At 60.1% G+C, this 48088-nt stretch carries 42 protein-coding genes and 1 tRNA gene (1 of these 43 running past the window's edge); 32 read left to right on the top strand and 11 right to left on the bottom strand.

Annotated features, from left to right (window positions below):
* Positions 1-828: 828 nt before the first annotated feature.
* The 3 genes from NL64_RS06015 to NL64_RS06005 all read left to right on the top strand — a co-directional run bounded on the left by NL64_RS06015 (position 829) and on the right by NL64_RS06005 (position 3929).
* The gene (locus NL64_RS06015) at positions 829-2346 is read left to right on the top strand and encodes a CoA-acylating methylmalonate-semialdehyde dehydrogenase (RefSeq protein ID WP_034147232.1); all 1518 of its coding nucleotides are present in this window, start codon (positions 829-831) and stop codon (positions 2344-2346) included.
* Positions 2347-2455: 109 nt separating this feature from the next.
* Complete coding sequence (locus NL64_RS06010) at positions 2456-2845, top strand: tautomerase family protein (RefSeq protein WP_034147231.1); 390 nt, start codon at positions 2456-2458, stop codon at positions 2843-2845.
* 34 nt (positions 2846-2879) lie between these two features.
* A complete protein-coding gene (locus NL64_RS06005; RefSeq protein ID WP_034147230.1) occupies positions 2880-3929 on the top strand; it encodes an NAD(P)H-dependent flavin oxidoreductase in 1050 nt (349 codons plus the stop codon).
* Positions 3930-3949: 20 nt separating this feature from the next.
* Here NL64_RS06005 and NL64_RS06000 read toward each other — a convergent pair whose 3' ends face one another.
* On the bottom strand, positions 3950-4339 hold the full coding sequence (locus tag NL64_RS06000; protein WP_052321202.1) for a hypothetical protein: 390 nt from the start codon (positions 4337-4339) through the stop codon (positions 3950-3952).
* An 828-nt stretch (positions 4340-5167) separates the two neighbouring features.
* Here NL64_RS06000 and NL64_RS05995 point away from each other — a divergent pair.
* The 11 genes from NL64_RS05995 (at position 5168) to NL64_RS05945 (ending at position 15436) form a co-directional block, all read left to right on the top strand.
* Complete coding sequence (locus NL64_RS05995; RefSeq protein ID WP_223504463.1) at positions 5168-6322, top strand: LssY C-terminal domain-containing protein; 1155 nt, start codon at positions 5168-5170, stop codon at positions 6320-6322.
* On the top strand, positions 6319-7599 hold the full coding sequence (locus tag NL64_RS05990; protein ID WP_052321200.1) for an LssY C-terminal domain-containing protein: 1281 nt from the start codon (positions 6319-6321) through the stop codon (positions 7597-7599). Before NL64_RS05995 ends, NL64_RS05990 begins: the two co-directional genes overlap by 4 nt.
* Positions 7586-8737 carry a hypothetical protein gene (locus NL64_RS05985; protein ID WP_216594561.1) on the top strand — a complete coding sequence of 384 codons (1152 nt, stop codon included), beginning with the start codon at positions 7586-7588 and terminating at the stop codon, positions 8735-8737. The genes NL64_RS05990 and NL64_RS05985 overlap by 14 nt, the downstream gene beginning before the upstream one ends.
* 124 nt (positions 8738-8861) lie before the next feature.
* Positions 8862-9362 (top strand): CinA family protein, encoded by a 501-nt coding sequence (locus NL64_RS05980; RefSeq protein WP_034147228.1) that lies wholly within the window; start codon positions 8862-8864, stop codon positions 9360-9362.
* Positions 9363-9371: 9 nt separating this feature from the next.
* Positions 9372-9890 carry a hypothetical protein gene (locus NL64_RS05975; protein ID WP_034147227.1) on the top strand — a complete coding sequence of 173 codons (519 nt, stop codon included), beginning with the start codon at positions 9372-9374 and terminating at the stop codon, positions 9888-9890.
* 8 nt (positions 9891-9898) lie between these two features.
* A complete protein-coding gene (locus tag NL64_RS05970) occupies positions 9899-10345 on the top strand; it encodes a DUF421 domain-containing protein (protein WP_034147226.1) in 447 nt (148 codons plus the stop codon).
* A gap of 4 nt (positions 10346-10349) precedes the next feature.
* On the top strand, positions 10350-11726 hold the full coding sequence (locus NL64_RS05965; RefSeq protein WP_034147225.1) for a cytochrome ubiquinol oxidase subunit I: 1377 nt from the start codon (positions 10350-10352) through the stop codon (positions 11724-11726).
* 15 nt (positions 11727-11741) lie between these two features.
* On the top strand, positions 11742-12740 hold the full coding sequence (gene cydB, locus NL64_RS05960) for a cytochrome d ubiquinol oxidase subunit II (RefSeq protein ID WP_253277058.1): 999 nt from the start codon (positions 11742-11744) through the stop codon (positions 12738-12740).
* A 105-nt stretch (positions 12741-12845) separates the two neighbouring features.
* Entirely contained in the window at positions 12846-14633 is a 1788-nt protein-coding gene (locus NL64_RS05955; RefSeq protein ID WP_034147223.1) for a thiamine pyrophosphate-requiring protein, read from the top strand.
* Positions 14634-14713: 80 nt separating this feature from the next.
* A complete protein-coding gene (locus NL64_RS05950; protein ID WP_034147222.1) occupies positions 14714-15166 on the top strand; it encodes a DNA methylase in 453 nt (150 codons plus the stop codon).
* Between the two features lie 33 nt (positions 15167-15199).
* The gene (locus NL64_RS05945; RefSeq protein ID WP_034147221.1) at positions 15200-15436 is read left to right on the top strand and encodes a hypothetical protein; all 237 of its coding nucleotides are present in this window, start codon (positions 15200-15202) and stop codon (positions 15434-15436) included.
* 13 nt (positions 15437-15449) lie between these two features.
* On the opposite strand, the gene NL64_RS05940 is transcribed toward NL64_RS05945, so the two are convergent.
* From NL64_RS05940 to NL64_RS05930, 3 genes are all read right to left on the bottom strand, one after another.
* A complete protein-coding gene (locus NL64_RS05940; RefSeq protein WP_034147220.1) occupies positions 15450-15728 on the bottom strand; it encodes a hypothetical protein in 279 nt (92 codons plus the stop codon).
* Between the two features lie 159 nt (positions 15729-15887).
* A complete protein-coding gene (locus NL64_RS05935; RefSeq protein ID WP_034147219.1) occupies positions 15888-16703 on the bottom strand; it encodes a DUF1206 domain-containing protein in 816 nt (271 codons plus the stop codon).
* Positions 16704-17030: 327 nt separating this feature from the next.
* Positions 17031-17118, bottom strand: a tRNA-Ser gene (locus tag NL64_RS05930).
* Between the two features lie 123 nt (positions 17119-17241).
* Here NL64_RS05930 and NL64_RS05925 point away from each other — a divergent pair.
* Positions 17242-17913 (top strand): Bax inhibitor-1/YccA family protein, encoded by a 672-nt coding sequence (locus NL64_RS05925; protein WP_034147218.1) that lies wholly within the window; start codon positions 17242-17244, stop codon positions 17911-17913.
* A gap of 67 nt (positions 17914-17980) precedes the next feature.
* Here the strand turns inward: NL64_RS05925 and NL64_RS05920 are convergent, their stop codons facing one another.
* Complete coding sequence (locus NL64_RS05920; protein ID WP_034147217.1) at positions 17981-18418, bottom strand: Lrp/AsnC family transcriptional regulator; 438 nt, start codon at positions 18416-18418, stop codon at positions 17981-17983.
* 136 nt (positions 18419-18554) lie between these two features.
* On the opposite strand from NL64_RS05920, the gene NL64_RS05915 reads away from it, so the two are divergent.
* Positions 18555-19448: a DMT family transporter gene (locus NL64_RS05915; protein ID WP_034147216.1), complete on the top strand. Its 894-nt coding sequence runs from the start codon at positions 18555-18557 to the stop codon at positions 19446-19448.
* A 7-nt stretch (positions 19449-19455) separates the two neighbouring features.
* Here NL64_RS05915 and NL64_RS05910 read toward each other — a convergent pair whose 3' ends face one another.
* Both NL64_RS05910 and NL64_RS05905 read right to left on the bottom strand, forming a co-directional pair.
* Positions 19456-20493: an FUSC family protein gene (locus tag NL64_RS05910; protein ID WP_034147215.1), complete on the bottom strand. Its 1038-nt coding sequence runs from the start codon at positions 20491-20493 to the stop codon at positions 19456-19458.
* A gap of 47 nt (positions 20494-20540) precedes the next feature.
* The gene (locus NL64_RS05905; protein WP_034147214.1) at positions 20541-22166 is read right to left on the bottom strand and encodes an NADP-dependent glyceraldehyde-3-phosphate dehydrogenase; all 1626 of its coding nucleotides are present in this window, start codon (positions 22164-22166) and stop codon (positions 20541-20543) included.
* A gap of 248 nt (positions 22167-22414) precedes the next feature.
* On the opposite strand from NL64_RS05905, the gene NL64_RS05900 reads away from it, so the two are divergent.
* The 9 genes from NL64_RS05900 (at position 22415) to NL64_RS05860 (ending at position 30960) form a co-directional block, all read left to right on the top strand.
* Positions 22415-23302 (top strand): Dyp-type peroxidase, encoded by an 888-nt coding sequence (locus NL64_RS05900; RefSeq protein ID WP_034147213.1) that lies wholly within the window; start codon positions 22415-22417, stop codon positions 23300-23302.
* A 257-nt stretch (positions 23303-23559) separates the two neighbouring features.
* Positions 23560-24312: a GntR family transcriptional regulator gene (locus tag NL64_RS05895; protein WP_034147212.1), complete on the top strand. Its 753-nt coding sequence runs from the start codon at positions 23560-23562 to the stop codon at positions 24310-24312.
* Positions 24309-26039, top strand: coding sequence for a fumarate reductase/succinate dehydrogenase flavoprotein subunit (locus NL64_RS05890; protein ID WP_034147211.1), 1731 nt, complete (start codon positions 24309-24311; stop codon positions 26037-26039). Before NL64_RS05895 ends, NL64_RS05890 begins: the two co-directional genes overlap by 4 nt.
* A 26-nt stretch (positions 26040-26065) precedes the next feature.
* Positions 26066-26311 carry a 4Fe-4S dicluster domain-containing protein gene (locus NL64_RS05885; RefSeq protein WP_008060065.1) on the top strand — a complete coding sequence of 82 codons (246 nt, stop codon included), beginning with the start codon at positions 26066-26068 and terminating at the stop codon, positions 26309-26311.
* A 236-nt stretch (positions 26312-26547) separates the two neighbouring features.
* A complete protein-coding gene (locus NL64_RS05880; protein ID WP_034147210.1) occupies positions 26548-27954 on the top strand; it encodes an ABC transporter substrate-binding protein in 1407 nt (468 codons plus the stop codon).
* Between the two features lie 135 nt (positions 27955-28089).
* Complete coding sequence (locus tag NL64_RS05875) at positions 28090-28872, top strand: ABC transporter permease (protein ID WP_034147209.1); 783 nt, start codon at positions 28090-28092, stop codon at positions 28870-28872.
* Positions 28872-29720: an ABC transporter ATP-binding protein gene (locus NL64_RS05870; protein ID WP_034147208.1), complete on the top strand. Its 849-nt coding sequence runs from the start codon at positions 28872-28874 to the stop codon at positions 29718-29720. The genes NL64_RS05875 and NL64_RS05870 overlap by 1 nt, the downstream gene beginning before the upstream one ends.
* Positions 29717-30679 carry a HEAT repeat domain-containing protein gene (locus NL64_RS05865; protein WP_034147207.1) on the top strand — a complete coding sequence of 321 codons (963 nt, stop codon included), beginning with the start codon at positions 29717-29719 and terminating at the stop codon, positions 30677-30679. Before NL64_RS05870 ends, NL64_RS05865 begins: the two co-directional genes overlap by 4 nt.
* Positions 30676-30960 (top strand): DUF971 domain-containing protein, encoded by a 285-nt coding sequence (locus tag NL64_RS05860; RefSeq protein WP_034147206.1) that lies wholly within the window; start codon positions 30676-30678, stop codon positions 30958-30960. The genes NL64_RS05865 and NL64_RS05860 overlap by 4 nt, the downstream gene beginning before the upstream one ends.
* Before the next feature lie 111 nt (positions 30961-31071).
* Here NL64_RS05860 and NL64_RS05855 read toward each other — a convergent pair whose 3' ends face one another.
* Together NL64_RS05855 and NL64_RS05850 are read right to left on the bottom strand one after the other, a co-directional pair.
* Positions 31072-31809: a TorF family putative porin gene (locus NL64_RS05855; protein WP_034147205.1), complete on the bottom strand. Its 738-nt coding sequence runs from the start codon at positions 31807-31809 to the stop codon at positions 31072-31074.
* 100 nt (positions 31810-31909) lie between these two features.
* Positions 31910-33652, bottom strand: coding sequence for an amidohydrolase (locus NL64_RS05850; protein WP_034147204.1), 1743 nt, complete (start codon positions 33650-33652; stop codon positions 31910-31912).
* A gap of 103 nt (positions 33653-33755) precedes the next feature.
* Here NL64_RS05850 and NL64_RS05845 point away from each other — a divergent pair, with 103 nt between their 5' ends.
* The 7 genes from NL64_RS05845 to NL64_RS05815 all read left to right on the top strand — a co-directional run bounded on the left by NL64_RS05845 (position 33756) and on the right by NL64_RS05815 (position 45749).
* On the top strand, positions 33756-34688 hold the full coding sequence (locus tag NL64_RS05845) for a LysR family transcriptional regulator (protein ID WP_034147203.1): 933 nt from the start codon (positions 33756-33758) through the stop codon (positions 34686-34688).
* A 143-nt stretch (positions 34689-34831) separates the two neighbouring features.
* A complete protein-coding gene (gene lexA / locus NL64_RS05840) occupies positions 34832-35449 on the top strand; it encodes a transcriptional repressor LexA (RefSeq protein ID WP_034147202.1) in 618 nt (205 codons plus the stop codon).
* Positions 35449-36066 (top strand): translesion DNA synthesis-associated protein ImuA, encoded by a 618-nt coding sequence (gene imuA, locus NL64_RS05835; RefSeq protein WP_034147201.1) that lies wholly within the window; start codon positions 35449-35451, stop codon positions 36064-36066. The genes lexA and imuA overlap by 1 nt, the downstream gene beginning before the upstream one ends.
* A gap of 7 nt (positions 36067-36073) precedes the next feature.
* A complete protein-coding gene (locus NL64_RS05830) occupies positions 36074-37489 on the top strand; it encodes a Y-family DNA polymerase (RefSeq protein ID WP_034147200.1) in 1416 nt (471 codons plus the stop codon).
* Complete coding sequence (locus NL64_RS05825; protein ID WP_216594560.1) at positions 37465-40563, top strand: error-prone DNA polymerase; 3099 nt, start codon at positions 37465-37467, stop codon at positions 40561-40563. The genes NL64_RS05830 and NL64_RS05825 overlap by 25 nt, the downstream gene beginning before the upstream one ends.
* A 302-nt stretch (positions 40564-40865) precedes the next feature.
* On the top strand, positions 40866-42977 hold the full coding sequence (locus NL64_RS05820) for a hybrid sensor histidine kinase/response regulator (protein ID WP_172668645.1): 2112 nt from the start codon (positions 40866-40868) through the stop codon (positions 42975-42977).
* 138 nt (positions 42978-43115) lie between these two features.
* Complete coding sequence (locus NL64_RS05815) at positions 43116-45749, top strand: excinuclease ABC subunit UvrA (RefSeq protein ID WP_034147197.1); 2634 nt, start codon at positions 43116-43118, stop codon at positions 45747-45749.
* A gap of 334 nt (positions 45750-46083) precedes the next feature.
* Here NL64_RS05815 and NL64_RS05810 read toward each other — a convergent pair whose 3' ends face one another.
* Positions 46084-48027 (bottom strand): response regulator, encoded by a 1944-nt coding sequence (locus tag NL64_RS05810; protein WP_034147196.1) that lies wholly within the window; start codon positions 48025-48027, stop codon positions 46084-46086.
* Positions 48017-48088 carry the end of a sensor histidine kinase gene (locus NL64_RS05805; RefSeq protein ID WP_034147195.1) on the bottom strand. 804 nt of this gene lie beyond the right edge of the window, so 72 of the gene's 876 nt are visible here — the last part of the coding sequence; its start codon lies off the right edge, out of view — the gene reads right to left on this strand; the stop codon is at positions 48017-48019. Before NL64_RS05805 ends, NL64_RS05810 begins: the two co-directional genes overlap by 11 nt.

Genomic DNA, 48088 nt, shown 5'->3' with positions numbered 1-48088 from the left:
AGGCTTTAGTCCCACCCACCCCTTCAAGTCTAAACATACATGCTGGCTTGCCAGCGATGGCGGTCTGACAACCAACCTGTATTGCGGTCGTACTCGATTCCTGTGGGAGCTGGCTTGCCAGCGATGGCGGCCTGACAGCCAACCTGTATTGCGGTCGTACTCGATTCCTGTAGGAGCTGGCTTGCCAGCGATGGCGGCCTGACAGCCAACCTGTATTGCGGTCGTACTCGATTCCTGTGGGAGCTGGCTTGCCAGCGATGGCGGCCTGACAGCGACCTGGATGATTCTGACGGAATACATATCCATTCCTGCGGTAACGGCCACTAAAGGTTCCGCCCTTACGGCGGGTCACTTGGAAAAGCCCCAAGTAACCAAGGGCTTTGCCCCTGTCGTTCGGTGCCTCGCTAATGCTCGGCATGCCCTCGCTCCGGTCCTGCTCCGTGGGCCCGCCGCCATCGGCCATCCATGGCCGGGGGCGGCTAACCCGGCATCCTTGCCGGGTTGCCCACTGCGCAGAACCTGCGCTCGGCCTCTCGATGGGGCAAGAAGATCAAAAGCAAAGCAAAAGCGAGGCGGCCTGACAGCCGACCTGATTCGAAGTGATCGCATCGCAACCGTCACTCCCTTTCTGAAGCTATCCACTCAATCATTCGACGCCAGATGACCCTTCTCATGGGATACATTCACCAATTCTGATTCATGTAATCACTAATCATCATTTTACATGATTCTACCGCTGACCTACTTTGGCTCTGCCAGAGACGCTGAACACCCGCCTGGCATTTTTCCTGACAACAACAAGAGATCCACCACCAGGAGACATCCGCCATGAGCAACCAGCCAGCAGAGATCGCACACTACATTCACGGCCGCGCAACGCCGGGCAACTCCGGTCGCGCGCAGAACGTCACCAACCCTGCCACCGGTTCGGTGATCGGCAACGTGGCCTTGGCCAATGTCTCTGAGGTCGACGCCGCCGTGCAGTCGGCCGCCGCTGCTTTCCCGGCCTGGTCGGCCACGCCGCCACTGCGCCGCGCCCGCATCATGTTCAAGTTTCTGGCGCTGCTCAACGAGCACCGTGACACCCTGGCGCAGATGATCACCCGCGAGCACGGCAAGGTGTTCACCGATGCCCAGGGCGAAGTGACGCGCGGAATCGAAGTGGTCGAATTCGCCTGCGGCATCCCGCAGTTGCTCAAGGGTGACTACACCGAACAGGTCTCGACCAATATCGACAACTGGACCATGCGTCAGGCCTTGGGTGTGGTGGCCGGCATCACCCCGTTCAACTTCCCGGTGATGGTGCCGATGTGGATGTTCCCGGTGGCCATCGCTTGCGGTAATACCTTTGTGCTCAAGCCGAGCCCGATCGATCCGTCGCCGTCGCTGCTGATCGCTGAACTGTTCAAGGAGGCAGGGCTGCCGGACGGCGTGTTCAACGTGGTGCAAGGCGATAAAGAAGCCGTGGATGCGCTGCTCGATCACCCGGAAGTCAAAGCCGTGAGCTTTGTCGGCTCGACGCCGATTGCCAACTACATCTACGAAACTGGCGCCCGTCACGGCAAGCGTGTGCAAGCGTTGGGCGGGGCAAAGAACCACATGGTGGTGATGCCTGACGCCGATATCGACCAGGTTGTCGATGCCTTGATCGGCGCGGCTTTCGGTTCTGCCGGCGAGCGCTGTATGGCGATTTCGGTGGCGGTGTTCGTCGGGGATGTCGCGGACAAAGTCATGCCGAAACTGGTGGAGCGCACCCGGACGCTGAAAATCCTGGAAGGGATGAACCTGGCGGCTGAAATGGGCCCGATTGTTTCGTCAGCCGCCTTGCAGCGCATCACCGGCTACATCGAGCAGGGTATTGCCGAAGGCGCCGAAATGCTGGTCGACGGCCGCGGCTTTGACGGCTCGCAGGCCGGCGTCAATTGTGCCGAAGGTTTCTGGCTCGGCGGCACGGTGTTCGACCATGTCACCCCTGAAATGAAAATCTATAAAGAAGAAATATTCGGCCCGGTGCTGGCGTGCATGCGCGTGAAAGATTTTGCCGAGGCGGTTGATCTGGTCAACTCCCACGAGTTCGGCAACGGCACCGCGTGCTACACCCGCGACGGCCACATTGCCCGTGAATTCGCCAGCCGTATTCAGGTCGGCATGGTCGGTATCAACGTGCCGATTCCGGTGCCGATGGCGTGGCACGGTTTCGGTGGCTGGAAGCGTTCCCTGTTCGGCGACATGCATGCCTACGGCGAAGAGGGCGTGCGCTTCTACACCAAGCAGAAGTCGATCATGCAACGCTGGCCGAACAGCATTGCCAAAGGCGCCGAGTTCGCCATGCCGACCTCCAAGTAAGCATTGATGTTTTCGGGTTGGTGGGGGTGTAGGCGCGGGCTTGCACGCCAGCCATTTTCCCAGGGGGCGAACTCCTCGCTCCCAATTTTTATCGCCAGGGTGAATCGCTATGCCATTGCTCAAGTTCGACATCATCCAGGGCCGCAACGATGAACAACTGCGAACCCTGCTCGATGGGGCGCATCAGGCCATGGTCCAGGCATTTGACGTACCCGTCAGTGATCGCTACCAAAGCGTCACGCAACATCGACCGGGGGAACTGGTGCTGCATGACACGGGGTTGGGTTACACCCGCTCGGCTAATGTGGTGTTGCTGACAGTGATCTCGCGACCGCGTCCGCAGGAGCAGAAAATCGCGTTTTACCGCTTGCTGGCCGAGCAACTGCAAGTCGACTGTGACCTGTCGCCCGATGACCTGATTGTTTCGCTGGTGGAAAACTCCGACGCAGACTGGTCGTTCGGCGGTGGTCGGGCGCAGTTCCTGACCGGGGAGCTTTAGTTTTTTCGTTCACTCATTACATTCAGGTGCTGCCATGTCCACTCCACTGTTATCCCTGTTGAACATCGAACTGCCGATCATCCAGTCACCGATGGTGGGCGTCTCCACGCCCAAACTGGCGGCTGCGGTGTCCAATGCTGGCGGGCTGGGTTCCATCGGGATCGGCGCGAGCACGGTCGAGCAGGCACGGAGCATGCTGCGGGAAACCGCTGCGCTGACGGACAAACCGTTCAATGTGAACCTGTTCTGTCACGCACCTGCGGTGCAAGACCGCGCGCGCGAGTCGCGGTGGCTGAATGTTCTTGCGCCATTTTTTGCCGAATTCGACGCCGCTGCGCCGACGTCGCTGCGTGAGATTTACACCTCGTTCGTCGAAGACGCGGACATGCTGCAAATGCTGCTGGAAGAAAAACCGGCGGTGGTCAGTTTCCATTTTGGTTTGCCGCCGCAACCGGCCGTCGATGCGCTCAAGCAAGCCGGCATCGTCCTGCTGTGCTCCGTGACCAGTCTGGCCGAAGCACAACTGGCCGAACACGCCGGTGTGCATGCGCTGGTGGCGCAAGGTTTTGAGGCCGGGGGACATCGTGGGATTTTCGATCCACAGCAGGACAGTGAGATGGGCACGTTCGCCCTGGTACGTGTGCTGGCCGACGCGTGCCGGCTACCGGTTATCGCGGCGGGCGGCATCATGGACGGCGCCGGCATAAATGCTGTGATCCAACTGGGTGCCAGTGCCGCGCAGCTGGGCACGGCGTTTATCCTATGCCCCGAATCCTCCGCCAACGCGGCCTATCGTGAAGCCCTGAAAGGCCCGCGTGCCCACCAGACAAAAGTCACCAGCCTGATTTCCGGGCGTCCGGCCCGGGGCATGGTCAATCGCAATTTCACCTCGCTGCCGGCGAATACTACGGAGCTGCCGGACTATCCAATTGCCTACGACGCCAACAAAGCACTCAACGCTGCGGCCGCCGCCAAGGCCAACACCGAGTTCGCAGTGCAATGGGCCGGGCAGGGCGCACCGTTGGCACGGGAAATGCCGGCGGCGGCGTTGGTGAATTTGCTGGTGGCGGAAATGAAATCCTGAGTTGAATGCGGCGCGCTGCGTTAATCACATTCCGTCGCTACAGCCTTCTCGGCGCGCTGGATCTCCTGTTTGACGTCGGTGGTGATGCGCTGTTCTTTTCGCTGCTGGCCGAGGAATGGCTGTTCGCCACGGGACTTCACCTCCGCGTCCGTAGCCGCGACCTGCGCCTCGACGGAGGCTGCGTGTTCCTCGATAACCGCGTCCACCTCTTTTTCGTTCTTGGCGGTATCCAGGGCACTGACGAGCTTGCCAACCTCAGCCTCTTCCGCCTTGGCGTACCCCTCGACCGACAGCCCTGCGGCCATGGCCCGGGCCTGTGCTTCCACGGTTTTCATGTGCTGCTGCGCTACCGCGCATAACGCTTCCTGCCGCTGGCTTTGAGCAACCTTCCAAGTATTAAACCCGTACATCACAACGCAGAGTGTCGCGATGGCTACCGTGGCTCCAATCAGTGTGCCTTTCAGTGTGCCTTTCAAAAGCCTTGTCCTCACGAACCCACCAAAGTGTATTCGGAATGGTCGTCTGATTACATTGTAAGGATTAAAAAGCGTAGCAGGGCAGAGGACAACGGAAACTTCGGCGTTGAGTAAAAAAGTTCTGACGCAGCACGCCTTTAGCCTTGCTGTTCATATAGTTATGCGATTCATCCAGCGTCTGCCGGGTGAGCAAGTCGTCGGGTCAAGGCGTTTTTTCGCCAGCCGCCCTGACCATCGGCCCACTGATGTTGATGTTGATGTCGATGTTCTTGTCTTAAGCATAGGTGGCTCCCGGCGCAACGCACCAGGAATCGCCCATCGGAATCGCATATGTTCGATTGCAGTCTCGGTTCTGACAGCTCTATGACGGTTTCACACAACTGACATTTCCGAGACGGGCTGAACTCAATGTCGAGTTATTGAAGCGCAAAGGCATCGAGCACTACTGCTATCGATAGTTCGACTATTCTGCGATGACGGCATGACTCACACCTAAAAGCCGGCGCAATTCCAGGGGCGATTAATAATGAAAAGCTGCGATGTCGAAACTAATGTTCGTAGTAGCCACTGATGACACAGGCAGGACAGCGAAGATTGGTAAAGCTCAGTTGATGAGGTTACGCGATGCATCGCATGGTGAGACACGTTCTCGCAGCAACGGCCATCTCAGCCGCGTTCGCCGGCTGCGCCTCCCAGCCTCCGCCAACGACGAGCCTTGACTATAAGAGCCGCGCCGTAACACGCCACGATGGCGGCTTGAGCGTGTCGACCGCCGTATTGTCGGCCGCGGAAAGCGAGGCGGTCTACGGCGTGCCTCTGGCGAATACATCGATACAGCCAGTCTGGATCGAAGTCAAAAATCGGGAAGACCGCGCCTACTATCTGCTTTCGCCGGGCCTCGATCCAAATTTTTTCCCTGCATCCGAGGCGGCCGAAGCATTTTTCCCGGGCATCCCGCAGGACGACCGGACGGCGCTGGACCGGCACTTTCGTCGGCTGGCCTTGCGCAACCCTGTCGCACCTGGCGCGACCACCTCGGGCTTCGTGTTGACCCATCTCGACGAGGGCTTCAAGTTCGTTAACCTCGATCTGGTGGCGGACGGGCGGGCGAGGCATTTCTCTGTCCTGGCCATCGTGCCGGGCCTGCGCACCGATTACCACATCAGCGAAGTGTTCAGGCGGGGCATCTATCCGCCTGAAGACATTGTGAACTACACGGATGACGCCAGTTTCCAGGCGGCGCTGGAGGCGCTGCCGTGCTGCGTTACCAATGAGGAGGGTTCCACGAACGGCGATCCGCTGAACCTGGTGGTCGTCGGCGGCCTCGATGATGCCTTTCCCGCGTTCGCGCGTCGTGGCTGGCGTGGAACCGAGGAAAAGTGGTCGGGGTCGATCATGAAAATGGTTAATTCGGCGCTTGCCGGCGAGCGCTATCCCTATGCGCCGGTGAGCGATCTCTATCTGTTCGGGCGAGCCCAGGACCTTGCCCTGCAAAAGGCGCGCGACAACGTCCACCAGCGCAATCACCTGAGGTTGTGGCTGAGTCCGATGCAATATCACGGCAAGCAGGTGTGGGTCGGTCAGATCAGCCGTGACATCGGCAGCCGGATGACCGTGCATTCTCCGACGCTGACAACGCACAAGATCGACCCTGATGTTGACGAAGCACGGAGTGCGCTGACACAGGATATGGCGTATTCGGTAACGCTGGCCAAGTTCGGATTTGTGAAGGGTGTGGGGGCCGCGCCCAAGAGCGCACCGCGCGAGAACCTGACGACCGATCCTTACTACACCGATGGGCTGCGCTGTGTCCTGGTATTCGATCACACGCACACCTCCCTGGCGGAAATCGAATTCTTTCTATCGAAGGGAATCTACGAGAATGGCGGACAATCCGCGGGACGGGTCAAGCCATGAGCCGTTTGCCGTCGGCGCCGCGCGCCAGGGGTACTCTGCGATGTGCAATGCGCTGCTTGCGCACCCTGAGTTGTGCAGCGATTCTTGCGCTCGCCGTTGCTTGTTCGACCTGGCAGGCGCCTGCCGATTTCAATACCTCCGGATTGCGTGAACGTGCGCAGACGGCCACCAGGAACGAGATACGCGTCAGCGCCGCCGTGCTCAGTGCCGAAGACAGGCAGCGCATGCTGGGGGTGGAGTTGGACAAGACGCGCGTGCAGCCCGTGTGGGTCGAAGTCCAGAACCAGACTGCCGATCCGCTCTTGTTGCTGCAGCCGGGAACCGATCCCGACTATTTCTCGCCACTCGAAGTCGCCTGGTCCGTGCACGGGACATTCACCCCGGCAGCGAACGCGCGCATCAATGCACACTTGGACCAACTGGGGTTCAAGAATCCCGTCCTGCCAGGCGAAACGAAAGCGGGCGTGCTGTTCATCAACCCGGAGCGCGCTACGCGGCTGCTGAATATCGATTTGCTGCAGAGAAAGTCGCTTGTCCCGTTCTCTCTCTTCTTGCGGGTGCCGGACGATGCCGGGGAAAAATGGTTTGCCGAAGGCTTGTTCCAGCATCACGGTTCCGAGATCAAGGACTATGACGATCTGGCCGCGTTGCGTTCCGCGTTGGAGCGCCTTCCCTGTTGCGCCACTGACGCGAACGGCAGGGCGAACGGCGATCCGTTCAATGTGATTCTCGTTGGCGAGTTCGCCGATATCGCCACCGCCTTTGTGCGTCGCGGCTACCGGCGTGCCGCGCATCCCGCGGATGCGGCGGAACGTGTGTTTGGCCGCATGCCCGATGCCGTGGTTCGCAAGCAATCGCAAGCCGGAGCGCCGGCGACTTGGGTGCGTCTTTGGGTCACGCCAATACGCTTCGACGGTCAATCCGTTTATCTCGCGCAGGTCGCAAGACCGATCGGCGGACGCTTTGCACCGCGCGATTCGGAAAATCTCGTCTTGCATGAAGACGTCGATGAGGCGAGAAATTTACTGATCCAGGACATGATGTATTCGGCCGGTCTGGACAAGCTCGGTTTCGTCACCGGCGTCGGTCCCGCGTCCCAGGCACAATCGCGAACGACGTTCAGCGGCGCCCATTATTTCAGCGACGGTCTGCGTGCGGTCATGTTCTTCGCGACGCGGCCGCTCAGCCTGTCGGACGTGGAGATGCTCGATTGGGAACCGTACCTGGACCGGCGCGAATCGCCTGCACCGAAGGAGCTCGACGATGCCCGCAAGTGACCTGTTCGGCAGTCCGGATGACTCGGCCGGCCGTTTGTGCAGCGCCTACCCATTGTTGCGCAGCGCTGGCATGGCATGGCTGCTGATCGCTGGCTGCCATGCGCTCACCGCCTGCGCACCCGCGCCGCTTGTTCCCTACTCGACGGACACACCGCCGCTTGTGCTGGTCCCTGCGTCGCAGGTCGGCGTGAAGGACGAGCGGGCGCGCTTTCGCGAGATTTTTTGCTCGATCCTCAACACGCGAGGCAGCGAGCTGCCCGATAACCGACCTTGCGAGGAGGCACTGACGCGCATCGGTAGCGAACCTGTTGGCACTGGCAAACCCGTCGATCTCGGTCAATCGAAACGCCGTCTGATCGGCGCTGTGGTGGCCGGTGTCGGCTACGAATGCTTCGAGCAATGGCTGCAAGCGCCCGGCAGTGTAGCGATTCATCTTCGTCAGTTCGGATATGACCTGGTGCAGATGAAGGTCGACGCCTTATCGAGTTCCACAAAGAACGCTCGGCAAATACGCGACGCGATCATGGCGATGCCAGCTGAAGCCGGACCGCCGCGGCTCGTCCTGATCGGTTATTCGAAGGGCGCCCCCGACATTCTCGAAGCGATGGTCAATTACCCGGAAATCCGCGGCCGCGTGGCGGCAGTGGTCAGCGCAGGCGGCTCGGTCGGTGGCTCGGCGCTGGCCAACGATGCCGAGCAGTACCAGGCGGACCTGTTGCGACACTTTCCCGGCTCGACCTGCGATTCGGGGGACGGTGGCGCGATCAACAGCCTTCGACCCGCAACGCGCAAGAACTGGCTGGCGCAGAACCGGTTGCCGTCCGAAGTGAACTTCTATTCGCTCGTTACCTTCCCGCAGCCCGATCACATCTCGGCCATACTGAAATCGAGTTACAACAAGCTGGCAAGCATCGATGCCCGCAACGACAGCCAAGTGATTTTCTACGATCAGATTGTGCCTGGCAGCAGCCTGATGGGCTTTATCAACGCCGATCATTGGGCACTGGCAGTGCCGATCGCCCGTACGCATTCGACCCTCGGTTCACTATTGGTGACACAGAATGCCTATCCGCGCGAGGCGCTGGCGGAGGCGATGCTGCGCTTCGTCGAAGAGGATCTGGCGGCCTCTTCGCGCTGATCCGCTCCCGCACATATCGGAAGGGCATTGGCTCGGAATAGGGGAATGAATGACCCGTGAGCAGAACTTGGAATGAACGAGACTCGCAGGGGGCAACTGCGAAGACCTTATCGGAAAAAACGTGATGTCCATTGCGGCTATGACTGTTGACTACCTTCGTGAGCACAATCTTGTGCTCACCACAGCAGAGTCGTGTACGGCAGGAAAAATTGTGACGCTTCTGTCGGAGATCGAGGGCAGCGGAGAGCTTATTGAAAGTGGCTATGTGGTGTATTCCCTTGAAGCCAAGCAGCGTCTGTTGCGAGTCAATCCCCAGACCATCGAGACCTTCAACCTCACCAGCTGTGAGGTTGCGAGAGAGATGGCCTTGGGCGCGTTGTTCGACAGCACGGCTAATGTTGCTGTGGCGACCACTGGAATCCTGGGCCCGGAAGATGTCGATGGAATTCCAGCAGGCACCATCTGCTTCGCTTGGGCTTTTCAGTCCGGGCATGGTCGTAGTTTGTTCAGTCATAAACATCGATTTTTCGACACTCGTTGCCAGGTGCAACTCCAAGCCGCCGAATACGCATTGAAGCATTTACCGGAATTCCACCGCCGGGCACTGGCAGGTGAACGAGGGTAGGAGCACGCCATGAGTGATAAAGGCAGCCACGACGACTTCAAGAGCCGCGACTATCCCGTTCGCGAAGACATGGCCTATCAGGTCAAGGTTTGGCGGTTTGAGCGATGCGGTTGGTACGTGTTGGTGCTGTTGGTCGTGCTGGGACTAGGTGGAATGTTTTCACGCGGGCCAATGAGCTTGCGAGACGTTCACGGCAGCGATGGCAAGCTCAGGGTGCAGTACGAGGTTTTTCACCGTAACGGTTCAACCAATCCGATGGTGATCAGTGTGGTCGGCACGCCGGATGCCATGGTTGAAATCGAGTTATCCGGGGATTTCCTGAACGGTTTCAACATCGAAACATTGCTTCCGGAGCCTGTCCGCGCCAGCAATGCCGGGGAGGGTATGAAGCTATGGCTGCAAGCGGACGCCCAAGGACGCGCGAATCTATATATGACGTTACGTGGTGGCGGATTGGGACTGTTCAGTACCCGGGTGTCCTCACCAGGAGCGGCACCAGTGGCCATGCATCAATTCATTCTCCCTTGAGGTGATATATGGATTCGGTATTACGCGCCTTCGCGATGTATCTGGTCTTGATGGTGCTGTTCAAGATCGCCGGCAGGCGTTCGTTGGCGGAACTGACGACATTTGACTTTGTGTTGTTGATGATCATTGGCGAAGCCACGCAGCAGGCATTGCTGGGGGATGACTTTTCCCTGACGAATTCCGTCCTGGTTATCGTCACGTTAATCGCCATCGATGTCGGCCTTTCACTGCTCAAACAACGCTCAGACTGGGTGTCCAAACTCATTGATGGCGGGCCCACCATCATCGTTGAAAACGGAAAGCTTTTAAGTAAGCGCCTACGGCATGCCCGGCTGGTCGAAGCCGATGTGATGGAGGCGGCCCGCTCAAGCCAAGGCATAGAAACCATTGACCAGATCAAGTTTGCGATCCTGGAGCGCAACGGCAAGATTTCTGTCATCCCGCTAGAGCCTTGAGGGCATGGACGCCTTTGATTCGGCGCTGATGGCCGCGCGTGCTCAGTTTGCGATCACCATCAGTTTTCATATTGTGTTGGCCGCGCTCAGCATCGGATTGGCCAACTTTCTGATGGTGCTGGAAGGTCTCTGGCTGTGGCGCGGGCAAAAAATCTATCTGGATGTTTACCTCTACTGGCTGAAGATATTTGCCCTCAACGTGGCCGTAGGCACGGCATCGGGTCTGATTCTGGAGTACCAGTTCGGACTCAACTGGTCGCGACTCTCCACCCAGGCGGGCGATGTCCTGGGCCCATTGATGTTCTACGAAGTGCTCGCCGCCTTTTTTCTGGAGGCGGGATTCCTGGGCATCATGTTGTTCGGCATGAAGAAAGTCGGACCTCGTCTGCATTTCTTCGCCACCTGTGCGGTTGCCATGGGTTCATTGATCAGCGCGTTCTGGATCCTGTCGGCCAATTCCTGGATGCAGACTCCCGCCGGGTACTCCATCGGTACCGATGGCCGTTTCATGGCCGAGGATTGGTGGGCAATCATTTTCAATCCATCATTTCCCTATCGCCTGGCCCACATGACGCTGGCGGCGTTTCTGGGCACCGCCACCCTGGTGGCCGGTATTAGCGCCTGGCAACTATTGCGGCAGCCGCAAAATCCCAGAGCACGTCTTCAGTTTTCCATGGCGTTGTGGATGATCGTTGTGCTCGCTCCTCTGCAAATCGTGGTGGGTGATTTGCACGGACAACACAGCCTCAAGGTACAACCTCTGAAGGTTGCCGCGATTGAAGGCTCTTGGACGCGTCCACCGGATGGCGCGGGTGAACCGTTGCGCGTGTTTGCGATTCCCGATATGACCGAACGACGCAATCATTGGGAATTGGCGATTCCACGTGTGGGCTCGTTGTACCTGCGGCACGATCTGACGGGCACCATCGCTGCGCTCGATGAATTCCCTCCCGAAAACACTCCACCAGTGCCGATTGTGTTTTTCGCGTTTCGTTTCATGGTGGGTCTGGGGCTGTTGATGGTGGGGCAGGGGCTGACCAGTTTGGTGTTGCGCTGGCGCCATAGGGTGTTCACCGTGCTTTGGATGCTGCGCGGATGCGTGCTGATGGCCCCGGCTGGATTCCTCGCGATGCTTTGTGGCTGGGTAGTGACAGAGGTAGGCCGCCAACCTTTCACCGTCTATGGATTGCTGCGCACAGCCGACAGTTTGTCGTCGGTGTCGCGCCAGCAGGTGATTGGCGCAACCTGGACGATCCTGGTGTTTTACCTGCTGATCTTCGGTATCGGGCTCTGGGTGCTGCTGCGAATTCTGCGCGAGCCACCGCGCAACGATGAAGCCGGACCGCAACCAACGTTGGCGGACGAGACAGGGCAATCCTGAGGAGCTGAATCCATCGTGGACACTGACTGGATAGTCCTGCTTTCTGCTGGAGCCCTGGCTTTCTCGGTGATGAACTATGTGCTGCTCGACGGCACCGATTTGGGCGTTGGTGTGCTGATGGGCCTGACGCGATGCGGCAAGGAACGGCGGGCCATGGCCGTGACAATCTTGCCGATCTGGGATGCCAACGAAACCTGGCTGGTGTTGGGAGGTGGTGGCTTGCTGGCGTTGTTCCCGTTGGCTTACGCCATCCTGCTTCCGGCGCTTTATTTGCCTTTTATCTTGATGTTTTTGGCGCTGATTCTGCGCGCGGTTGCGTTGGAGTTTCGTGATTACGCGCCTGGCAATCGTATCAAGCGTGTGGTCGATGGATTGTTGTTGTGCGGTTCTGTGCTCGCTGGCGGAACTCAAGGAATCGTCTTGGGAACTCTCGTACAAGGCGTACCGAATCATGGCGGCCAATACAGGGGTGATGGCGCGGAGTGGCTCAACCTGTTCCCACTGTTTTGTGGTGCAGTACTCGTGGTGGGGTATACGTGGTTTGGGGCTTGTTGGCTCTATTGGCGCACCGTGGGCGAACTTCACCTGCGATCCAGCTTGCAGGCGAAGATACTGGCTGCCGTGACCGTAGTGTTGTTGATCGTGTTGGTTGCATGGACCGCGACACTGGACACTCGCTATGCGCAACGGCTTTCAGATCGACTTGTGTGGATGCCGGCCATGACGCTCCTGGTTGCTCTGCTTGTTGGCTTTGCCTTGGGGTTTCGCAGTCGTCGACATTTTCTGCCACTGTTCTGCGCATTGGGTGTTTTCATCCTGGCGTTTGTGTTGATGATCGCAGCGCTCTTTCCAATGATCGTGCCGCCGCAGCTGACCTTGCAGGCTGCTGCCTCAAGTCCCAAGAGCCAGATGTTCATGCTGGTCGGTTTCGCCGTGTTGATTCCGGTAACGCTCATCTACAACACCTATGGCTTTAGCGTCTTTAGCGGGAAGGTTCGGGTGAATCGTGACTGACATCCGGCAGAACTTCGATCTGCACCCAAGTGTCCAGACCCTTACACGTTCCGACGGGATGTTCTGTCGGAGAGGCTTGATGCACGGGTAGAAGTCGAGGACGACATGACGACAACAGTTGGCGATTTTCTGATTGAACGGCTTAGCGAATGGGGTGTGACCCGGATTTTTGGTTATCCAGGGGACGGCATCAATGGCGTGTTCGGAGCGCTGAGCCGGGCCAAGGGAAAGATTGAATTCGTTCAGGCCAGGCATGAGGAAATGGCCGCCTTCATGGCGTCGGCGCATGCCAAGTTTACCGGTGAGTTGGGCGTGTGCATTGCCACTTCGGGACCAGGCGCATCGCACCTGATCACCGGCCTTTATGACGCCCGGATGGATCACATGCTAGTGTTGGCTATCGTCGGCCAGCAGGCCCGCACGGCGCTGGGCAGCCACTACCAGCAAGAACTCGACTTGTTGTCGATGTTCAAGGATGTCGCCGGAGCTTTTGTCCAGCAAGCTTCGGCACCGGCACAAGTACGACACTTGATCGACCGCGCAGTGCGCACCGCCATCGGCGAACGGCGCGTCACGGCTATCATTCTGCCCAATGATGTGCAAGATCTTGAGTATGAAGCGCCGGCCAGAGCCCATGGCACCGCGCATTCAGGGGTGGGTTACAGCAAGCCGAAAGTGGTGCCATACGAGGCGGATCTGCAGCGTGCGGCAGATGTTTTGAACGCGGGTCAAAAGGTCGCGATCCTGGTGGGTGCCGGCGCGCTGCAGGCTACCGATCAAGTGATTGCGGTGGCGGAAAAGCTTGGCGCCGGGGTGGCGAAGGCCTTGCTCGGTAAAGCTGCACTGCCCGACGATTTGCCGTGGGTCACCGGCAGTATCGGTTTGCTCGGCACTGAACCCAGCTACAAGCTGATGACCGAATGCGACACCTTGCTGATGATCGGCTCGGGCTTTCCATATTCCGAGTTCTTGCCCAAAGAAGGGCAGGCGCGCGGCGTGCAGATCGACTTGCAACCGGACATGCTCAGCTTGCGTTATCCCATGGAGGTCAACCTGGTCGGCGATGCTGCAGAGACACTGGCCGCATTGCTGCCGTTGCTCGAACAGAAAACCGAGCGAAAATGGCGAAAAAAAGTCGAAGGCTGGCGCGGTAGTTGGGAGAAGACCCTGGAAAAACGCGCCATGGCCAAAGCCAAACCGATCAACCCACAACGGGTGGTATACGAGTTGTCACCCCGCTTGCCGGAGCGGGCGATCATCACCAGCGACTCCGGTTCGTGTGCCAACTGGTATGCCCGCGACCTGAAAATTCGTCGCGGCACGAAGTGCTCGCTTTCCGGCGGATTGGCCTCGATGGGCGCTGCGGTACCCTATGCGATTGCGGCGAAGTTTGCGTTTCCCGAGCGCCAGGTGATTGCGCTGGTGGGAGACGGCGCCATGCAGATGAACAACATGGCCGAGCTGATCACCGTCGCCAAATACTGGCGCCAGTGGGAAAGCCCGAAATGGATCTGCGCGGTGTTTAACAACGAAGACCTCAATCAGGTCACCTGGGAGCAACGGGTGATGGAGGGCGATCCCAAGTTCGAGGCTTCGCAAAGCATCCCGGACGTGCCGTACCACCTGTTCGCAATTTCGATTGGGCTGAAAGGGATTTTCGTCGACCGCGAGGAAGACGTTGCCGCCGCCTGGGAACAGGCGCTGGCTTCGGAGGTTCCGGTGCTGATCGAGTTCAAGACCGACCCCGACGTTCCTCCGTTGCCGCCACACATCAAGCTCGAACAGGCCAGGAAGTTTGCCACGACTTTGCTCAAGGGCGATCCGAACGAAGCCGGGGTGATCGTGCAAACCGCCAAGCAGGTATTCGGCGCGGTGCTACCGCACAAGAAGTAAGAGGTGCCTGACATCGAGTCGATGCATATCAGCCGGCTGTCTGCATAACGCGCGATTCCAGGTAATCAGGGGAAGGTTCAATGCACAAAATTATCAGTGCACTCGATTTGAAGATCGACCTGGAAAACGCGAATGAAGAAGGCTTGTTCAAATGGTTGGTCGCCAGTTTTTTAATGGGCAAAAGGATTCAGGCCCAGATTGCCGCTGAGGCTTATCGAGAGATTGTCGATAAGCATCAGCGTGACACCTCTCACAAGCTTGGCCACTGTACCCATCGCGAGCTCGTCGCCATGTTGGGCGAGGCGCACTATGTACGCTACGACGAAACCACTTCAGCACGTCTGTTGGCCTTGGCTGAAAAACTCAACAATGAATATGCAGGGAAGGTGAGCAATATCGTAGACGCGAGTGTTGATCGTCAGGATTTCGAGAAACGGCTTATCGCTTTTGAAGGCATTGGCCCAAAAACCGTCGAAATATTCATGCGCGAGGCGACACGTGTGATCCTATGGGATGCGAAGGCAATGGGATGACAGGCGCACTTCTCTCATAACAAGGAACACAATATGTGCAAATTGATCCTGGAATACCTGTTCAACGGCGAGCCCCGTACACACATTTTTGAACTCGAGCAGACTCGGTTGCCTTTGCATGAGGCTGCGATGCACCTGCTCCAACTGCACTTTGGGGATGGAGAGAACAGCCTGATGATGCCCAATGCGGACGCCACGACAGTTGAGATCCTAGAGCAGGCTGAACGAGTAGGGCTGACGCAGATTAAGGTCGTCGATCAATCCAGCTAATGCGGATTCACCCTCAATAAACTTGGTTGCGGTGTGTCAGCATCAGTTTCACCTTGGTTTTGTAAGCAAGTTTGCCTTCGGCATCCGAAAAAACATGGTCGATGTCTACGACTCGATATTCCTCCTCCTCGGAGGCAGTTCTGTCTCTTGCAACTTCAAGGCCTAGAAGATTGAAACGGTCACCTATCGACACAGCTGGGAAGGGCGTTGTTGCTTGAGCGCTCCAAACTGGGGCATTAGTGAAAGACACCTCGTAGATCTCGAAATAGTACTCAATTGGCTGAGCGCTCATAAAACCTCCTCACACTGGTTTGCTGACGAAAACAGGCAATTCATCAATATCTGATTGTTGCCCGAATCGGATCGTTCAGTCTGAAGCCAAAAATCCAGACGTTTTTCCTGGAATCCAGCACCATCCGGCGAGCCTTCCTTCTCCAGCATCTGGTAGCGACTAAGATTGCGGTACCCCAGGCACATCCATGTTTATTTTGCGCCAGGCGGCTTCGGCAAAGCTGTAAACCGAAAAGGCGATCAACCCAAGAGCCATCACCATCAAGATCAAGGCCCCGGCCGGCAGATTCTGGAGCGCATCAAGGGCTTCTTTCATGCCCGGTGGATCCGTTGCTTGATAACGGGAGCCACTGATCGCCAGTAGCAGGGCTATCTTAATAAACACCACGCCTCGGGCTATGAGTCCAAATCGAGATACCGGGCGTATGTAACGCATCACATCTTCGTCAGCCTCGAAGTACTTCTCGAACGACGCCTTCCATCCCTTGATGATGTGAGCAATGCCCACACCTAATGGGACTAGCGCCACGAGGTAGACCACCACGTTTGAGTGATCCCAGGATAAAAGATGCGCCAGTAAATCCTTTGTCTCCCCACCTCCGGAATTGCCTGAACTCCTGACGCCGGTGATGAGTAGGCCCAATGCAAAAAACGCAAGAGCACCGTTAACCAAACCTCCCGCCAATAAACCTGCACGAATCACCAACCCCTTCAGCTTCGTACCGTGATGATCGACGTCGCGAATCGCTTGCAGCACTCGCCACCCGGCGAAGGCCAGCAAACCCGCCACCACTAGCCCGACCAGGACATATCCGAATGGCTGGCTTAACAACGCCTCGAGGCTTTTGTGACTGTCCTTCGGTCTTGTCGAGTCCTGAGCCGCCAGCAGAGCGAAGATACCAATGATCAGATACAGAACACCTCGAGCGGCATATCCGCCCCGAGCGAGTACGACAAGGGTGTGTTGAGCGGACATTGGATTATTTCCGAGGAGTGATACAGGAGCAGACCTATCGCGGGGGAAGGGGTTCGATAAAGGCGAAGTCTTCGCAAACTCAATATGGTTACTCAGGCGATATGAGCAGTCTGAATCGCCAGGCACGGTTTCTGCGTTGTAACGATCTACCAGTTCCAGCAACCCTGATGAGGGTTGGCGGGGCGATGACATGAACTCGCCCAAGGGCCTGCCTCTCGTCGAAAAAAGGGCTTTTTCCAAGGCGTGGGCTGAAGTAGGGGCTTTAAGGTTTTGTTGAAAGCCAGAAACGACAAAGCCCTGAATAATCAGGGCTTTGTCGTATAAAGATGGCGGAGGCGATGGGATTCGAACTCATGGACCTGTTACAGTCGACGGTTTTCAAGACCGTTGCCTTAAACCACTCGGCCACACCTCCGTTTGCGTTGCGGGCGCCATAATACCTGAATGAAACACACTGTCAAACTCTCTGCATAGCTTGTTACAGAGCGTCTGTTATGATCTTTGCGACTGAACGTTTCAAACCAACAGGAGTGTCGCCATGCGCGAACAGGATTACGCAGTTAATAACAGCGTGCAGGCTGAGCAGCTAGAGGTTAGCCGCGTCCTGCGCAACACATACGGCTTGCTCGCCCTGACCCTCGCATTCAGCGGTGTAATGGCTTTCGTTGCCCAGCAGATGCGTGTTGGCTACCCGAATATTTTCGTGGTGCTGATCGGCTTCTACGGTCTTTTCTTCCTCACCAACAAACTCCGTGATTCCGCCTGGGGCCTGGTGTCGGCATTTGCCCTGACCGGTTTCATGGGTTTCCTGCTCGGCCCGATCCTCAACCGTTACCTGGGCATGCAGGGCGGCGCTGAAGTCGTCAGCTCGGCATTCGCGATGACGGCACTGGTGTTCGGCGGCTTGTCGGCCTACGTACTGATCACCCGCAAGGACATGAGCTTCCTCGGTGGTTTCATCACTGCAGGTTTCTTCGTGCTGCTGGGTGCGACGCTGGCGAGCTTCTTCTTCCAGATCAGCGGTCTGCAACTGGCGATCAGCGCAGGTTTCGTGCTGTTTTCCTCGGTCTGCATTCTGTTCCAGACCAGCGCCATCATTCACGGCGGCGAGCGCAACTACATCATGGCGACCATCAGCCTGTATGTATCGATCTACAACCTGTTCATCAGCTTGTTGCAGCTGTTCGGCATCATGAGCCGCGACGACTGATCGTCGGCCATAAGTAAAAAAACCCGCTTCGGCGGGTTTTTTTCGTTCATTGGTTTGGGTACGGCCGCTACGCCATTGGCGGCAACCGCCGTTTCACCGGGGTTTTCTTGACGATTGCCGTGTTGGTTTCAGCGTGGGTGTTGAGGCGGTCGAGCAGGGTGTCCAACTGTTCCATGGAACGCACATGCAGGCGCGCGATGAAGCAGTCGTCGCCCGTCACTTTGTCGCACTCGGTGAATTCCGGGATGGCCTGAATCTGCCGTTCCACTTCCTGCAACTGGCCCGGCAACGGACGGATGCGCACGATGGCCTGGAGCTGATAACCAAAGCACTTGGCGTCGATCTCGACGGTGTAGCCCTTGAGCACGCCACGCTCTTCCAGGCGACGCAGGCGCTCGGCAACGCTGGGCGACGACAGGCCGCTGATTTGCGCCAGGGCCTTGAGCGAGCGCCGTGAGTCTTCCATCAATGCAGTGATCAGCACTTGGTCGATATCATCGGTCATGACGAAAACCTCTATTAGGCAATTTTGCAAAATAGCCTTCGCAATAAAGGCAGATTCCGAGTTTAGCCTGCTTTTTGCGCTGGAGAAGCCCCTCGGCTGATTGGCATACTTTGCCCATAAACAGAGGAGTCTGAAGATGGACAAGATAATACGTCGCGGCTCATTCGAAATGACCGCCGCCATGCTGATCTCCGGGACCATTGGCTGGTTCGTGCTGGTGTCCGGGCAACCGGTGCTGGATGTGGTGTTCTGGCGCTGCCTGTTCGGCGCCGGGACTTTGCTGCTGATATGTGCGGCATTCGGTTTCCTGCGCCCTGGCATTCTGACCCGAACCACCTTCCTGCTGGCCGTGCTCAGCGGCGTGGCGATTGTCGGCAACTGGGTGCTGTTGTTCGCCTCTTATTCGCGCGCTTCGATTGCCATCGGCACGGCAGTTTATAACGTGCAGCCCTTCATGCTGGTGGGACTGGCCGCGGTGTTCCTCAACGAGAAAATCACCTTGCAGAAACTGGCCTGGCTGGGTGTTTCATTTCTTGGGATGCTGGCGATTGTCAGTGCCCATGGCGGGCAGGGCGAGAGTGGCAACGAGTACCTGATCGGCATTGTTCTGGCGCTGGGCGCTGCTTTCCTTTACGCCATTGCCGCGTTGATCATCAAACGCCTGACCGGCACACCGCCGCACCTGATCGCCCTGATTCAGGTCAGCACCGGCGTGTTGTTGCTCGCGCCATTCGCGCACTTTTCGGCATTGCCGCAAGCGCCGAGTGCCTGGGCCAGCCTGGTGACGTTGGGGATCGTCCACACCGGCGTGATGTATGTGTTGCTGTACGGCGCGATCCAGAAACTGCCGACGGCATTGACCGGGGCGTTGTCGTTCATCTACCCGATCGCAGCGATTTTCGTCGACTGGTTCGCCTTTGGCCATCACCTGGAGCCGCTGCAATGGATCGGCGTAGCGGCGATCCTGTTGGCGGCGGCCGGCATGCAACAGGGTTGGAGCCTGAAGTTTCGTCGCTCGATTACCCAGTAAACAGGTGTCAGATGTTCCAGCGGGGCGCAGTCTTCGCCAGTCGCTGGCGCATCTCACCGATGTTGCTGGCCAATTGGCGGATCAACAGTCGATAGCCGTCCAGCGGGTTGTAGATCGGCGCGTCCAACGTGGAGTCCGGCAGTTCCATGGGGCGACTGAGTCGCTGGAACGAGCCGGACTTCAGCGCCCGGGCCATGCCGATCAGTTGCACCCGAATCAACCGATGTTCCGCCTTCAATTCAGATTGCAGACGCGCCATGGCCTCGGGGTCATTGGCGTCAGGTCGAGTGTTGCCAAGAATCTCCAGCGTGCTGACGCACATGCGCAAGTGACGCTGAATGGCATCAAGTTCGGTCATGGAAATCTTCACTTCCTTGGACACTGACGGCATCAGCGACCGTAGCTGCACCATCACCGTATTCAGCCGTCCCATGAGCTTGAGGTGTTCATCGGCGGTGACGGGTTGGCCGTTGATGATCCGCCCGTACACCGTCGCGCAATCACGCAAGGCATCGGCCAGGTTGTAGCGCCAGGAATAGACCGCGTAGAGCGGCAGGGCGAAGGAAAACGCCAGGGCCAAGGCAATGCCGATCAGGATATCGACCCCGCGCCACAGTCCGTCAGACACCTGATTGTCACCGTGGCCCGCGACGATGAACACGGTAATGCCGGCCAGCAGCGCGGTATAGCCACCCTTGCCGATGGCATGGTAGGAGAAAAATCCGCAAATCACCGCCATGGCGAAATAGGTCAACCAAGGCATTCCGAGCCAGGCCTGTTGCACCACCAACGCCAATCCGATTGCCGCCCCGACCAAGGTGCCGATGGCCCGCTCAGCAGCTTTTTTGCCGATATTGCCGTGATGCTGCAAACCGCCGATGACCACGAGCATCGTCACCGACGCCCACTCACCGTGGGGCAGGTGGATGCCGGTGGTCAGCAGGATAGAGGCGAGCAATCCGAGCGATACCCGTACCGCGTGGATCACTTTGGCGTGGCGATAGCGCCGGTACGGATCCAGCAACGGACGCAGTAGCCGGCGCATTAACGGTGGCAGGCGATGAGCTGTCGATGTGTTCAGGCCTGGTCTCCTCAGAAGATGTAATCGGTGGTCAGGAAACTCGAACTACGACCGCTGATGATTTCGCTGATCAGGTCCTTGTTGGTCTCCTGGAACTTGGTCGCCACCAATGTCCGAATTGAAAACACCCGCAACGCGTCATGCACCGACAAGGTGCCCTCGGCGGAGTTTTTGCGGCCGTTGAACGGATAGGTGTCAGGGCCGCGCTGGCACTGGGCGTTGAGGTTGATTCGTCCGACCTGATTGGCGAAGGTGTCGACCAATCGGCCAACCGCCACGGGATTGGTGCCGAAGATGCTCAACTGCTGGCCGAAGTCAGATTCCAGGACGTAATCGATGACGGTGTCCAGATGCCGATACGGCACGATCGGCACCACCGGACCGAACTGTTCTTCCTGGTAGACGCGCATCTGTGGGTTCACTGGGTACAACACCGCCGGGTAGAAAAAAGATGCGCGGGCTTCGCCACCGTTGGGGTTCACCACTTTTGCGCCTTTGCCGATGGCGTCCGCCACCAGCGCGTGCAGGTAATCGACCTTGCCCGATTCCGGCAGCGGCGTCAGGGCCACGCCGCTGTCCCACGGCATGCCGGGTTTGAGCGTGGCGAGTTTGGCGTTGAATTTTTCGATGAAGGCGTCAACAACGTCTTCATGGACAAAGAGTATTTTCAACGCCGTGCAGCGCTGGCCGTTGAACGACAGAGAACCGGTGACCGCTTCGTTGACCGCGTTATCCAGATCCACCTCCGGCAGGACGATGCCGGGGTTCTTTGCATCCAGGCCCAGTGCCGCGCGCAAGCGGTGAGGTTTTGGATGGAGTTTCTTCAGGTCGCTGGCAGCCTTGTTGGTGCCGATAAACGCAAAAATATCGATTTTGCCGCTGGCCATCAGCGCGCTGACGGTCTCGCGACCGCTGCCGTAGATCACGTTGATCACCCCGGCCGGGAAGCTGTCGCGAAACGCTTCCAGCAGTGGCCGGATCAGCAGCACGCCGAGTTTCGCCGGTTTGAACACCACGGTGTTGCCCATGATCAGTGCCGGGATCAGCGTGGTGAAGGTTTCGTTCAGCGGGTAGTTGTAAGGGCCCATGCACAACGCCACGCCCAGTGGTACGCGACGGATCTGGCCGAGGGTGTCCTGCTCCAGCTCGAAACGGCTGGAGCGGCGGTCGAGTTCCTTGAGGGCGTTGATGGTGTCGACGATGTAATCGCAGGTGCGGTCGAACTCTTTCTCCGAGTCCTTGAGGTTCTTGCCGATTTCCCACATCAGCAACTTGACCACCGCCTCGCGCTGTTCGCGCATGTGCTTGAGGAAGGTTTCGACGTGCTGGATCCGCTCGGCCACGCGCATGGTCGGCCATAAACCCTGGCCGCGGTCATAGGCACGCACGGCGGCGTCGAGGGCGGTCAATGCGGTTTCCGCGTCCAGCAGCGGCGTGCTGCCCAGGATCACTTGTTCGTCGCCGTTGGCGCCGCTGAGGTACACCGGGCTACGGACCTGGGCGAGGGGGCCGGGCCAGGTTTTCAGGACGCCATCGACCAGGTATTCACGCTGTTCGGTCGGGCCGTCGAGCCGGTATTTTTCCGGGATGCTGCCGGCCTCGGGAAACAGGTTGCCAAGGATATTCGCTGTAGTCATTTCGCTACCCCGTGTGAGATGTCAGCCGTGTGCTGGTTGGATTGCGCTTCAAGGGTTATACGCCTTAATGACTCGATTTTTTACGTCAATCGAGCGGCGACAGGCAGGGCAGAGGGGTTGAGGAACTGAATCTTGTGCCTCAAGCGTAGACCGCTTTGCCCGGTTCTTGTAACCGGACTTTTTTGACCTGAGCCCAGACAATGGCCGGTGCTGCGGTTAAACTTGGCGCACTTTCTTAAGGAGTTCATATGAGTCATTACCAGCCGGGCATTCTCGCCACCCCCGTTCCGCCTCACGCCCGTCATATGTTCTTCGCCCTCGAATCCGCTGCGGCACTGCCGGCCGCGCTCGACAAATTGATGCAACTGGTGGATGGCAAGTTGGCCGTGGTTGGCTTCGGTGAATCCCTGGTCAAAGCCCTGGACGGCAACATTGAAGGGCTGCGCGCGTTCCCGGCGCTGACTGGCGTGGGCGTAGATAACCCGTCGACCCAACACGCGCTGTGGTGCTGGTTGCACGGTGTGGACCGTGGCGAGTTGCTTAATCGCAGCAATGCCTATGAAGCAGCATTGGCGCCGGCCTTTCGTTTGGTGCAGGTGACAGAAGGCTTCCGCCACCGCGACGGCCACGACCTGACCGGCTACGAAGACGGCACCGAGAACCCACGCGACGAAGCCGCCGAATCTGCCGCGCTGGTGGCTGAAGGCGCTGACGGCATGGTCGGTGGCAGCTTTGCCGCGATCCAGCAATGGCAGCATGACCTCAAGGGTTTCCACGCGATGCCGTCCCATGAAACCGACGACATCATGGGCCGTCGCCTGAGCGACAACGAAGAGCTCGACGACGCGCCGATCTCCGCCCACGTCAAACGCACCGCCCAGGAAAGCTTCGCGCCCGAGGCGTTCATCGTCCGTCGTTCGATGCCGTGGATCGAAGACGATCGCGCCGGCCTGATGTTCCTTGCGTTCGGTTTCTCGCTTGACGCTTTCGAAGTCCAGTTGCGCCGCATGAGCGGTCTGGAAGACGGTGTCACCGACGGTTTGTACCGAATCAGCCGGCCGATTACCGGTGGTTATTACTGGTGCCCGCCGCTCAAGGATGGTCATCTGGATCTGCGTGCACTGCGCATCGGCTGACATGCTTTTGTGGCGAGGGAGCTTGCTCCCGCTGGGCGGCGAAGCGGCCCCAAAACCGGCAAAACGCACCGCATCTGATAAATCGCGTGCATTGGGTTTACGACTGCTGCGCAGCCGAGCGGGAGCAAGCTCCCTCGCCACAGGTGTTTCAGCGCTCGGCTGATTGTCGGCTCTAACCTTATGCTCAAACAGTATTTCTCAAGCCGATCTTTAGAACTCTAAGATCACGTCATAACTCGTTATGACAAGTGATCCTCATGACCGATAACGTTCTATCCCTCAACAGCGTTCCTTTGCATACCCAACTAAGGGATGTGCTTCGCGCGCGCATCCTCGACGGCGAATACCCGCAAGACAGCCAGATGCCTTCCGAAAGCGAGCTTGGCGCGCTGTTCAAGGTCAGCCGCATCACCGTGCGCCAGGCACTCGGCGATCTGCAAAAGGAAGGGTTGATCTTCAAGATCCACGGCAAAGGCACCTTCGTCGCCAAGCCGAAAACCTTCCAGAACGTCAGCACCCTGCAAGGCCTGGCCGAGTCCATGACCGGGCGCGGCTACGAGGTGATCAACCGTCTGCGCAGCTTTAAATTCATTGCCGCCGACAAACTGGTCGCCGAGCGTTTGCAGGTTGCTGAAGGCGAGACCGTAGCGCAGATCAAACGCGTGCGTTTGATCAACCGCGAGCCGATATCGCTGGAGATCACCTACCTGCCCAAAGCCATTGGCGAACGGCTGGAGAAGGCTGATCTGGTCACCCGCGACATCTTCCTGATCCTCGAAAACGACTGCGGTCTGGCCCTGGGTCACGCCGACCTGGCCATCGATGCCGTACTGGCCGACGCCGACCTGACCCAAGCGCTGAACGTCGAACCCGGCTCGCCGATCATGCGCATCGAGCGTCTGACCCACGATGCAAACGGCCAGCCCGTGGACTTCGAACACCTTTACTACCGTGGCGATGCTTTCCAGTACCGCCTGCGGATCGACCGGCAAAAAGGGGATCAGGCATGACCCGAGCGACTCTCGAACAGGAATACGACATCGTCGTGATCGGTGGCGGCACCGCCGGGCCCATGGCGGCGATCAAGGCCAAGGAGCGCAACCGCGATCTGCGGGTGTTGCTGATCGACAAGGCCAACGTCAAGCGCAGCGGCGCGATCAGCATGGGCATGGACGGCCTGAACAACGCGATCATTCCCGGGCACTCGACACCGGAGCAGTACACCAAGGAAATCACCATCGCCAACGACGGCATCGTCAATCAGGCGGCGGTCTACGCCTACGCCACCCACAGCTTCGAAACCATCGAGCAACTGGACCGCTGGGGCGTGAAATTCGAGAAGGACGAAACCGGTGACTACGCGGTGAAAAAGGTCCACCACATGGGCGCCTATGTGCTGCCGATGCCGGAAGGGCACGACATCAAGAAAGTCCTGTATCGCCAGTTGAAGCGGGCGCGGGTGAGCATCACCAATCGACTGGTGTGCACCCGTTTGCTGACGGATGAAGAGGGCGCGGTCAACGGTGTGATGGGCTTCGATTGCCGCACGGCGGACTTCCACGTGATCAAGGCTAAGGCAGTGATCCTCGCCTGCGGTGCGGCCGGGCGTTTGGGCCTGCCGTCCTCGGGTTACCTGATGGGCACCTACGAAAACCCGACCAATGCCGGCGACGGCTACGCCATGGCGTACCACGCCGGGGCCGAGCTGGCGAACCTGGAATGCTTCCAGATCAACCCGCTGATCAAGGACTACAACGGCCCGGCCTGCGCCTACGTCACCGGTCCATTGGGCGGCTATACCGCCAACAACAAGGGCGAGCGCTTCATCGAGTGCGACTACTGGAGCGGGCAGATGATGTGGGAGTTCCACCAGGAACTCGAAAGCGGCAATGGTCCGGTGTTCCTCAAGCTCGATCACCTGGCCGAGGAAACCATCCAGAACATTGAAGAAATCCTGCACAGCAACGAGCGCCCGAGTCGCGGCCAGTTCCACGCCAATCGCGGCACCGACTACCGCACGCAGATGGTCGAGATGCACATCTCGGAGATCGGTTTTTGCAGCGGGCATTCGGCGTCGGGGGTGTGGGTCAACGAGAAGGCCGAGACTTCGGTCAAGGGTTTGTACTCGGCCGGCGACATGGCGGCGGTGCCGCACAACTACATGCTCGGCGCGTTCACCTATGGCTGGTTTGCGGGCAATAACGCGGCAGATTTTGTCGCTGACCGCGAGTTTTCAGTGCTGGATGCCCGGCAGATCGAAACCGAAAAAAAACGGGTCTACGCGCCGCTGGATCGCGAGCATGGACTGCCACCGGCTCAGGTCGAGTACAAGCTGCGTCGCTTCGTCAACGACTACCTGCAACCGCCGAAAGTGACCAAGAAGATGCAAATCGGCCTGCAACGCTTCAGCGATATCCAGCGCGATCTCGATCAGATCAAGGCCCACAACGCCCATGAGCTGATGCGCGCCATGGAAGTCAGCATGATCCGCGATTGTGCGGAAATGGCTGCAAGGGCTTCGCTGTTCCGCGCGGAAAGTCGTTGGGGGCTTTACCACTATCGGGTCGATCATCCACAGCGCAATGACAGCGACTGGTTCTGCCATTGCCACCTGAAGAAGGGCGAAAACGGCCTGATGACCAGTTTCAAGAAAGCCGTCGAGCCTTACATCATCCCGCTGGATGCCGAAGAAATGCAGGCCTACGACCGGTTGCGGGTCGGTGCCGATGCGGCTTGAAGCCGTCCACAAAAGAGAGACCGAACATGGCCTATCAACCCCAGGAAATCTTTTTCCGCTCCAACGCGCCGGTCACGGTCGACGAGGACCTGTGCATCGCTCACAAAGGCTGCACCGTATGCGTCGACGTTTGCCCGATGGACTTGCTGGCGATCAACCCGGCCACGCAAAAGGCCTACATGGCGTTCGATGAATGTTGGTACTGCATGCCGTGTGAAAAGGACTGCCCGACCGGGGCGGTGAAAGTGGATATCCCTTATTTATTGCGTTGAATGACAGGACGCCATCGCTGGCAAGCCAGCTCCCACAGGGATTTGCAGTGGGGTACAGATTTGGCAGGCACCAGAGAATTTTGTGGGAGCTGGCTTGCCAGCGATGAGGCCAGGCCAGACAACCCAAAAAGCTACCCGATAACCCCGGACGCTTGCTTCAAGACACCCCTCGTTTCCCACCACGCCCTGATCGTGGCGGAGACGAACATCCTATAAATGATTCGAGGGGATTCACCATGTTATTGCGTGCAGCATTTGCCGGTCTGGTACTGGCCTCATTCACCTTGTCGGCCTCGGCCGAAACCATCCGTATCGCCATCGGCACCCAGGACACCACGATCAACTGCGCCGCCGGCGGTTTGTTGATTCGGGAACTGGGCCTGCTGGACAAATACCTGCCCCACGACGGCCAATACAAAGACGCCAAATACGACATCGAGTGGAAGAACTTCACCAGTGGCGCGCCGCTGACCAACGAGATGGTGGCCGGCAAACTCGACTTCGGCGCGATGGCCGATTTCCCCGGTTCGTTCAACGGCGTGGCGTTCGAAACCGCCGGCAAGCACAGCCTGTTTATCAGCGTGCTTTCAGGCAGTACCAAGGGCAGTGGCAATGGCATCGTGGTGCCGAGCGCCTCGGGTGTGCAGTCGTTGGCGGAGCTGAAAGGCAAGACCATTTCCGTGCCGTTCGCCTCGACTGCCCATGGCATGTTGCTGCGTGCGGTGGCGGCCCAGGGTTGGGATCCGCTGAAGGACGTGAACATCATCGCCCAGCCACCGGAAGTCGCCGGTTCCGCGTTGCAGGCCGGGAAAATCGATGCTCATGCCGACTTTGTGCCGTTCGCCGAGCTGTTCCCGAGCCGGGGTTTCGCCCGCAAGATTTATGACGGCTCCCAGGCGGGCGCGCCGACCTTCCATGGTGCGCTGGTGGATCAGAGCTACGCGAAAAAGTACCCGGAGATCGTCGTCGCCTATCTTCGTGCGAGCATCGAAGCCAACCAGTTGCTCGCCGCCGAACCGGAGAAGTACAGCGAACTGATCGCCAAAGTCACCGGGGTGGATGCCGAGGTCAATTACCTGTTCCACGGTCCGCTCGGCGTACAGACCCGCGACCTGAGCTGGAAACCGGAATACCGCCAGGCCGTCGGCACCGCCATCGACACCCTCAAGCTGTTGAAAAAGGCTGATCGCGGTCTCGACCTGAATACCTTCATCGACGACCAGTACATCCGCGCCGCCTTCAAAGCCTCGAACCTCGACTACAGCGCGCAACTGGCCAACTACGCACAGACGCCACTCAAAGCCGTCGATGCCGCCAGTGGCAAAGCCATCACTGACTTCAGCCACGTGGCCGAGATCTGGGTGCGCGGCGAGCCGAAAGTCCGCCAGTACGCTTCAGCGGAAGAGGCATTCTCTGCGTTGGCTGCCCTGAAGCAGGAAGGCAAAAACATTCGCGCGGTGTACGCCCAGGCCAGTGACAGCGGCATCAAGTTGCTGGCGGATCAGGCGTGGTTCGCCAGTGATGCGAAAGGCCGGCTCAGCGCATTCCTGCTCAAAGGCCAGGCCCAGCAATTCGCCACGGCCCAGGGCGGCAAGGTGTTCGACTTCACCGATGCCACCACGCAGGCCGTGGCCGTTCGCTAACCCACGTTCACCGCAACCACCTGTTGCCGAAGGCTGCGATCTTTTGGCGGCTTCAAATACGCCGAAGATCAAGATCAAAAGATCGCAGCCTTCGGCAGCTCCTACAGGTGAAGTGGTCGCCATTGGAAATTTTGTATGTCTGGATCATTTTTACGCTGGATTCCAAGGGCCGCATCCTTGCTGCTCTGCCTAATATTCTGGCAACTCGCCGCCAGCCATCACTGGAACCTCGGCCTGGTGACGTTCGCCAACGTGCCGACCCCGCTTGCGGTGATTGAAGCCGCGCTCGGCCTCGGCGACTCCGGCAAACTCGCTCAGCATCTGGGCAGCAGCCTCAGCCGGGTCTTCGCCGGTTACCTTGCGGCGCTGGTCATCGGCGTTGCCCTGGGCGTGGCGATCGGCCGCTCGAAATGGGCCGAAGATTTACTGCTGCCGCCTCTGGAGGTGCTGCGCCCGATCCCGGCAGTCGCCTGGATACCCTTGGCGATCCTGATGTTCCCGTCGTCAGAGCTGTCGATGGTCTTCATCACCTTCACCGGCGCGTTGTTCCCGATCCTGCTCAACACCGTGCACGGCGTCGAAGGCGTCGATCCACGGCTGATCGCCTCGGCGAAAAGCCTCGGGGCAGGGCGGCGGGCGATTCTGCTGGAAGTGATTCTGCCGGGGGCCGCGCCGAGCATCATCACCGGCCTCGCCATCGGCATGGGCACCTCGTGGTTCTGCCTGGTGACCGCCGAAATGATCTCCGGCCAATACGGCATTGGCTATTACACCTGGGAGTCCTACACCATCCAGAACTACGCCGACATCGTCGTCGGCATGTTGCTGATCGGTGTCCTCGGAATGGGCAGCAGTCTGCTGATCAAACGCCTGGGCGGGTTGTTCACACCCTGGCATCGACTACGAGGAAAAGCCTGATGAGCGTTTTTCAACACCCGGAAGGGCGCATCGATATTCGCGGTTTGTCGATCAGCCTGGGCGAGGGCAGCGCCGCGTTCGAAGCGGTGCAGGGCCTCGATTGCCAGATCGAGCCGGGACAGTTCGTGTGCATTCTCGGACCATCCGGCTGCGGTAAATCCACCTTGCTCGGCGCGTTGGCCGGGCATCTGACCACCTACACCGGGACCCTGAATGTCGACGGTGCAAAAGTCTCGGGACCTTCGCCGCAACGCGGCATGGTGTTCCAGCATCACACGCTGTTCCCTTGGCGAACCGTGCGTGACAACGTCGCTTTCGGCCTGAAAATGCGCGGCATCGGCAAGGCCGAGCGGCATAAAGCGGCTGATGAAATCCTCGCTCTGGTCGGCCTCGAAGGCTTCGCCGAGCGTTGGCCGGATCAGTTGTCCGGCGGCATGCAGCAGCGGGTGGAAATTGCCCGGGTGCTGGTCAATCGCCCTCGGCTGTTGCTGATGGACGAGCCGTTCGGCGCTCTCGATGCCTTGACCCGTTTGAACATGCAGGAACTGTTGCTGGACATCTGGACGCGGATTCGCACCACCGTGGTGTTCGTTACCCATGACATCGACGAAGCGCTGTTCCTCGCCGATCGCCTGCTGGTGATGAGTTCGCGCCCCGGCCGGATCATCGAAGACCTGCGCCTCGACTTCCCCCGGCCACGCACCACCGAACTGGTGACCAGCCATGAGTTCTCCCGTTTGAAGCGTCACTGCCTCGAATTACTGCGTCACGAAGACGGTCGGCAATTACCGCGCCTGAACCCTCTCGGACTTCCCCCTGAAAACAAACTGCCGCGATTTGCCCTATGACCTCACTATTCGATGTAACCGACAACGACGACATTCTTGCCCTGCAACCGCGCCTGACCGATGAAGATGCCGGCGTGCGCCGCATCGCGCTGATCGACTTGGCTGACCTGGAAGAACCGGATGGCCTGCTGTGGCTGGTCAATCGACTGGCCGAGGATCCGGCTGAAGAGGTCCGCGCCGAAGCCGCGCGCTTGCTGGAAGCCTGGGAGGATGAGCCTGTGGTCGAAGCGCTGTGTCAGGCGCTGACCGATCCATCCGCAGCGGTGCAAGCCGCCGCCGCGCAAAGCCTCAGCCTGCTCAAGAGCGAAGCAGCGGGCAGGGTGATCCTGCCGTGGACAGCGCATGCCGATATCGGTGTGCGCATCGCGGCGTTCAGGGCGTTGCGCGAGTTGCGCTATCCAGAAGCGGCTTCGGCGGCGCTTGTGGCGTTGGGCGATCAGGACGCCAACGTCCGCCGTGAAGCGGTCGGTGTGCTGGGTTGGCTGAAACAGCTGGATGCCTTGCCGGCGCTGGCGCGATTGGCCAGCGCTGATCCGGACACCGAAGTCCGTCGCGCTGCGACTGGCGCGCTCGGTCTGGCGTCTGATGCACACGTTTTGCCGGCCCTGCGACAGGCGCTACAGGACCAGGCCTGGCAAGTGCGCGAAGAAGCGGCCACCACGCTGGGCAAAGTCGGACAGGTCGACGCCGGCCCGGCCCTGGTCGAAGCCTTGAGCGACGATTACTGGCAAGTTCGCCTGCGTGCCACTCGCAGCCTCGGTCGCTTGCGTTACGTTCCGGCCCTCGACGCGCTGATCGAAACCCTCGGCCACCGCATCAGCAACCTGCGCAAGGAAGCCGCCCTGGCCCTCGGCGAACTGAATGAAAAAGGTGCCATCGCGCCATTACTCGCCGCGCAAGACGACGGCGACCCGGAAGTGCGCAAAGCCGTGCGCATTGCCTTGAGTCAGCTGCAATGAACCCGGTGTCGGTGGGTAATTCCCGGAGCCAACAGCAGCTTCGATTGAACTGGCCGGATGGTCGCGAACAGCGGCTGGATCACGTGGAGTTGCGGCGCCAGTGTCCGTGTTCGCAGTGTCGGGCGTTTCGGTTGCAGGGGATGCCGCCGTTGGTGGATTCACGGGTTCAGGTGATCGAAGTGAATTCACAGGGCTACGGCTTGCAACTGGTGTTCAGCGACGGCCACGAACGCGGGATTTATCCTTGGCCCTACCTCTCCAGCCTGACCGGAACCCTGTAGGAGCTGACGAGTGAAACGAGGCTGCGATCTTTTGACTTTGGCTTTTAAAAGCAAGATCAAAAGATCGCAGCCTCGTTTCACTCGTCAGCTCCTACAGGGGATCTATGGTGATTAGAAGGATTTGCTGATGCTCGCTACCACTGTCGCGCTGCACACATCATCGAAGCCCCAGTTACTGGCGCACTGGCTCTTCGACAAATCGGTGTCGACATAACTCAAGCCCAGCATCACCCCCGCCAGTTCATGGGTCAGCTTGACCTCCCATTCACGGTACGAATCCTCGGCTTCACCCGAGCTCGAATACAGGTGCGGATCCTTGAAGTCCATCAAGCCATAACGCAGTTTCAGTCCCACGTCGTAGGGCAACGCGGTCTCATAACCGACGTAGCTGTAGAGCGAGTTCTGTTCGCTGTCGATACCCGGCGCGTCGTCGGAATAATAGGCCCCGAGTTTCACCCCATACACGCTGAGAATCCCGTAGACCTCGCTCTGATTGAACTGGCTCTCTTTTGGATAGGAATATTTCAGATAGCCCACGTCGAGGCTCACATCATCGGTGGCTTGCCACAACCAACCGGCGTAGTAATCGACCTCCTGACGGGTCTTCAGGCCGCCGCCAAAATCGACGTTGGAACTCCACGCGCCCAGGTACAGGCCGCTGCTGTGGGCCAGGGTGACAGAGCCTTGCAGGGCCGGATCATTTTGGGTTTGTGAGATGCCGCGAGTGCGATAGTCGCTGGCCAAGGTCACATCCATCAGCAACGAAAAGTCATCGTTCAAGGGCACAGCCTGGCTGCTCAAGGGCAGCAAGCTCAAGGAACCGAGGGCGAACAGGGTGAAAGCTTTCATGGGGGATCCCGCTGTTGTGATTGTTATGGGCAGATTTCAGGCAAGGCTGCGCCAGGCCCCGTGTCGGGAAACACGGAGTCGGGCAGTGAAGTGGTTTTTATTAGAGGGTCGGCGCGTAGACCTGACGGCCGGCGAACCAGGTTTGCAGCACTTGGGTGTCGTGCAGGGCTTTCTCATCGACGCTGAACACATCGCGGTCAACCACGATGAAGTCGGCCTGTTTGCCGGCGCTCAGCGAACCGATCTGTTTGTCCAGGCCAATGGTGCGGGCGGCGTTGAGGGTGTAGGCGTAGAACATGGTTTCGCGGTCGATGCGTTCATCGGCGTTCAGTACCCCCAGCGGACCGACCCGAGTCATGGCCTGGGCCATGGCGTTCCACGGGTTCGGCGAAGACACCGGCCAGTCACTGGCCCCGGCGATGGTCGCGCCTTGTTTGAGCAGCGAATGCGCAGGGTACTGGTAACGGAACGCCAGGGCGCTGACGTAAGGCTTGATCATGTCGGTGGTGTAGTCGTCGGCGCTGGCCCACAGCAGTTGCATCGAAGCGATGACGTCGAGCGGTTTGAAGCGCGCGAACTCTTTCGGATTGACGATTTGCAAGTGCGTGATCGAGTGGGTCACGCCGCTCTGCCGGTCCTTGCGCGCCTGGGCGATGCCGTTCAGTGATTCGCGCACCGCACGGTCGCCGATGGCGTGGATGTGCACAAGCCAGCCGCGCTGATCGATGGCGCTGACCAGTTCACCGAAGTGCTTCGGATCGATCAGCAATTCGCCCGGTTTGTGCGAGTTGGTGTACGGGTCGATCATCGCCGCGCTCTGCGCCGGGTACTCGATCACGCCGTCGGCGAAGATCTTGATCCCGGGCAACGTCAGGTTGGGAATGCCCTGGAATTGTTGGCGGACTTTGTCGAGGGTGTCGAGATCGGCGGGAACGCTTTTGCCGTTGGCCACCAGCAGCGCGGCGACGTGAGCGCTCATGCCGCCGCTTTCCGACAGGGCCTTGTACACCGGCAGCACACCGACGGTTTTCTCCGTGGGCTTGAGGGCGAAAATCGGCTCGCCGGGCGCGGCGTTGGCGGCGGGGTCCATCCACGCGGTGATGCCGACGCTGTTGTTGTAGCTCACGGCGGTTTGCGCCGCTTTGAGCATGTCAGCGGCACTCGGTGACGGCATTTTCGAGGCGACCCGGTCCCAACCTGCATCCACCAGAAAACCGTTGGGGCTGCCATCGGCCAGTTTGCCGATGGTGTCCTTCTCGGCGTCCGGCAGGGTTTTCAGCAGCGCCGCATCCACCCCGGCACGTTTGAGCATCACGTTGTTGGCCCACGCCGTGTGGTGGTCGCTGCCCGTGAACACCACGGCGACGTCGGCCCATTCGCCGCTGTTGAATTTCTTGCCCAAGGCTTCGGCCTGCGCCCAGTAAGCCGAGCTCATGCCGGCCACGCTCAGGACATCGCCATGCTTCGCCTTGCCGTCTTCGCGCCAGGCGCGCAGGCGTTTTTCCAGTTCGTCGAGGTCGACCACTTCGTCTTCCATGTTGGCCGAGACCATCTCCAATCCGCCGAAAATCGCGTGGGAATGGCTGTCGATCAGGCCGGGCATCAGGGTCTTGCCGCCCAAGTCGATGACCTTGGTTCCCGTTTCGATCAAGGCCTTGATCTGCGCATCGCTGCCCACTTGCAGCACTTTGCCATCCTGTACCGCCAGGGCCTGGACCTTCGGCTGGTTGCGGTCGGCGGTGAAGATTTTGCCATTGAATAGCACCAGATCGGTCGCCGCCATGGCTTCCAACGAGGCAAAACTCACTGCCACCATCAACAGATTCGGGATGAATCTTTTCATTGAATGTTTCCTTGTTATTGCGTCTGATGGCCAGATTAGTGGCTTGCCGCGCTCGGTAGAACGCCTCACTCGCGAAAAACGTTTTTGCCTGAATGGAAAAAGAATGGACAAGTTGGGTGCACTGAAAATGTTCGTGGTTACGGCGCAACTGGGCAGTTTCAGCCGCGCCGCCGAGCAGTTGGGCAAGACTCCGTCGGCCCTGACCAAAGCGGTCAATCATCTGGAAGCGGAGCTTGGCGCGCGTTTGTTCGAGCGCAGCACCCGGCGGATTTTGCTCACGGAATCCGGGCGGCTTTACCTGGAAACCGCGCGCCAGGTGTTGCAGCGGCTGGACGAGGCCGGTGAGGAAATCGAGCAGTTACAGCATGGCCTGCGCGGCAGCCTGAAAATCACTGCGCCGCTGGCCTATGGGCAGGCTTTTCTCGATCAGGTGTGTGGCGGTTTCCTGGAGCAATACCCGCAAATCAACCTGCAAGTGGACCTGTGCGACGAGTTCGTCAATCTGCTGGAAAGCGGCTACGACCTGGCCTTGCGCGAAGGCCATGATGACTTGCCGGGGCTGATCGCCCGGGTGGTCGGCAGCAATCGCCTGGCGCTGTGTGGCAGTCCGGAATATCTGGCGCGCAAAAATCTGCCGGTCACCCCGCAAACTCTCGATGAGCATGAATGGCTGCTGTATCGCCATCCGTTGCTCAGCCGCGAATTCTGGTGGGCCGAGCGCGACGGCCAGCGCTTGAGCCTGCCGCAACCGCAGTCGCCACGGTTACGCAGCGACAATTACGACCTGCTGCTGGCCAATGCCTTGGCCGGGCGTGGCTTGTTGCACACGCCGCTGTGGAGTGCCGCGCCGTACCTGGCCGATGGGCGACTGGTGCGGCTGATGGCCGACTACGACATTGACCCGGACAGCTTCGGCCCGCATATCCTGGCGGTGTACCCCAGCCATCGGCGGGCCACGGCCAAAGTGCTGGCCTTTATCGATTACATCGCAGGTTTTCTGGAGTCCCGTGGTTTGGGGGCACTCGATCCCCTGTAGGAGCTGTCTCGTGCAACGAGGCTGCGATCCTTTGATCCTGCTCTTTAAAAACAACATCAAAAGATCGCAGCCTCGTTTCACTCGTCAGCTCCTACACCGCTCCGACCACAGGTGCTTGCCAGAAAAATCCGGAAAGAGTACAAATGTACTCCATGACGACTCTCACTCCCCGCCGTACCGCCATCCTGACCTTCATCCGCGAACGCATCGCCGAACACGGTCAGTCCCCGAGCCTCGCTGAAATCAGCGAGGCGTTCGGTTTTGCCTCCCGCAGCGTGGCGCGCAAACATGTGCTGGCGCTGACCGAAGCCGGTTTTATCGAGGTCAACCCGCATCAGGCCCGGGGCATTCGCCTGCTCGGGCAACCACCGCGCCCCGAGCTGCTGGACATCCCGGTACTCGGCCGGGTGGCGGCCGGTGCGCCGATTGGCGCCGATGCCGAAATCCATAGCCGATTGCTGCTTGATCCGTCGATCTTCTCCCGGGTGCCGGACTACATGCTGCGGGTGCGCGGCGACTCGATGATCGAGGACGGCATTCTCGATGGCGATCTGGTGGGCGTGCATCGCAGTCCTGAAGCCGTCAACGGCCAGATTGTCGTGGCGCGCCTCGACGGCGAGGTCACCATCAAACGCTTCGAACGGGTCGGCGACACGGTGCGCCTGTTGCCGCGCAACCCGGCCTATCAGCCGATCATCGTCGAAGGTGACCGCGATCTGGCCATCGAAGGCGTGTTCTGCGGTCTGGTGAGGCAAGGCTGATGGGTGCCGTCGTTGCGCTGGATACGCTGTTCAATGGCGGCCAGGTCTTGAAGGGCCGGCCTGCGCCGCCGGCCGCCAGCCCGCAACCGACCGGGCATGCCGCGCTGGATGCGGCGCTGCCCACGGGCGGCTGGCCGGAAGCGGCCCTGAGCGAAATCCTCCTGGCCGGGCAGGGCGTCGGCGAGTTGCAATTGGTGTGGCCAGCACTGGCGCGACTGTCGGCGGCGGGCGAACGCATCGTCTTGGTGGCGCCGCCGTATGTGCCGTACCCCCAGGCCTGGCAGAGCGCCGGAGTCGATCTGCGTCAGTTGTCGATCATCCAGGCCAGCGAGCGCGATGCGTTGTGGGCGGCGGAACAATGCCTGCGTTCAGGCAGTTGCGGCGCGGTGCTGTGCTGGCCGCACAAGGCTGATGACCGGGCGCTACGGCGCTTGCAGGTGGCGGCGGAAACCGGCTCGACCCTGGCGTTTGCCTATCGCTCGCTCAGTGAAGCGATCAACCCGTCACCGGCGGCCCTGCGCATCGCCATCGATGCCAAACCTGCGCAATTGCGGGTGCTCAAGTGCCGGGGCGGGTTGGCCCGTTCGGCGCCGATTGCCTTTGCCGTGGGGCATTGAGGTTGCCATGCGCTGGGTTTGCATTCTTTTCCCGCAATTGGCGCTGGACGCGGTACTGCGTCAGCGCGCCGACCCCGAAGAGCCGCTGGCGCTGCTGACCGGCCCGGCCCAGCGTCGGGTGTTGCAGGCAGTCAACGGCGCGGCGCGGGCACTGGGCTTGCGCCCCGGTCAGTCGATGAGCGCCGCGCAAGCCTTGAGCAAGGGCTTTGCCACGGCCGAGTACGACGGCGCTGATATCGAGCACTGGCAGCAATTTCTCGCCGCTTGGGCCTATCGCTTCAGCTCGCAGGTCAGCGTGCATTACCCGCGGGCGCTGGTGTTTGAAATCGAGTCCAGCCTTGGGCTGTTCGGCGCCTGGCCGCAATTCGAGGCGCGTTTGCGCACTGAGCTTGGCGAACTGGGGTTTCGTCACCGCATTGTCGCCGCCCCCAACCCGGTGGCGGCGCGGGTGCTGGCCAACGCTTATGACGGTCTGGTGGTGCCCGACGAGCAAGCCTTGCAGCATTACCTCGGGCAATTGCCCGTCGACCGCATCGGGCTGGAGGCCAGCGTCGCCACAGCGTTGTCGCGCATGGGGCTGCGCACTTTGAGCCAGGTGCAGGCGTTGCCCCGGCACAGCCTGGCTCGACGTTTCGAGGCCCAGGTGCTCAAACACCTGGATGCGTTGCAGGGTACGCGGCGGCTGGCGCTGGCGTTCTACCTGCCGCCGGACCGCTTCGACGTGCGCATCGAGCTCAATTTCGATGTGCAATCCCATCAGGCCTTGCTGTTTCCACTGCGTCGATTGACCGGCGACTTGTCGGCGTTCCTCTGCGGTCGGGACAGCGGCGTACAGCGTTTCGACCTGCACCTGGAACACGCCGGATTGCCGGATACCGTCATCAAGGTTGGCCTGCTCAGCGCCGAGCGCGATCCGGCGATGCTCTTCGAACTGGCGCGTGGGCGTCTGGAGCAGGTCCAGGTCGAAGCCCCTGTGCGCGGTTTCCGCTTGCGCGCCGAAGACTTGCCGACCTTCGTTCCCCAGTTCCAGGAACTGTTCGACGACCGTCCGCAGCAGACCTTGCCTTGGGAGCAACTGCGCGAACGCCTGCGCGCACGGTTGGGGGATGAGGCGGTGCACGGCTTGCGCTTTCAGGCCGATCACCGACCCGAGTGCGCGTGGCAGGCCAGTGCCGACAGCCAGCCTTGCGCCGGATTTGCGACCGTGCAACGACCGGGTTGGCTGCTGAGCGAGCCGATGGCGGTGCACGAAGGCTCGACGCGCATTCTCATGGGGCCGGAGCGCATCGAGTCCGGTTGGTGGGACGGCGCTGACGTGCGCCGCGATTACTACCTGATCGAAACCCGTACCGGCCAGCAGGGCTGGGCCTATCGCGCGGTGGGCGAGGATGGGCCGTTGTGGCTGCAAGGCTGGTTCGCATGAACGCCGGTTATGCCGAACTGCACTGCCTGTCGAATTTCAGTTTCCAGCGCGGAGCCTCCAGCGCCCTTGAGCTGTTTCAGCGGGCGAAAAAGCAGGGCTATCAAGCCCTGGCGATCACTGACGAATGCACCCTGGCCGGCATCGTCCGCGCCTGGCAAGCGGCGAAATCCGTGGAGCTGCCGCTGATCATCGGCAGTGAAGTGCGCATCGAAAACGGCCCGAAACTGGTGCTGCTGGTGGAAAATCTCGTGGGTTACCAGACCCTGTGCCGACTGATCACCCGCGCCCGGCGCCGTACGCAGAAAGGCCAGTATCAAGTGCTGCGGGAAGACTTCAGCGAACCGTTGCCGGGACTGTTGGCGCTCTGGGTGCCGGACGCCGTCGATGATTTTGCTCAAGGTCATTGGCTCAAGCAGGTCTTCGATGAACGCCTGTGGCTGGCGGTGCAGTTGCATCGTTGTCAGGACGATACCCGGCGCCTCAACGATTTGCTGACGCTGTCCAGGGAGCTGCGGATTCCTGCGGTGGCCAGCGGTGATGTGCACATGCACGCGCGCGGACGGCGTGCCCTGCAGGACACCATGACCGCGATCCGCCATCACTTGCCGGTGGCCGATGCCGGGTTGCGCCTGCACCCCAACGGTGAACGGCATTTGCGCAGCCTTGATGTGCTGCGCGAGCTCTATCCGCCGGCCTTGCTCGACGAAACGTTGAACATTGCCCGGCGCTGCACCTTTGATCTTGGCCAGTTGCGTTATCAGTATCCGCGGGAGCTGGTGCCGGAGGGACACAGCGCCGCGTCGTGGCTGAGGGAATTGACCGAGCGCGGCATTCGCGATCGATGGCCTCAGGGGGCCAGCGAGAAAGTGCGCGGGTTGATCGACAAGGAACTGGGGCTGATCGCCGAGTTGGGCTATGAGAGTTATTTCCTCACCGTTCAGGACATCGTCGCCTTCGCCCGGCGCGAAAGAATCCTCTGTCAGGGCCGGGGTTCGGCGGCCAACTCGGCGGTGTGTTTCGCCTTGGGCATCACCGAGATCGACCCCGACCGGATGAACATGCTGTTCGAGCGTTTTCTCTCCAAGGAGCGCGACGAACCGCCGGATATCGATGTGGACTTCGAGCACGAACGCCGCGAAGAAGTCTTGCAGTACGTGTTCCAGCGTTATGGCCGGACTCGAGCGGCATTGACTGCTGTGGTCAGCACTTACCATGCGGCCGGAGCCGTGCGTGATGTGGCCAAGGCGTTGGGTTTGCCGCCGGATCAGATCAACGCCCTGGCCGATTGCTGCGGTCACTGGAGTGATGAAACACCACCCGTGGAGCGCCTGCGTGAAGGCGGTTTCGATCCCGAGAGCCCGGTGCTGCGCCGGGTGTTGAGTTTGACCCAACAACTGATCGGTTTCCCCCGGCACCTGTCCCAGCATCCCGGTGGCTTCGTGATTTCCGAGCAGCCGCTGGATCACCTCGTGCCGGTGGAAAACGCTGCCATGGCCGAGCGCACCATCATCCAGTGGGACAAGGACGATCTCGATGCGGTCGGCCTGCTCAAGGTGGATATCCTCGCGTTGGGCATGCTCAGCGCGATTCGTCGTTGCCTTGATTTGCTGCGTCGTCATCGCAACCTGGACTTGAGCCTGGCGTCGATCCCCTCCGAAGACTCGTTGACCTACGACATGATTGGCCGCGCCGACACCGTCGGGGTGTTCCAGATCGAATCACGGGCACAGATGTCGATGCTGCCCAGGCTCAAGCCGCGCAAGTTCTATGACCTGGTGATCGAGGTAGCCATCGTTCGCCCCGGGCCGATTCAGGGCGGCATGGTGCACCCGTACCTGCGCCGGCGAAACAAGGAAGAACTCGAAAGCTATCCCTCCGAAGAGTTGCGGGAAGTGTTGAAACGCACCCTCGGCGTTCCGCTGTTCCAGGAACAAGTGATGCAGATCGCTATCGTCGCCGCCGACTACAGCCCCGGCGAGGCCGATCAGTTGCGCCGTTCCATGGCGGCGTGGAAACGCCATGGCGGACTGGAGCCGCACAGGGATCGCCTGGCTGCCGGGATGAAGAAAAAAGGCTACACCGCTGACTTCGCCGCGCAGATCTTCGAGCAGATCAAAGGCTTCGGCAGTTATGGTTTCCCCGAGTCCCACGCCGCCAGTTTTGCCTTGCTGACCTACGCCAGTTGCTGGTTGAAATGCCACGAACCGGCGGCCTTCGCCTGTGCCCTGATCAACAGTTGGCCGATGGGTTTCTACAGCCCGGACCAGATCCTGCAGGACGCCCGCCGTCACCATTTGCAAATTCGCCCGGTGGACGTGCGGGCCAGCGATTGGGATTGCAGTCTCGAACCGATTGCCGGCGCGCAACCGGCGATTCGCATGGGCATGCGGATGATCAAGGGCTTTCGCGAGGACGATGCCCGGCGCATCGAGGCGGCACGGGAGAGAGGTGCGTTTGCCGACATCGCCGACCTTGGCGAACGGGCGCGACTCGATGCCCGCGCCCAGGAACAACTGGCCGATGCCGGTGCATTGCGCGGGCTGGCCGGTGATCGCCATCGGGCGCGTTGGGAAGTGGCGGGGGTGCAGAAACAGCTTGGGCTGTTTGCCGGCTTGCCCAGTCAGGAGGAGGGGGCGGTGGCGCTGCCCAAACCCACGGTCGGCGAGGATTTGTTGGCCGATTACAACAGCCTCGGCACCACCCTCGGGCCGCATCCGCTGGCCCTGTTGCGCGCTGAGTTGAAAGCCCGGCGCTGCCGCAGTTCGAAGGAGTTGCTGGAAGTGGAACATGGGCGCCCGGTCAGCGTCGCCGGGCTGGTGACCGGCCGACAACGGCCAAGCACCGCCAGCGGCGTGACCTTCGTTACCTTGGAAGACGAGTTCGGCAACGTCAACGTGGTGGTCTGGCGCGACCTGGCCGAGCGCCAGCGCCAGGTGCTGGTGGGGTCGCAGTTGCTCAAGGTCGATGGGCGCTGGGAGAAGGAGGGCGAAGTGCGACACCTGATCGCCGGACGCCTGAGCGACCTGAGCCCACTGCTGGACGGCATCAGCGTGCGCAGCCGGGATTTCCGCTGACCCGTAAATCTGTTTATTGGGGGACAAAGCCAAACCATTCTCCGTACTTCTGTAGGAGCTGGCTTGCCAGCGATGGCGTCATTACGTGCGCAGCCGGGATTTCCGCTGACCCACGCAAGCCCTGTAGGAGCTGCCGCAGGCTGCGATCTTTTGACTTTGATTTTTTAAGATCAAAAGATCGCAGCCTGCGGCAGCTCCTACGGGGACATTTATTTCTTCGCTTCAGCTATACCTCTATGAAACCAATGGCACCCACGATGCTCGAAACAAACGGGTGTGGATGACCGGGACAGAGCCAACCGATGCAGTTTCTTGACGATAGCCACGGATGTGCCGGCTGGAGCGGCGAAATGGCCGAGCGTATTCGTGCGTTCGACTGGAGTCGCACCGAGTTGGGGGCTCTCGATATGTGGTCGAGAAGCCTGAGCAGTACGGTGCAGTTGATGCTCGCTTCACCACTGCCGATGGTGATGCTCTGGGGCCGCGCCGGGTACATGATCTACAACGATGCCTATTCGGAATTTGCCGGCGGGCGGCATCCTTATCTGTTGGGCTCGCCGGTAGAACTGGGCTGGCCGGAAGTCGCCGAGTTCAATCGGCATGTGGTCGACACTTGCCTGGCCGGCGGCACCTTGTCCTACCGCAACAAGGAATTGGTGTTGCTACGCAACGGGATTCCCGAAGACGTCTGGCTGGACCTTTATTACAGCCCGGTGGCCAATGATGACGGATGCCCGGCCGGAGTCATGGCGATGGTGGTCGAAACCACGGAGTTCGTGATTTCCGAACGCTTGCGCCAGGCTGCCGAAAACGCCTATCGCGCCGACAACGAACGGGTTCGCCTGGCACTGAATGCCGGGGCCTTGCTCGGTTCGTTCGTCTGGGACGTCAAAGGCAATGTGCTGAGCGGCGATGAGCGTTTCGCCCGGACCTTTTCTTATCCCGCTGACGTGCCACTGGACAACCTGCCGCAGGACATTGCTGAAGCGCGTATTCACACCGACGACTTCAGTTGGGTGCAGGAACAAGTCCAGCAATCAGTGGAAAACGGCGAACCCTTTAACGCCGAATATCGGGTTCTGCGCCCCGATGGCACTTACCTGTGGGTACTGGCCAGCGGTTGCTGCGAGTTCAATGAACAGGGTGAGCCGTTTCGTTTCCCCGGGGTGTTGATCGACATCCATGAACGCAAGATCGCCGAAGAATCCTTGCTCCGGTTCACCCGCAACCTGGAGCAGCGGGTCGCCGACGAAGTCGAAGCGCGGCTGACGGCGGAGGAGCAACTACGGCAATCGCAGAAACTCGAAGCCATTGGCGGCCTCACCGGCGGCGTGGCCCACGACTTCAACAACCTGCTGCAAGTGATCGCCGGCAACCTGCACTTGCTGGCTCGCCATGAGCCGAACAACGCCAACGTCCAGCGCCGGGTCGCAGCATCGATTGCCGCTGTCGAGCGCGGTGCAAAACTGTCCTCGCAACTGCTCGCGTTTGCCCGGCGTCAGCCATTGTCCCCGGCGATTTGCACCCCTCAGCAGATTTTCGATGGCCTGGGCGAACTGTTGCAGCGTGCGCTGGGTGAAACCATTCAGATCCATTTGGCCGCCCCCGCAGACCCCTGGCAGGTTTTCGTTGATCGCAATCAACTGGAAAACGCCATCCTCAACCTGGCGATCAATGCCCGGGACGCCATGAAGGGCGAGGGGACCATCGACCTCAGCGCCGAGAACATCTTCCTTGATCGCGCGTTTTGCGCAGGCAAGGGCATCCCGTCTGGTGACTATGTGCGTGTATCGGTGGCCGATGCGGGCGTCGGTATGGCGCCGCTGGTGCTCGCGCAGGCGTTTGAACCGTTTTTCACCACCAAACCCGACGGACAGGGCACGGGGCTGGGCTTGAGCATGGTGTTCGGGTTCGTCAAACAGAGCGGCGGGCATATCGAGATGTCCAGCGTCGTCGACCAAGGCACCCGGGTGCAGATGTATTTCCCGCGCAGCCTGCGCTCGGCGGGCAGTGAAACAACCGCCCCCGATGTGCAGCAACGGGGCGGCCACGAACAGATTCTGGTGGTCGAGGACAACGAAGCCGTGCGCGTTTCGACCGTGGAGTTGTTGCGCGAAGAGGGCTATCAGGTGCTGACGGCCGCCAATGCCGACGCCGCGATGCAGATGTTGCTGGAAGGTGTGGCGGTGGACCTGATTTTCACCGACGTGGTCATGCCTGGTTTGATCAAGAGTACGGACCTCGCGGCGTGGGCGAAAGTGCAAAACCCGCCGGTGACGGTGCTGTTCACCTCGGGGCACACCCGTGACATTATCTCGCGCAACCATCAACTCAGCCCGGATACCCACTTGCTGAGCAAACCCTACAGCCCCGACGCGCTGACCCGGATGATTCGCACCGTCCTCAACAGCTGAAGACGATTCCCCTGTAGGAGCTGGCTTGTCAGCGATGGCGGCTTCGCAGTCAATAAAGAAGCAATTGGCCCGACGCGATCGCTGGCAAGCCAGCTCCTACAGTCATTTGTTTTCCAGGAAATTAAACAAGGCGACCTGATGACTTCCACGCGCAGCCCCAACCCAACCTCCGGCATGGTCAAGGTGCGCGGTGCCCGGGAGCACAACCTCAAAAACGTCGATGTCGATATTCCCCGCGACGCACTGGTGGTGTTCACCGGCGTGTCCGGTTCAGGGAAGTCGTCGCTGGCGTTTTCGACCCTCTACGCCGAAGCGCAGCGGCGCTACTTCGAGTCGGTGGCGCCGTACGCGCGGCGGTTGATCGATCAGGTCGGCGTGCCGGATGTCGACTCCATCGAAGGCCTGCCGCCAGCAGTGGCCTTGCAGCAACAGCGGGGCACGCCGAGCACGCGTTCTTCGGTGGGCAGCGTGACTACGCTGTCGAGCCTGATCCGCATGCTGTACTCCCGCGCCGGCAGCTATCCGCCGGGACAGCCGATGCTGTACGCCGAGGATTTTTCACCCAACACACCCCAAGGCGCGTGCCCCGAATGCCACGGCTTGGGCCGGGTGTATGAAGTCACCGAAGCGTTGATGGTGCCGGACCCCAACCTGACGATCCGCCAGCGCGCCGTCGCTTCCTGGCCCTTGGCGTGGCAGGGGCAGAACTTGCGCGACATCCTCGTGACCATGGGCATCGACGTCGACATCCCTTGGCGCAAACTGCCGAAAAAGCAGCGCGACTGGATCCTGTTCACCGAAGAAACCCCGACAGTGCCGGTGTATGCCGGGCTCACGCCGGAGGAAACCCGGGTCGCCCTCAAGCGCAAGATGGAACCGAGTTACCAAGGCACCTTTACCGGCGCGCGCCGCTACATCCTGCATACCTTTACTCACTCGCAAAGCGCGCTGATGAAGAAACGCGTCTCGCAATTCATGCTCGGCAGCCCGTGCCCGTTGTGCGACGGCAAGCGCCTCAAGCGCGAGGCGTTGTCGGTGACGTTCGCTGGCTATGACATCGGCGAGTTGTCGCAGATGCCGCTGCTGCAAGTGGCCGAAGTGCTGAAGCCGGTGGCGGCCCAGCATTATCTTGAAGAGGGCGATGAAGCGGGCGAGGTGTTGACCCACACCCAGACCCGCCAGGCCCGTGAACAACGGGTGGCCCACGGCGCCAGCGGTCACGCCAATGCTCCGGACGTACGGCACACGCCGAACCTGTCGGTGGAAAAACGTCTGGCCGCGCAACGCATCGCCCAGGACTTGCTGGAGCGGGTCAGCACTCTGACTGATTTGGGCCTCGGCTATCTGGCGCTGGAGCGCAGCACGCCGACGTTATCGTCCGGCGAGTTGCAGCGCCTGCGCCTGGCGACGCAACTGGGCTCGCAGTTGTTCGGCGTGATCTACGTGCTGGACGAACCTTCGGCCGGTCTGCATCCGGCGGATGGCGAGGCGCTGTTCGAAGCCCTGCAACGCCTGAAAGCCGCTGGCAATACCCTGTTCGTGGTCGAGCACGATCTGGAAACCATGCGCCGCGCCGACTGGTTGATCGACGTCGGCCCGGCGGCGGGCGAGCATGGCGGGCGGGTGCTGTACAGCGGCGCACCGGCAGGTCTGGCCAATGTGAAGGACTCGCAAACCCGCGCCTACCTATTCGCTGAACACGTCACTCAGCCCCGTACCGCGCGCCAGGCCAGCGATTGGCTGCGTCTGGAAGGCATCACTCGCAACAACCTGAACAACCTCAGTGCCGAGTTTCCACTGGGCTGTTTTACCTCAGTCACCGGCGTTTCCGGCTCAGGCAAATCGAGTCTGGTCAGTCAGGCGTTGTTGGAGTTGGTCGGTGCGCACCTCGGGCGTCCCGCGACCGACAGTGAGCCGGAAGAACTGAACCTTGAAGACGACACCCCGCAAGTCAGCGGAGGGCAGGTCACCGCAGGGCTGGCGTCGATCAAGCGTCTGGTGCAGGTCGACCAGAAACCCATCGGCCGCACCCCGCGTTCCAACCTCGCAACCTACACCGGCCTGTTCGACAACGTGCGCAAGCTCTACGCCGCCACGCCGGAGGCTCAAGCTGCTGGCTATGACGCCGGGCAGTTTTCCTTCAACGTTGCCAAGGGGCGTTGCCCGACGTGCGAAGGCGAAGGGTTTGTCAGCGTCGAATTGCTGTTCATGCCCAGCGTCTATGCACCTTGCCCGACCTGCCATGGTGCGCGCTACAATCCCGAGACGCTGGCGATCACCTGGCAGGGCCGCAACATTGCCCAGGTGCTGCAATTGACCGTCGACGAAGCGGTCGAGGTGTTTGCCGAGCAAGCGGGGATCCGCCGCTCGCTGGAGGTATTGCGCGATATTGGCCTGGGTTACTTGCGTCTCGGCCAACCGGCGACGGAGCTGTCGGGTGGTGAGGCCCAGCGGATCAAACTGGCCACCGAGCTGCAACGCAACCAGCGTGGGGCAACGCTTTACGTGCTCGATGAACCCACCACGGGATTGCACCCACGGGACGTCGACCGTTTACTAGAACAGTTGAATAACCTGGTGACGGCGGGGCATACGGTGATCGTCGTCGAGCACGAAATGCGCGTGGTGGCGCAGAGTGACTGGGTGATCGATATCGGGCCGGGGGCGGGGGATCAGGGCGGCAGGATTGTGGTTGCAGGGACGCCGCAGAAAGTCGCGAAAAGCAAGAAGAGCCGGACGGCACCGTTCCTTGCCAGGGCGCTCAATCTGTAGGAGCCGGCTTGCTGGCGATGGTGCCTTTGAAATCGCCATCGCTGGCAAGCCAGCTCCCACAGGGATCTGTGGCGTTCAAACAACCTGTGGGCTCACACCATTCTGTAGGAGCCGGCTTGCTGGCGATGGTGCCTTTGAAATCGCCATCGCTGGCAAGCCAGCTCCCACAGGGATCTATGGCGTTCACACAACCTGGGGATTCACACCATTCTGTAGGAGCCGGCTTGCTGGCGATGGCGCGCTCGAAATCGCCATCGCTGGCAGGCCAGCTCCTACAGGGATCTGTGGCGTTCACGCAACCTGTGGGCTCCTTCAGGTCTGCGATCTTTTGATCTTAAGCGCCGTCGATTGTGCGCCGTACCTTGTCCAGCAGCTCCTTGATCTGGAACGGCTTGATCAGCATTTCCATGCCATCACCCAGAAACACCTGACGGTTGAGCGCGGTTTCCGCGTAGCCGGTCATGAACAGGATCGGCAGCTTCTCGCGCCAGCCGCGCGCGACGTCGGCCAGCTCTCGGCCGCTCATGCGCGGCAGGCCGACGTCGGTCAGCAGCAGGTCGATGGACTCGTCTTTCTGCAGGCGTTCGAGGGCACCTTCGATGTCCGCTACTTGAGTACAGCGATACCCGGCGTCCACCAACACTTCTGCCACGAACATCCGCACCGACGGCGTGTCCTCAACAATCAATACATGCTCGCCGGCCCCTTGCGGATCGACGGTGACCGGCGCCGCTTCGCTCATGGTGGGATCAGAGCTGGCCGGCAACATGATGGTCACTTCGGTACCACGCCGCGCCACACTGCGAATGTGCGCATCGCCCCCGGATTGCCGCGCGAAACCGTAGATGGTGGATAAGCCGAGCCCGGTGCCCTGGCCCAAGGGTTTGGTGGTGAAGAACGGATCGAACACCTTGTCGATCACGTGGTGCTCAATGCCCGTGCCGTCATCGCGCACCGACAAGGCGACGTACGCGCCATCGGCCAGATTGGGGTCGCCGTGGGAGTAGGCGGCATAGGTGTTGACCCAGACATTGCCGCCCTGGGGCAAGGCGTCGCGGGCGTTGATCACCAGGTTGAGCACGGCGCTTTCCAGCTGAATCGGGTCAACCAGCGCGATCGCGGCTTTTGAGGTCAGTTCCAGTTTCAGCGAAATGCGTTCGCCGATGGTGCGCACCAGCAGCTCTTCGAGTGAGCGGATGTGCTCATTAATGTCCACCGGCCGGGTGTCGAGGGGTTGTTGTCGGGCGAAGGCCAGCAGGCGATGGGTCAGGGCGGCTGCACTCATGGCTGAGTTCAACGCCGCTTCGGTGTAGAACTGGACCTTGTCGGTGCGGGACTCGGCGACCCGTTTCTGGATCAGCTCCAGGCTGGTGATGATGCCGGTGAGCAGGTTGTTGAAGTCGTGGGCGATGCCGCCGGTCAGCTTGCCCAACGCGTCCATTTTCTGCACCTGCAACAGCTGCGCCTCGGTGCGCGCTCGTTCGGCGACCTCCTTGGCCAACTGTTCCGTGGCATCGTCGAGCCGCGCCAGGTGCGAGCGTTCGCGGTGCCGGTGTTCGGTGACATCTTCAACGAATACCAGGCTCAATTCCGGCGTGCGGTAGGGCGAAATCTGCCACTCGGTTTCGCGAATTTCGCCGCCGACTCGCATGCTCAAGGTGCCTTTCCAGCGTTCGCCATAAGCCAGCCGCAGGCGCAGTTCTTCGATGACCGCTTGTTGGTCCTCGGCGAAACATTCGAGCAAGGTGTCCGGGGTGCGATTGTCCTGAATCAGTTGCGCGAACGCATGGTTGCATTCATGCACTTTCATCTCGGCATCCAGCACCGCAATGGGTGCGGAAACGTTGACGAAAATCTCGCGAAAACGCGCCTCGCTGGCACGCAGGGCATTTTCGGTTTCACGCACCCGCAGCAAGGTGCGCAGGGTCGCCAGCAGCACATCCGGGTCCACCGGGTGAATCAGATAAGCATCGGCGCCGGCGTCCAGGCCGGTGATGATGTCGCCGGTCTGGATCGACGCCGCCGACACGTGGATCACCGGCAGCAGGGCCGTCGCGGGGTCGGAACGCAGTTTGCGGACGATGTCGAAACCACTCATGTCCGGCAGGTTGACGTCGAGAATCAGCGCATCGAGGGTGACGCTGTCGATCAGTTCCAGGCCTTCGCTACCCGTGCCTGCTTCGAGCACTTCATAGCCATGGTTCTCCAGGCGGCGGCGCAGGGCATAGCGCGTGGCGATGTTGTCGTCGACGATGAGTAATCGGATGTCACGCTTCATCGGCAGGCTCCACGGCGATGGCCAGCGGGATGATCACGAAAAAGGTCGAGCCAATGCCTGG

The sequence above is a fragment of the Pseudomonas fluorescens genome (assembly GCF_000802965.1).
Lineage (GTDB): Bacteria > Pseudomonadota > Gammaproteobacteria > Pseudomonadales > Pseudomonadaceae > Aquipseudomonas > Aquipseudomonas fluorescens_A.
Note: the sequence above shows the minus strand (reverse complement) of the source record. Positions and strands in the feature narration are given on the sequence as shown.

What these genes read in the sequence shown, in the direction of transcription:
- NL64_RS06015 (WP_034147232.1), top strand. Translation starts at nt 829, where the DNA reads ATGAGCAACCAGCCAGCAGAGATCGCACACTACATTCACGGCCGCGCA.
- NL64_RS06010 (WP_034147231.1), top strand. Translation starts at nt 2,456, where the DNA reads ATGCCATTGCTCAAGTTCGACATCATCCAGGGCCGCAACGATGAACAA.
- NL64_RS06005 (WP_034147230.1), top strand. Translation starts at nt 2,880, where the DNA reads ATGTCCACTCCACTGTTATCCCTGTTGAACATCGAACTGCCGATCATC.
- NL64_RS06000 (WP_052321202.1), bottom strand. Translation starts at nt 4,339, where the DNA reads ATGTACGGGTTTAATACTTGGAAGGTTGCTCAAAGCCAGCGGCAGGAA.
- NL64_RS05990 (WP_052321200.1), top strand. Translation starts at nt 6,319, where the DNA reads ATGAGCCGTTTGCCGTCGGCGCCGCGCGCCAGGGGTACTCTGCGATGT.
- NL64_RS05985 (WP_216594561.1), top strand. Translation starts at nt 7,586, where the DNA reads ATGCCCGCAAGTGACCTGTTCGGCAGTCCGGATGACTCGGCCGGCCGT.
- NL64_RS05980 (WP_034147228.1), top strand. Translation starts at nt 8,862, where the DNA reads ATGTCCATTGCGGCTATGACTGTTGACTACCTTCGTGAGCACAATCTT.
- NL64_RS05975 (WP_034147227.1), top strand. Translation starts at nt 9,372, where the DNA reads ATGAGTGATAAAGGCAGCCACGACGACTTCAAGAGCCGCGACTATCCC.
- NL64_RS05970 (WP_034147226.1), top strand. Translation starts at nt 9,899, where the DNA reads ATGGATTCGGTATTACGCGCCTTCGCGATGTATCTGGTCTTGATGGTG.
- NL64_RS05965 (WP_034147225.1), top strand. Translation starts at nt 10,350, where the DNA reads ATGGACGCCTTTGATTCGGCGCTGATGGCCGCGCGTGCTCAGTTTGCG.
- NL64_RS05955 (WP_034147223.1), top strand. Translation starts at nt 12,846, where the DNA reads ATGACGACAACAGTTGGCGATTTTCTGATTGAACGGCTTAGCGAATGG.
- NL64_RS05950 (WP_034147222.1), top strand. Translation starts at nt 14,714, where the DNA reads ATGCACAAAATTATCAGTGCACTCGATTTGAAGATCGACCTGGAAAAC.
- NL64_RS05945 (WP_034147221.1), top strand. Translation starts at nt 15,200, where the DNA reads ATGTGCAAATTGATCCTGGAATACCTGTTCAACGGCGAGCCCCGTACA.
- NL64_RS05940 (WP_034147220.1), bottom strand. Translation starts at nt 15,728, where the DNA reads ATGAGCGCTCAGCCAATTGAGTACTATTTCGAGATCTACGAGGTGTCT.
- NL64_RS05935 (WP_034147219.1), bottom strand. Translation starts at nt 16,703, where the DNA reads ATGTCCGCTCAACACACCCTTGTCGTACTCGCTCGGGGCGGATATGCC.
- NL64_RS05925 (WP_034147218.1), top strand. Translation starts at nt 17,242, where the DNA reads ATGCGCGAACAGGATTACGCAGTTAATAACAGCGTGCAGGCTGAGCAG.
- NL64_RS05920 (WP_034147217.1), bottom strand. Translation starts at nt 18,418, where the DNA reads ATGACCGATGATATCGACCAAGTGCTGATCACTGCATTGATGGAAGAC.
- NL64_RS05915 (WP_034147216.1), top strand. Translation starts at nt 18,555, where the DNA reads ATGGACAAGATAATACGTCGCGGCTCATTCGAAATGACCGCCGCCATG.
- NL64_RS05910 (WP_034147215.1), bottom strand. Translation starts at nt 20,493, where the DNA reads ATGCGCCGGCTACTGCGTCCGTTGCTGGATCCGTACCGGCGCTATCGC.
- NL64_RS05905 (WP_034147214.1), bottom strand. Translation starts at nt 22,166, where the DNA reads ATGACTACAGCGAATATCCTTGGCAACCTGTTTCCCGAGGCCGGCAGC.
- NL64_RS05900 (WP_034147213.1), top strand. Translation starts at nt 22,415, where the DNA reads ATGAGTCATTACCAGCCGGGCATTCTCGCCACCCCCGTTCCGCCTCAC.
- NL64_RS05895 (WP_034147212.1), top strand. Translation starts at nt 23,560, where the DNA reads ATGACCGATAACGTTCTATCCCTCAACAGCGTTCCTTTGCATACCCAA.
- NL64_RS05890 (WP_034147211.1), top strand. Translation starts at nt 24,309, where the DNA reads ATGACCCGAGCGACTCTCGAACAGGAATACGACATCGTCGTGATCGGT.
- NL64_RS05885 (WP_008060065.1), top strand. Translation starts at nt 26,066, where the DNA reads ATGGCCTATCAACCCCAGGAAATCTTTTTCCGCTCCAACGCGCCGGTC.
- NL64_RS05880 (WP_034147210.1), top strand. Translation starts at nt 26,548, where the DNA reads ATGTTATTGCGTGCAGCATTTGCCGGTCTGGTACTGGCCTCATTCACC.
- NL64_RS05875 (WP_034147209.1), top strand. Translation starts at nt 28,090, where the DNA reads ATGTCTGGATCATTTTTACGCTGGATTCCAAGGGCCGCATCCTTGCTG.
- NL64_RS05870 (WP_034147208.1), top strand. Translation starts at nt 28,872, where the DNA reads ATGAGCGTTTTTCAACACCCGGAAGGGCGCATCGATATTCGCGGTTTG.
- NL64_RS05865 (WP_034147207.1), top strand. Translation starts at nt 29,717, where the DNA reads ATGACCTCACTATTCGATGTAACCGACAACGACGACATTCTTGCCCTG.
- NL64_RS05860 (WP_034147206.1), top strand. Translation starts at nt 30,676, where the DNA reads ATGAACCCGGTGTCGGTGGGTAATTCCCGGAGCCAACAGCAGCTTCGA.
- NL64_RS05855 (WP_034147205.1), bottom strand. Translation starts at nt 31,809, where the DNA reads ATGAAAGCTTTCACCCTGTTCGCCCTCGGTTCCTTGAGCTTGCTGCCC.
- NL64_RS05850 (WP_034147204.1), bottom strand. Translation starts at nt 33,652, where the DNA reads ATGAAAAGATTCATCCCGAATCTGTTGATGGTGGCAGTGAGTTTTGCC.
- NL64_RS05845 (WP_034147203.1), top strand. Translation starts at nt 33,756, where the DNA reads ATGGACAAGTTGGGTGCACTGAAAATGTTCGTGGTTACGGCGCAACTG.
- lexA (WP_034147202.1), top strand. Translation starts at nt 34,832, where the DNA reads ATGTACTCCATGACGACTCTCACTCCCCGCCGTACCGCCATCCTGACC.
- imuA (WP_034147201.1), top strand. Translation starts at nt 35,449, where the DNA reads ATGGGTGCCGTCGTTGCGCTGGATACGCTGTTCAATGGCGGCCAGGTC.
- NL64_RS05830 (WP_034147200.1), top strand. Translation starts at nt 36,074, where the DNA reads ATGCGCTGGGTTTGCATTCTTTTCCCGCAATTGGCGCTGGACGCGGTA.
- NL64_RS05820 (WP_172668645.1), top strand. Translation starts at nt 40,866, where the DNA reads ATGCAGTTTCTTGACGATAGCCACGGATGTGCCGGCTGGAGCGGCGAA.
- NL64_RS05815 (WP_034147197.1), top strand. Translation starts at nt 43,116, where the DNA reads ATGACTTCCACGCGCAGCCCCAACCCAACCTCCGGCATGGTCAAGGTG.
- NL64_RS05810 (WP_034147196.1), bottom strand. Translation starts at nt 48,027, where the DNA reads ATGAAGCGTGACATCCGATTACTCATCGTCGACGACAACATCGCCACG.